50 protein-coding genes and 1 tRNA gene (2 of these 51 cut by a window edge) are annotated in these 57,671 nt (G+C 62.0%); 27 read left to right on the forward strand and 24 right to left on the reverse strand.

The annotated features are described in order from the left end of the window. Positions 1-2,000, reverse strand: partial view of a DUF5916 domain-containing protein gene (locus RIE53_09510; protein ID MEQ9104925.1) — the 5' portion only. The gene continues 355 nt to the left of window position 1, outside the view; only the first 2,000 of its 2,355 coding nucleotides appear in the window; the start codon lies at positions 1,998-2,000; the stop codon falls past the left edge of the window. Between the two features lie 422 nt (positions 2,001-2,422). Between RIE53_09510 and fsa the strand changes: the two genes are divergently transcribed. Further along, a complete protein-coding gene (gene fsa, locus RIE53_09515) occupies positions 2,423-3,088 on the forward strand; it encodes a fructose-6-phosphate aldolase (protein MEQ9104926.1) in 666 nt (221 codons plus the stop codon). 2 nt (positions 3,089-3,090) lie between these two features. Further along, on the forward strand, positions 3,091-4,491 hold the full coding sequence (locus RIE53_09520) for an MBL fold metallo-hydrolase (GenBank protein ID MEQ9104927.1): 1,401 nt from the start codon (positions 3,091-3,093) through the stop codon (positions 4,489-4,491). Here RIE53_09520 and RIE53_09525 read toward each other — a convergent pair. From RIE53_09525 to RIE53_09535, 3 genes are all read right to left on the reverse strand, one after another. Continuing rightward, entirely contained in the window at positions 4,488-5,408 is a 921-nt protein-coding gene (locus RIE53_09525; GenBank protein MEQ9104928.1) for a hypothetical protein, read from the reverse strand. The two genes, RIE53_09520 and RIE53_09525, sit on opposite strands and share 4 nt — an antisense overlap. Positions 5,409-5,469: 61 nt before the next feature. Next, positions 5,470-6,636 (reverse strand): iron-containing alcohol dehydrogenase, encoded by a 1,167-nt coding sequence (locus RIE53_09530; GenBank protein ID MEQ9104929.1) that lies wholly within the window; start codon positions 6,634-6,636, stop codon positions 5,470-5,472. Continuing rightward, positions 6,633-8,258, reverse strand: a complete 1,626-nt coding sequence (locus tag RIE53_09535) for a S41 family peptidase (protein ID MEQ9104930.1) — start codon at positions 8,256-8,258, stop codon at positions 6,633-6,635. The genes RIE53_09530 and RIE53_09535 overlap by 4 nt, the downstream gene beginning before the upstream one ends. A gap of 197 nt (positions 8,259-8,455) precedes the next feature. Between RIE53_09535 and RIE53_09540 the strand changes: the two genes are divergently transcribed. The 9 genes from RIE53_09540 (at position 8,456) to htpX (ending at position 14,434) form a co-directional block, all read left to right on the forward strand. Beyond that, the gene (locus RIE53_09540; protein MEQ9104931.1) at positions 8,456-8,953 is read left to right on the forward strand and encodes an RNA polymerase sigma factor; all 498 of its coding nucleotides are present in this window, start codon (positions 8,456-8,458) and stop codon (positions 8,951-8,953) included. Then, positions 8,937-9,446 carry a hypothetical protein gene (locus RIE53_09545; protein MEQ9104932.1) on the forward strand — a complete coding sequence of 170 codons (510 nt, stop codon included), beginning with the start codon at positions 8,937-8,939 and terminating at the stop codon, positions 9,444-9,446. Before RIE53_09540 ends, RIE53_09545 begins: the two co-directional genes overlap by 17 nt. A gap of 4 nt (positions 9,447-9,450) precedes the next feature. Beyond that, positions 9,451-10,017: a DUF4252 domain-containing protein gene (locus tag RIE53_09550; protein ID MEQ9104933.1), complete on the forward strand. Its 567-nt coding sequence runs from the start codon at positions 9,451-9,453 to the stop codon at positions 10,015-10,017. A gap of 88 nt (positions 10,018-10,105) precedes the next feature. Beyond that, positions 10,106-10,705 carry a LemA family protein gene (locus RIE53_09555; GenBank protein MEQ9104934.1) on the forward strand — a complete coding sequence of 200 codons (600 nt, stop codon included), beginning with the start codon at positions 10,106-10,108 and terminating at the stop codon, positions 10,703-10,705. After that, entirely contained in the window at positions 10,702-11,547 is an 846-nt protein-coding gene (locus tag RIE53_09560) for a TPM domain-containing protein (GenBank protein ID MEQ9104935.1), read from the forward strand. Before RIE53_09555 ends, RIE53_09560 begins: the two co-directional genes overlap by 4 nt. Before the next feature lie 60 nt (positions 11,548-11,607). Next, positions 11,608-11,931: a tetratricopeptide repeat protein gene (locus tag RIE53_09565; GenBank protein MEQ9104936.1), complete on the forward strand. Its 324-nt coding sequence runs from the start codon at positions 11,608-11,610 to the stop codon at positions 11,929-11,931. 11 nt (positions 11,932-11,942) lie between these two features. Then, a complete protein-coding gene (locus RIE53_09570) occupies positions 11,943-12,776 on the forward strand; it encodes a LysM peptidoglycan-binding domain-containing protein (GenBank protein ID MEQ9104937.1) in 834 nt (277 codons plus the stop codon). Next, on the forward strand, positions 12,773-13,513 hold the full coding sequence (locus RIE53_09575; protein ID MEQ9104938.1) for a CPBP family intramembrane glutamic endopeptidase: 741 nt from the start codon (positions 12,773-12,775) through the stop codon (positions 13,511-13,513). Before RIE53_09570 ends, RIE53_09575 begins: the two co-directional genes overlap by 4 nt. Before the next feature lie 90 nt (positions 13,514-13,603). After that, on the forward strand, positions 13,604-14,434 hold the full coding sequence (gene htpX, locus RIE53_09580) for a zinc metalloprotease HtpX (GenBank protein ID MEQ9104939.1): 831 nt from the start codon (positions 13,604-13,606) through the stop codon (positions 14,432-14,434). A gap of 119 nt (positions 14,435-14,553) precedes the next feature. On the opposite strand, the gene RIE53_09585 is transcribed toward htpX, so the two are convergent. Continuing rightward, positions 14,554-15,075 (reverse strand): ComEA family DNA-binding protein, encoded by a 522-nt coding sequence (locus RIE53_09585; GenBank protein MEQ9104940.1) that lies wholly within the window; start codon positions 15,073-15,075, stop codon positions 14,554-14,556. 102 nt (positions 15,076-15,177) lie between these two features. Between RIE53_09585 and recO the strand changes: the two genes are divergently transcribed. The 3 genes from recO (at position 15,178) to RIE53_09600 (ending at position 18,468) form a co-directional block, all read left to right on the forward strand. Continuing rightward, positions 15,178-15,942, forward strand: a complete 765-nt coding sequence (gene recO, locus RIE53_09590; protein ID MEQ9104941.1) for a DNA repair protein RecO — start codon at positions 15,178-15,180, stop codon at positions 15,940-15,942. Positions 15,943-16,001: 59 nt separating this feature from the next. After that, positions 16,002-16,652, forward strand: coding sequence for a transcriptional repressor LexA (gene lexA, locus RIE53_09595; GenBank protein ID MEQ9104942.1), 651 nt, complete (start codon positions 16,002-16,004; stop codon positions 16,650-16,652). Positions 16,653-16,743: 91 nt separating this feature from the next. Beyond that, positions 16,744-18,468, forward strand: a complete 1,725-nt coding sequence (locus RIE53_09600) for an alpha-amylase family glycosyl hydrolase (GenBank protein ID MEQ9104943.1) — start codon at positions 16,744-16,746, stop codon at positions 18,466-18,468. A 27-nt stretch (positions 18,469-18,495) separates the two neighbouring features. Here RIE53_09600 and acnA read toward each other — a convergent pair whose 3' ends face one another. Continuing rightward, complete coding sequence (gene acnA, locus RIE53_09605) at positions 18,496-21,225, reverse strand: aconitate hydratase AcnA (GenBank protein MEQ9104944.1); 2,730 nt, start codon at positions 21,223-21,225, stop codon at positions 18,496-18,498. Positions 21,226-21,370: 145 nt separating this feature from the next. Between acnA and RIE53_09610 the strand changes: the two genes are divergently transcribed. Beyond that, a tRNA-Ala gene (locus tag RIE53_09610) sits at positions 21,371-21,443 on the forward strand. Here the strand turns inward: RIE53_09610 and RIE53_09615 are convergent. From RIE53_09615 to RIE53_09625, 3 genes are all read right to left on the reverse strand, one after another. Continuing rightward, complete coding sequence (locus RIE53_09615) at positions 21,435-22,706, reverse strand: sialidase family protein (GenBank protein ID MEQ9104945.1); 1,272 nt, start codon at positions 22,704-22,706, stop codon at positions 21,435-21,437. The genes RIE53_09610 and RIE53_09615 overlap by 9 nt on opposite strands. 207 nt (positions 22,707-22,913) lie before the next feature. Beyond that, positions 22,914-25,232 (reverse strand): TonB-dependent receptor, encoded by a 2,319-nt coding sequence (locus RIE53_09620; protein MEQ9104946.1) that lies wholly within the window; start codon positions 25,230-25,232, stop codon positions 22,914-22,916. A 43-nt stretch (positions 25,233-25,275) separates the two neighbouring features. Next, a complete protein-coding gene (locus tag RIE53_09625) occupies positions 25,276-25,680 on the reverse strand; it encodes a hypothetical protein (protein MEQ9104947.1) in 405 nt (134 codons plus the stop codon). Positions 25,681-25,771: 91 nt separating this feature from the next. On the opposite strand from RIE53_09625, the gene RIE53_09630 reads away from it, so the two are divergent. From RIE53_09630 to RIE53_09645, 4 genes are all read left to right on the forward strand, one after another. Beyond that, positions 25,772-27,244 carry an NAD-dependent succinate-semialdehyde dehydrogenase gene (locus tag RIE53_09630; GenBank protein ID MEQ9104948.1) on the forward strand — a complete coding sequence of 491 codons (1,473 nt, stop codon included), beginning with the start codon at positions 25,772-25,774 and terminating at the stop codon, positions 27,242-27,244. Between the two features lie 65 nt (positions 27,245-27,309). Continuing rightward, entirely contained in the window at positions 27,310-29,559 is a 2,250-nt protein-coding gene (locus RIE53_09635; protein MEQ9104949.1) for a S9 family peptidase, read from the forward strand. 47 nt (positions 29,560-29,606) lie between these two features. Beyond that, positions 29,607-31,205: an amidohydrolase family protein gene (locus tag RIE53_09640; protein ID MEQ9104950.1), complete on the forward strand. Its 1,599-nt coding sequence runs from the start codon at positions 29,607-29,609 to the stop codon at positions 31,203-31,205. A gap of 62 nt (positions 31,206-31,267) precedes the next feature. Next, positions 31,268-32,896, forward strand: coding sequence for a M1 family metallopeptidase (locus RIE53_09645; GenBank protein ID MEQ9104951.1), 1,629 nt, complete (start codon positions 31,268-31,270; stop codon positions 32,894-32,896). Here the strand turns inward: RIE53_09645 and RIE53_09650 are convergent. Together RIE53_09650 and RIE53_09655 are read right to left on the reverse strand one after the other, a co-directional pair. Continuing rightward, positions 32,883-33,287, reverse strand: a complete 405-nt coding sequence (locus RIE53_09650; protein ID MEQ9104952.1) for a type II toxin-antitoxin system VapC family toxin — start codon at positions 33,285-33,287, stop codon at positions 32,883-32,885. The two genes, RIE53_09645 and RIE53_09650, sit on opposite strands and share 14 nt — an antisense overlap. Continuing rightward, positions 33,284-33,538 (reverse strand): type II toxin-antitoxin system VapB family antitoxin, encoded by a 255-nt coding sequence (locus RIE53_09655; protein MEQ9104953.1) that lies wholly within the window; start codon positions 33,536-33,538, stop codon positions 33,284-33,286. Before RIE53_09655 ends, RIE53_09650 begins: the two co-directional genes overlap by 4 nt. A gap of 217 nt (positions 33,539-33,755) precedes the next feature. Between RIE53_09655 and RIE53_09660 the strand changes: the two genes are divergently transcribed. From RIE53_09660 to RIE53_09685, 6 genes are read left to right on the forward strand one after another with little or no spacing between them, the layout of a single operon-like run. Further along, positions 33,756-36,176, forward strand: a complete 2,421-nt coding sequence (locus RIE53_09660; protein MEQ9104954.1) for an ABC transporter permease — start codon at positions 33,756-33,758, stop codon at positions 36,174-36,176. 4 nt (positions 36,177-36,180) lie between these two features. Beyond that, positions 36,181-38,550: an ABC transporter permease gene (locus RIE53_09665; protein MEQ9104955.1), complete on the forward strand. Its 2,370-nt coding sequence runs from the start codon at positions 36,181-36,183 to the stop codon at positions 38,548-38,550. A gap of 60 nt (positions 38,551-38,610) precedes the next feature. After that, positions 38,611-39,999 (forward strand): aconitase X catalytic domain-containing protein, encoded by a 1,389-nt coding sequence (locus RIE53_09670; protein ID MEQ9104956.1) that lies wholly within the window; start codon positions 38,611-38,613, stop codon positions 39,997-39,999. Further along, the gene (locus RIE53_09675) at positions 39,996-40,424 is read left to right on the forward strand and encodes a DUF126 domain-containing protein (protein ID MEQ9104957.1); all 429 of its coding nucleotides are present in this window, start codon (positions 39,996-39,998) and stop codon (positions 40,422-40,424) included. The genes RIE53_09670 and RIE53_09675 overlap by 4 nt, the downstream gene beginning before the upstream one ends. After that, positions 40,421-41,551, forward strand: coding sequence for an alkaline phosphatase family protein (locus RIE53_09680; protein MEQ9104958.1), 1,131 nt, complete (start codon positions 40,421-40,423; stop codon positions 41,549-41,551). Before RIE53_09675 ends, RIE53_09680 begins: the two co-directional genes overlap by 4 nt. A gap of 1 nt (position 41,552) precedes the next feature. Beyond that, complete coding sequence (locus tag RIE53_09685; GenBank protein ID MEQ9104959.1) at positions 41,553-43,430, forward strand: pyridoxal-dependent decarboxylase; 1,878 nt, start codon at positions 41,553-41,555, stop codon at positions 43,428-43,430. A gap of 10 nt (positions 43,431-43,440) precedes the next feature. Here RIE53_09685 and merA read toward each other — a convergent pair whose 3' ends face one another. The 3 genes from merA to RIE53_09700 are packed head-to-tail and all read right to left on the reverse strand — an operon-like array spanning position 43,441 to position 46,149. Then, entirely contained in the window at positions 43,441-44,850 is a 1,410-nt protein-coding gene (gene merA, locus RIE53_09690) for a mercury(II) reductase (protein ID MEQ9104960.1), read from the reverse strand. Next, positions 44,843-45,724 (reverse strand): heavy metal-associated domain-containing protein, encoded by an 882-nt coding sequence (locus tag RIE53_09695; protein MEQ9104961.1) that lies wholly within the window; start codon positions 45,722-45,724, stop codon positions 44,843-44,845. The genes merA and RIE53_09695 overlap by 8 nt, the downstream gene beginning before the upstream one ends. Next, positions 45,721-46,149, reverse strand: coding sequence for a metalloregulator ArsR/SmtB family transcription factor (locus RIE53_09700; protein ID MEQ9104962.1), 429 nt, complete (start codon positions 46,147-46,149; stop codon positions 45,721-45,723). Before RIE53_09700 ends, RIE53_09695 begins: the two co-directional genes overlap by 4 nt. Positions 46,150-46,298: 149 nt before the next feature. On the opposite strand from RIE53_09700, the gene RIE53_09705 reads away from it, so the two are divergent. Beyond that, entirely contained in the window at positions 46,299-47,462 is a 1,164-nt protein-coding gene (locus tag RIE53_09705) for an AAA family ATPase (GenBank protein ID MEQ9104963.1), read from the forward strand. Positions 47,463-47,513: 51 nt separating this feature from the next. On the opposite strand, the gene RIE53_09710 is transcribed toward RIE53_09705, so the two are convergent. The 4 genes from RIE53_09710 to RIE53_09725 all read right to left on the reverse strand — a co-directional run bounded on the left by RIE53_09710 (position 47,514) and on the right by RIE53_09725 (position 49,107). After that, positions 47,514-47,876: a hypothetical protein gene (locus RIE53_09710; GenBank protein MEQ9104964.1), complete on the reverse strand. Its 363-nt coding sequence runs from the start codon at positions 47,874-47,876 to the stop codon at positions 47,514-47,516. Continuing rightward, positions 47,873-48,091: a hypothetical protein gene (locus tag RIE53_09715; protein ID MEQ9104965.1), complete on the reverse strand. Its 219-nt coding sequence runs from the start codon at positions 48,089-48,091 to the stop codon at positions 47,873-47,875. The genes RIE53_09710 and RIE53_09715 overlap by 4 nt, the downstream gene beginning before the upstream one ends. Before the next feature lie 102 nt (positions 48,092-48,193). Continuing rightward, positions 48,194-48,682, reverse strand: coding sequence for an RES family NAD+ phosphorylase (locus RIE53_09720; GenBank protein ID MEQ9104966.1), 489 nt, complete (start codon positions 48,680-48,682; stop codon positions 48,194-48,196). Beyond that, positions 48,679-49,107, reverse strand: a complete 429-nt coding sequence (locus RIE53_09725) for a DUF2384 domain-containing protein (GenBank protein MEQ9104967.1) — start codon at positions 49,105-49,107, stop codon at positions 48,679-48,681. Before RIE53_09725 ends, RIE53_09720 begins: the two co-directional genes overlap by 4 nt. A 238-nt stretch (positions 49,108-49,345) precedes the next feature. Here RIE53_09725 and RIE53_09730 point away from each other — a divergent pair, with 238 nt between their 5' ends. Continuing rightward, complete coding sequence (locus RIE53_09730; GenBank protein ID MEQ9104968.1) at positions 49,346-53,629, forward strand: T9SS type A sorting domain-containing protein; 4,284 nt, start codon at positions 49,346-49,348, stop codon at positions 53,627-53,629. 92 nt (positions 53,630-53,721) lie between these two features. Here the strand turns inward: RIE53_09730 and RIE53_09735 are convergent, their stop codons facing one another. The 6 genes from RIE53_09735 to RIE53_09760 all read right to left on the reverse strand — a co-directional run. Beyond that, positions 53,722-54,102 carry a hypothetical protein gene (locus RIE53_09735; protein MEQ9104969.1) on the reverse strand — a complete coding sequence of 127 codons (381 nt, stop codon included), beginning with the start codon at positions 54,100-54,102 and terminating at the stop codon, positions 53,722-53,724. Continuing rightward, the gene (locus RIE53_09740; GenBank protein MEQ9104970.1) at positions 54,099-54,815 is read right to left on the reverse strand and encodes a hypothetical protein; all 717 of its coding nucleotides are present in this window, start codon (positions 54,813-54,815) and stop codon (positions 54,099-54,101) included. The genes RIE53_09735 and RIE53_09740 overlap by 4 nt, the downstream gene beginning before the upstream one ends. Then, complete coding sequence (locus tag RIE53_09745; protein ID MEQ9104971.1) at positions 54,812-55,375, reverse strand: hypothetical protein; 564 nt, start codon at positions 55,373-55,375, stop codon at positions 54,812-54,814. Before RIE53_09745 ends, RIE53_09740 begins: the two co-directional genes overlap by 4 nt. 41 nt (positions 55,376-55,416) lie before the next feature. Then, positions 55,417-55,884, reverse strand: a complete 468-nt coding sequence (locus RIE53_09750) for a PEGA domain-containing protein (GenBank protein ID MEQ9104972.1) — start codon at positions 55,882-55,884, stop codon at positions 55,417-55,419. A 315-nt stretch (positions 55,885-56,199) separates the two neighbouring features. Then, positions 56,200-56,790: a hypothetical protein gene (locus RIE53_09755; GenBank protein MEQ9104973.1), complete on the reverse strand. Its 591-nt coding sequence runs from the start codon at positions 56,788-56,790 to the stop codon at positions 56,200-56,202. Then, positions 56,787-57,671, reverse strand: partial view of a PD-(D/E)XK nuclease family protein gene (locus RIE53_09760; GenBank protein MEQ9104974.1) — the 3' portion only. Its footprint extends 123 nt past the window's final position; only the last 885 of its 1,008 coding nucleotides appear in the window; its start codon lies off the right edge, out of view — the gene reads right to left on this strand; it ends in the stop codon at positions 56,787-56,789. Before RIE53_09760 ends, RIE53_09755 begins: the two co-directional genes overlap by 4 nt.

Genomic DNA, 57,671 nt, shown 5'->3' on the forward strand with positions numbered 1-57,671 from the left:
CCGACCGTGCTCTTGTCATCCGCCCGAACGTAGTGCTGGTGGTTGTACAGGAGCTGGGCGCGGAGCTGGTCGGTCGGGTTGTAGTTGAGCGTGATGGTGGCGAAGTAAATATCGGCCGGTGCCCACTCGAAGAAGTTGTCGTCGCGACCGCCGACCAGGAAAAGGTTGGCGGAAAAAGCGTTCAGACGCGGGGTATTCAAGGTGGTCCAGAACCCCAGATTCTGCAAGCGGTCCGTGCCCGAGTAGGCAACGGTATCGACCGGGACGCCGTTTTCGTGCCGCTCCACGAAATAATCGGTGTACAGCTGGTACGGATACTTGAAGGACTCGTAGAAGATGGACGTGCCGCCCGACCAGCCGCCCTTGAGCGAATAGCCGGTGTTGAAATGCAGTTTCCGGTCGTTGGGGCCCGTTCCAGCCGTGAACCGGTCGTAGTCCCAACGTCCATCGAACGTGAGGCCGAAGGTGAAGCTCTCCAGCATGTCGCCCTCGTCGCCGAACCACGTGCGCCGCGGCACGAAGGTGGCCTGGGCCACGTCCACGCGCTGGATGAAGCCCGATTCCGCGTTGAACTCCCCGTGGTAGCCGGTCGTCGTGAACGTCGCGCCGTACGTGCGCCCATTGGCCCCCATCGCCATTCGCCACATGGGCGCCGACACGGTCTCGCCCACACCGCCCGTGAAGCTCATGGCACCTTGCCAGGTCATGGACCAGATCTTGCTCCAGACCAGGCGTCCGTCCAGGGCCGCCACGCGGTTCCAGTGGTCGCCGTCAATCTTGTCGGTATAGACCATTCCGACGGAATTCTGTCCCGACAGGTCCCGTTTCAGGCGGACGGCATTGAAATAGCGGGCATCCAGGTCCGACAGGTACCGGGCCGAATTGTCGACCGCGCTCAGCAATGCGACATTCAGGTTGCCCTGCTTGCCCGTCAGCTTCACGGCGCTGACGGGGTTCGCAATCCGACGGGTATAGATGAGGTTCGTGGGCGACTGGAATTGTTCAATGCCGTCCAGGAAGAAGGGCCGGCGTTCGGATATGAAGACCGCCTCCCGGGGGTCGAACTGGATCTGGGCCGCATCGGCCTCCACCTGGGAGAAGTCCGGGTTCACGGTTCCGTTCAGCGTCAGGTTGTTCGTGACGCCCCAGCGTACGTTCACGCCCAGCGGATCCCGGGCGTTCGCATCGAATTTCGTTCCTGCACCCGGCCCGCGGTCGGCACCGCCCGTCAGTTCGGGATTGACGTCCAACACCAGGCCCCGACGGAGGTCGGTGAGTCCGACCAGGACGCCGTTCTGCGCCATGAAACTGGCATTCCCCTGCCGCACGGCCGTCCACGTCGACGTGTAGCCGGAGTGTTGGATGCGCCGGATGACATTGAATCCCCAGTCCTGCTCAAACCCCGGCTGGTACCGGAGGCTCTTGAACGGAACGGAAATCTCCACGACGTATCCCTCGGGCGTCAAGCGGCCCTTGCTCTCGAAGCGGAAGTCCGGGCTCGTGTCCGTCGTGAATCCCGTGGAAGACTGACTGCGAAACGAGCCTGAATTTTCCGAATCCCGGAGGATGCCATCGGCCTGCTGCCCCAGCGGGTTGACGCCGATGGAAATGGCCTGCCGCCGGTCGTTGTACGTATCCAGTACAATCTGGATGAAGTCGTCTCCAGAAATCTTGTCCCGGTCGGCAAGGGTGGCCCGCACCTGCCCATGGGGCTCGAACGCACGGATCCCGAAATGGATGGCGGTCGGAGAATACCAGACCAGCACGTGGGTGGAATCTTCGGCAGGCCGGTTGTCAATCGGGACGTAATCCTGGAAACCGCTCAGCACGGCGGCCTGCGACCAGACCGGCTCGTCCAGCACGCCGTCGACGGTAATGCTCCCCGTCTCCACCCGCGGGATGCGGACGTCCTGGGACCACGCGGTGAGCGGGTCGAGCAGACCGGCCGAGAAAAAGATCAGTGCGAACGCCGTCTCGGCGGTCGGTCGGAATCGTGACATGATTTTGGTCTGGGTGCGGCTTTTGAGGACAGCGGGAAAACAGGAAATCAACGGCAAACTCCGGAACTTACGTCCGAAGCAGGTACTGGAGCTTGAAGAAAATCTGACGACTGGTCTGTCCGAACTCGAATCCGGGGTACGTAGAAATACCCGATTGGTGACGCTTCCGACTTGCACATCTCCCGGTTGTGTGTATTCTTGGGGGGAATCCACTCCATCGGACACGCATCCATGAACAAGAAACTCAAGCGTCAACTGCTGACGGCGACCCTCATCCTGGTCGGTCTCTTCGTCGTCTTCGCGATTGTCAGTCGGATAGCATAGCCCCAATTCGCGGGATTTTGCCGGGGCTGCTATTGGGTCACGCCGGCACGTCCGTTACCTTTGGGGCTGTACCCGTCTGAAAACCGCACCAACGCAGTATGAAGTTCTTTATCGATACGGCTGACCTGGACGAAATCCGTGAAGCCAATGACATGGGCGTCCTCGATGGCGTGACCACGAACCCGTCCCTCATGCGGAAGGTCGGGGGTTCCGACTTCCACGCACACATCCGCAAGATCTGTGAAATCGTGGACGGCGATGTATCCGCCGAAGTCGTATCGACCGATTACGCGGGCATGATGCAGGAGGCCCACGAGCTGGCCAAGATCCACGACAACGTCGTCGTCAAGATTCCGCTTATCCTGGACGGCATCAAGGCCATCAAGACCCTGACCGACGAGGGCATCAAAACCAATTGCACGCTCTGCTTTTCGCCCACGCAGGCGCTGGTTGCCGCGAAGGCGGGTGCCACGTACATCTCGCCGTTCATCGGGCGCCTGGATGACATCTCCACGTCCGGAATGGAGTTGGTGGGTCAGATCGTTCAGATCTATGCCAATTACGGCCTTGAGACCGAGGTCCTTGCGGCGTCCATCCGCCACCCCATGCACGTAGTCGAGTCTGCCATGGCCGGCGCCGACGTGGCCACCATGCCGCTCAGTGTCATCAAGCAGCTCATCAAACACCCGCTCACCGACAGTGGCCTCGAAAAATTCCTTGCTGACTGGCAGGCGTACCAGAAGGCGGCCGGGGACCCGAGCTGAGCATGATTTATGTGCCACTGGGCGGCGCCATCGATGAAATCGGGGCGAGTTGCCACTATGTGAAGGTTGACGGAACCGGTTTGCTGCTGGATGCCGGTGCGGATCCGGAGAAGGAGGGACGCGACAGTTTGCCCGACTTCGGACGCATCCATGCCCGCAGCGACTGGCACGTGGATCACATTGTGCTCTCGCATGCGCATCACGACCACATCGGATCGCTGCCGATTGCCATCAAGGAATTTCCGCACGCCCATGTGCACATGACGCAGCCCACGCGATCGCTGCTGGATGTATTGCTGCCTGCCAGCGCGCGATTGCAGCGCCGCCGGGTGCAGGAAGGGACCATGACGGAGGACCCCCTGTTCTCGGAAGAAGACATCGAGGTTTCGAGTTACCTGTACCTGACCCATCCCTACGAAACCGACTTCGATTTGACCGGAATGAACGGTGCGAGTCCGGTTACGGGTCGGTTGATCGATGCAGGGCACGTGCTGGGTTCAGCCGGGGTGCTCATTACGGCCGAAGACAACGGGGAGACCCGCCGCATCTTCTACACGGGCGATACGGGCGCATCGTCCCAGACCATTATTCCGGGTGCGGAATATCCGGACGGTCCGGTAGACGTGTTGCTCCTGGAGGCCACCCTGGGGATGGATGCCGAAGCCGAGAACTTCCCGCGTCGCGGAGAAGAAAAACGGCTGGGTGAGGCACTGAGAACGGTGTTGTCCCGCGGTGGATGCGTACTCATCCCTGCATTCTCGCTCGGTCGCAGCCAGGAAATGCTGGCGCTCATTGACCGGTACAAGAAGCGGAAGCTGATTCCGTCCGATACGCCCGTGTACACGGCCGGCATGATGCGGGCCATTTCGGACGTCTACGACAAGACCCGCTTCGTTTCGCCGCGTCTGGACGAGGAGTTCATGGTCTTCGGCGTGGAGCAGAAACGACTGCCGCGCGGCAACAACGAACTCAACAAGCTGCTGTCCGAACCCGGGATTTTCGTGGTGGGCAGCGGGATGATGTTCGAGCGCACCATCTCGAACAAGATTGCCCAACAGCTGGTGTCCCACGAGAAGAATGGCATCTTCATGGTCGGATTCGCCCGGGTAGACTCACCGGCAGAACGACTGCTCGACGCCGCCGCCGCCGGCCCCGGTACGGAAGTCATCCTGGACCGGCTCAAGGGTCCGCAGGAGCTCAAGTGCATGGTCGACAAATTCCGGTTCAGCGGTCACAGCAACCGCCGGGACCTGCTCGACCTGGTTGAGCACCTGGAGCCCGAGCACATCATCCTGCTGCACGGGGAGCAACCGGCGCGCCAGTGGATGGCGAACAATATTGCCTACTTCCATCCCGACATCCAGGTCCACATGCCCGAGCGCGGCGAGACCGTGGAAGTCTAGAAGTTGATCAGCGGCATGACCTTGAAGCGGTTCTTGTTGCGGGCGTAATTCAGGATGCCGATCTGTACGCCGCTCAGGTTGCGGGCGTAGTTGAACAGTCCGATGGTCACGCCCTGTTGCGTGCCGCGGATGTCTGATACGGCCGATACGGACAGTCCGTGATGCGTGCCGTCGTCAATCCGGAAATAGCCCGGGGCGACTGCCAACCCCGTGAAGTCCGATGCCCCGGCAGCAAACCCGGTGACGAAAAGACCCTCAAGGGCCGTTGCACCCAGCGCAAAGGATGCCATGTGGATGCCTTTCATGGTGCCGCCCGCGCCGGACGCGAATCCGCTCAGGGAAATGCCCGTCATGTCGCCGCCCGCCCCAAGTCCGATGCCTGCCATCATGATGCCGAACATGTCGCCGCCCACTCCGGCACCGATGCCGGCGAGCGCAATGCCGGTCATGTCCTCACCGGCACCGACCCCCAGGCCGCCCATGGCGATTCCGGCAATGTCCCGGCCCGTTCCGACGCCCAGGCCGCCCAACATGACGCCGGAGAGGTCACGGCCGGCGCCTATGCCCAGTCCTCCCCAGGCAATGCCTTCCATGTCCTGCTCGGCACCCACGCCGAACAGGCCCCAGCCGATACCCGTGATGTTCCGGGCTCCAGTGAGCGGAAGGCCCACCGCAATGCCCGACACGTCACCCGTCCACGGTTCGTAGGGCGACCAGATGGTCACGTTCATCCCGTTGACCCGGCGCAGGTTGCGGTCGCGGTAGTTCAGGCGGAGCCCCGTGAGTTCCTCGCTGTCCCCGATCGAGACGCCAACGTCATTGACCGTGATTCCGACGCTCTGCGCGCGGGTTGTACCCGGCAGGGCAAGGAGGAGCATCAGGAGGGCGAAACACAACGCGGAGAAGTACGAACGCATGGCTTTTCGGGAGAGCTATGATTGGGGATCATGATCGCATGCAAGACGCGTCCGCCGGTCATCAGGTTACAGCCGGGTGCCGACCTGGAGTGGTCTGCAAGATTTCTTGATAATCGGCTGCCGTCATGTTTCGACGGTTGGAGGCATTGGATCCGTTGCCCTCGGCGAGGCGGGCGATTTCGGCGTGGTGGCCGGGATCAATACCGAGTCCCGGGATATCAGGAATGCCAAGTCGTACGCGCAGGGCGTCGATCTCGTCCTGCAGAGGCCGTGAGAGCCCGAGATGCGTCTCGACGGGGAGCAGGTACGGGTTGATTTCAGCGGCCGTGTAGCGGAGTACAGGGGCCAACAGCACGGCATTCAACAGTCCGTGCGGCAGGTCCAGCAATCCGCCGATGGCCTCCGACAGGCAATGGACGGCGCCCACGTCGGCATTTCCGAACGCCATGCCGGCAATGGTTGAGCCCTCCATGAGCCGGGTTCGCGTGGCCGGGTCGTCCAGGTCGGTGCCGAGGGCGGGGACCAGACGGGAGAGGGCGGCCAGGGCCAGGGTGTCGGACGTAATGTTGGCCGGGAGGCCGATCATGGCCTCGATGGCATGGGTGACGGCATCCATGCCCGTGGTCGCCACCAGCGGTGTCGGGAGCGAATCCAGGAGGTCCGTATCCACGATGGCCGCCGTCGGAAACATGCCATCGCCCTTGACGCTGATCTTGACGTGCCGTTCGGGATCGGAGATGACCGACACCCAGGTGACTTCGCTGCCCGTGCCGCAGGTGGTGGGCACAGCAATGAAGGGGGCGGAAGCGTGCGTGAACCGGTTCTTGCCCTCGTAGTCGGTGATGACACCGGGATTGCGGAGCAGCATGGCGACGGCCTTGGCGGCATCGAGCACGCTGCCGCCCCCCAATCCGACAACGGCAGCACATCCTGCCGCCCGGGCGGTGTCCGCCAGGGCATTGATGTCGTTGGCCCGGGGGTTGGGTTTCGTACCGGCGTCAACGATCACGCGCAGTCCGGCTGCTTCCAGGTCCTTCCGGATGGCATCGGGCCAGGGTGTATTCAGCAAACCCGCGTCCGTGACCAACAGGACCGATGGCGGTGATGGGGCATTGGCTGTGGGGGCGCCGGGCAGCACCCGTGCCAATTCAGGGACGATCGCCCGGCGCCCCCCACGCGCGATGAACACGCGCACAGGCAGGCGGAAGGGGGAAAAAGAATGGTTCATCGCGCGTGATGAACCGCCAACGAAGCCGCCTGATCCCACAACACAAGGGCCCCGGTCACCGTCGGGTCCACCTGGTTGAAGACCGGGTACCATGCCTCGCTCCGGAACAGGCGCTGGGCAATCCGGGCCTTCAAAATGACCTCGAGGATGTCCCGCGACGCATCGTCCGGCAGGACCACATCATGTTCAGCCGACCACGCCACGAACTGCGCCCAGAGTGCATCATTCACGTGGAACGCCTCCATGAATCCAGCCTGATCATCCACCCAGCGATCCCGCACCGTCCGGCCATCGCCTTCCAGCCAATCCCGGGCAAACAACACGGGCAACCCGGCCTGGAGGGCCTCCCGAACGGGGGCCGAGGCCAGCGGCGACAGACTGTCCGGGGCAATGACCTGGTCGGGCATGACGCCGCCGCCGCCGAAGACCGTCCGGCCGCCCAGGGTCTCGAACCGGAGCGAATCGGGGATGTCGGCCAGGTACTCGGCCGGGCTGAACGTGGCGCGTTCGAAATCCGCGAACTTGGCGGAATAATAGTCCTCGTCACGCCCGTCCACATACGGCGTCTGGATGAGACGGCCTGACGGCATGTAGTAGCGTGCGACGGTCATCTGCAGAACGCTGCCGTCGCGAAGCTGGAACGGCCGCTGCACGAGGCCTTTTCCGAACGTGCGGCGGCCCACGATCAGGGCCCGGTCATGGTCCTGCAGGGCCCCGGCCACGATTTCGCTTCCGGACGCCGAGCCCTCATTCACCAGCACGATGACCGCCCCGTCCGTGAAGAGTCCACCGGGCGTAATCCGGTCGACTTCATTCTCACGCGGATCCCGGCCGCGGGTCGTCACGATGACGCCATCGCCGTCCAGCAACTCATTGGCCACGGCGACCGCCGTCTCCTTGATCCCGCCCGGATTATCCCGCAGATCCAGTACCAGGCGCTCCATGCCCTGGGCCTTGAGGCGGGCCACGTGGTCCACGAATTCCCGGTGCGTGGTCATGGCGAAGCGGCCAATCCGCACATAACCCGTGTTCGCGTCCATCATGTACGACGCATCCACGGAGTAGAGGGGAATGGATGCCCGCTCCAGCGTGAATACCATCGGCTCGGCGCGTCCCGGACGCACCACTCCCAGGCGTACGGGCGTGCCCACGGGTCCTTTTATGCGATCCTGGATGTCCAGCGAGTTCAGTCCCACGATGCTGGTGTCGTCCACGGCCACCATGCGGTCACCCGGCATGAGGCCGACGTGTTCGCCCGGTCCGTCGGGGAGCGTGGAGGTGACCCGTGCCGTATCGTCCACGGCAACGTCGAACCAGATTCCGATGCCCCCGAACGCTCCTTCATACTCCTGGCGGACATCCTTGAAGTGCGATGCATCGATGAAGACGGAGTGCGGGTCCAGATCCTTCAGCATGGCCTGGATGGCGTCCTCGGCCAGTCGTTTCGCATCGACTTCTTCCACGTACTGCCGGTTGATGAGGAGGTAGGCCTCTTCCAGCTTTTGCAATTCCTTGTAGGGGTCGGCTGGCGTGGCGGGTTCGTTCACGCGGAGGCCAAGCACGGTGCCGGCCACGAACAGGAGCAGGCCGGGCAGGGCGTAGGTGAAGAGGGCGCGTTTCATGCAGTGACGGAGTGGGGAGTGGGTTCGGAGCGAACGGCCGGCGGACGTTCCTTGGTTCGTAGGATGCCCCGGATTGTTTCACATCGGGGACACCGCAGCGTGAAAATCCGCATCATGTAACCTTTCCCGCGTCGGCCGCGTTTTCCGGGCAGATTCCACTTGATGATGATGTGAACGCCCTCACTTTCAATCAAATCATGCATGCGCACCGGCAGCGCGTCTTTTCCATGGCCTGGCATGTGCTGGGCGATGCGGACGAAGCCGCCGATGTGGCCCAGGATGTGTTCATCCGGTTGTGGGAAAACCGCGCCGACGTGGACACGGAACGGGTGGGCGCATGGTTGACGAAGGTGACACGGAACGCAGCCATCGATGCGTGGCGCCGGCGTCGAACCCGGCAAAACGTGTACGCGACGGACACGGAAACCGTGGAGGCCCTGCCGGGACACGTGCGCGGGCCGGAAGGCGAAACGCGCGCCGAGCTGTTCCGCGACCGCCTCCGTGCGGCGCTGGCCACGCTGGGCGAGCCGCACCGCAGCATCGTCATCCTGCGGGAAATCCAGGAATACCAATATGATGAGATAAGCGAGGCACTGGATCTGCCATTGAACACCGTGAAAGTGTATTTGCACCGCGCCAGGAAGACCCTGCGCGCCGAACTGGGAGAGGATGTACGCTATGACTATGCTGAGTGAACCGGAACGCGCCTGGTGGCGTGATCGACTCGATGCCATGCTGGACGATGAACTGGACGCCGGGGATGCCGCGCGGTTCGAGGCCCTGGCGCGACTGGATCCGCTGTTGGCGGACGAGTGGGCCGTCATGGAAAAAATGCAACGCGTGCTGCGCTCCGAACGTGCACCCCTGTGTCCGGACCGGGTATCTCATGCCGTTATGGCGCACGTCCGGGACGACGTGCGTCGGTCCTGGACGGTCCGTTTGGGCGCCTTGCTGCCCCGAACGGTCCTGTGGAAGCCCATGTTCGCCACGGCCATGTTGGTCGGCGTGGTGGTGATGGCGGCACTGTCCGGGCGTACGACAGCTCCCGTGGGTGGACCTGCGGTGGCCGACGCGACCGAGGATGTGAAGTGGGTCCTGGCCTACGTCTCCGGGGTTGGCAGCGAGACGGGCCGATCGGTCCGGACCGATGTGGTGGACCCCATTGTCAACAGTCTTTCCGAGAATTGAACCCATGAAACGAAACTCCCTGAATATCACCGGTCTTATCGTGGCCGTGTTGCTCCTGCTGAGCATGATCGCGATGGTCGTGGATGCGTCGGCCCAGTCGGCCCGTCAGCACCCGGGCTATGTGGACCTCGAAACCATGGGCAGCCTGCGCCGGGTCATCGGTCACGAACCCACCATTGAAGTGAACGTGGAAGGGGCCCTGCTCCGCCTGGTGGCCGAGGCATCGCGCTACGAGGACCCTGAACTGGCCACCATGCTGCGACGGCTCGAAGGTGTATTCGTGCGCGGGTTCCACATCGGGGACACGAGCGCCGGACGGGCCCGTGAGCAGGCCTCCGTCATCGGCCGTGAGCTGGAAAAGGTGGGGTGGACGACCATTGTGAGCATCAATGAGCGGGACGAGTACGTCCGCATGTTCGCCCGCATGGAGCGCGACGAAATCGTGGGCATGGTGGTGATGGTGGTGGACGAAGCCGGGCGAGAGGCGATCTTCCTGAATATCGTGGGGGATGTGGACCCCGAGGAGATCGGCCGGATAGGCAGCAAATTCCGGGTGCCTTTGGGGAATTGATGTCCTGAGCCCTGCGGACCACCCCAGAAACCGCCGCCCGATCGTGCCGTATGCCTGTGGATTCAACCCTCATCCACAGGATATCGTCATGACCACGGGAAAAATTGTCGGCCTTGTTGTCGTCCTTGCCATTGGATTCGCCTTTTTCGCCGGAATCGGGTCCTACAATGGACTCGTGGATTCCGAAGAGCGTGTTGCCCAGTCCTGGGCCAACGTGGAGACCACCTACCAGCGGCGCAGTGACCTGATTCCGAACCTGGTCAACACGGTGCAGGGTGCGGCCGATTTCGAGCAGGAGACGCTCGAAGCCGTGACCAATGCGCGGGCCCGCGCCACGGGTATAAACCTGGATGTGTCGGACCTCAGCGATCCGGCCAGGGTGCAGGAGTTCATGGCCGCCCAGGAGGGCTTGTCCGGCGCGCTCGGCCGCTTGCTCGTTGTCTCCGAAAACTATCCGCAGTTGCGCGCCACCGAGGCGTTCCGTGACCTCCAGAGCCAGCTCGAAGGCACCGAAAACCGGATTGCCGTTGCCCGGCGCGACTACAACGAGGCGGTCACCACGTACAACCAGCGCGTGCGTCGTTTCCCCGGCTCCATCGTGGCCGGAATCACCGGATTCGATCGCCGTACCCCGTTCGAGGCCCAGCCCGGTTCTGAAAAAGCACCTGTGGTTGACTTCGGATCGTGAGCGTGCTGCATTCCATAGGGTTCCGGCGTGTGCGTCGCTCAGGAGCGGCCCTGCTGGTGTTGGCCGGGCTGCTGGTTTTTGGCGCCGTCGGCGTGCTGTTCGCACCGTTGGCCCATGCCCAGAACGTGCGTACCATTGCGCCGTCCGGCAAGTGGGTCACCGACCAGGCGGACTTCCTGTCCGACGCCGAGGAACGCCTGCTGACCGCCAAGTTGCGGGCCTATGCCGACACCACGTCCACGCAGATGATCGTGGTCACGGTCCAGGACCTGGGTGGATACGCGGCCTCGGATTACGCCACGGAGCTCGGGCGTACGTTCAAGGTGGGCACGGCGGACAAGAACAACGGCATTGTGCTCCTCGCGTCGCGTGAGGAGCGGGAATTGTTCATTGCGACCGGATACGGGATGGAAGGCATGGTTACCGACGCGGTGGCTGCGCGGATCATCCGCAACGTGATCGTACCTGAATTCCGCAGCGGCAATTTTTTTGCAGGACTGGATGGTGCGGTTGATGCACTGATTGCGGTAGCTTCCGGCACGTATTCCGCGGACGAGATTGCCGATGCGCCGAGTGGAGGCTCGGATGCCGCCGGCCAGGTGATTGTCTACATCCTGTTCCTGATTGCCTTCCTGGTCGTGTCTTCCTTGCGTCACGGAGGCGGAGGAGGCGGAAAGAAGGGCTATCGCCGGGATCGACACCACGGGCTCCCCATGATTTTCTGGGGTGGCAGCATGGGTGGCGGATCCGGGGGTGGGGGCTTCGGAGGGGGCTTCGGAGGCGGAGGTTTCGGTGGTATGGGCGGCGGATTCGGTGGCGGGGGCGCCGGTGGCAGCTGGTAGGGAACGTATGGCGGCAAGAGATAGTCAATACACGATGGAACAGCATTGAAAACTTTGACCATGTCCAGGCTGAATCAGCTACTTGCATTTCACAGGGACGATCCGAAGGATTCGTTCGTCCGGTTCGCCCTCGGAGCGGAGTACGTGAAGCTCGGGCGGCTCGACGATGCGCGTCAGACGTTGGAGGCTCTCCGCGATGACGACCCGCGCTACCTGGGTACCTATTACCACCTCGGGAAGCTGTACGAGCGCATTGGCATGACTGAAGAAGCCATCCAGACGTACCGCGCCGGGATGGAGATGGCCATGGAAGTCACCGATTTCCACGCCCGTTCCGAGCTCCAGTCGGCCTTGTTGGAAGCCGAGGGGTTGGGCGCAGACTGATGCGGTACTTCGTGTTTTTCCTGGTCCTGCTCTTGACCGCGACGGCGGCGCAGGCACAGGAAGGCACCACCCACACGGTCCGGCCGGGCGATACGTTGTTCAGCATTTCCCGTCTGTATGACGTGCCGGTGGACTCCATCCGCGTGTGGAACGATATGGCGGGCAACGATATCCGTGCGGGCATGGAGCTACGGGTGCGCCGCGCTGCAACTCCCACCGCCGAGCCTCCGGCGACCCCCAGGACTCCGGCAGCCCCCGAGCCCGATCCTGTCCCCGCCGAACCCAAGCCGGCATCAAACACCGTCCCAGACCAACTTTTCGGGATTCCCCTCGACAGCCTCAAGACCTGGAATCCCGGATATCAGACCTACCTCGACTCCCTCGCGGCCGCGGGTACGGTACCTGTCCGTGGCCAGGCAACCTATGCCGTGAAGGCCGGCGACACGCTGTTCGGCGTGGCTCGTGCACACGGCACGGACGTCGCCACGCTCCGTCGCCTGAATGCCCTGACGGATTCCGGGTTGCGCGTGGGCCAGGAACTGCGGGTGCCGTCGCGGGGCATCGTCGAGAGCCGCGTGGCCCAGTGGCCCGCGACCCTGTCCGGGCGTCGTCTGGCGGACGGCACCGTGTATCATCCGGACCGGCAGGTGGTGGGCCATCCCGAGTGGCCGTTGGGCAGCGTGGTCTTCCTCGATGCCGGCGGACCGGTATTGCTGGCGGTGGTCGCCGATCGTTCCCCGTCCATGGGCTTTCCCGTGCTGGACCTGTCCAAGGGTCTCGTGGACCGGCTGGGACTGGAACTGCACCCGGCAGCCGTGGTGCGTGTCCGGATGGTGCCGCAATGAAAGAATACCTGAATGCCACCCGTACGGGAACGTGGGGCTTCGTGGCGGCCATGCCATTGCTGGTCCTGTACGAAGTCATGGTCCTGCTCGTCAACGCCGGCCGCACGGCTGAAGTCCGCGTCGGCGCCGACGTCTGGATAAAAGCCCTCATGTCTGTCCTGGGGGATTGGGGCATGCTGGGGTTGAGCGTGGCCATCCTGGTCACGGGTGGATGGATCTTCTTCCGGGACCGGAAACGGTCCATCCCCCTGAAACCCCGCTGGTTCGGCTATCTCATCCTGGAAAGCCTGCTCTACGCCATCGTGTTGGCCCTTCTGGTTTCCACCACCGTCGGTGCCCTCTTCAATGGAGCCGCGACACTGGTGGCCGGATTGCAGGCCATTGGAGAAGCCGCACCCGTTGACCGCGTCACCATGTTCGTGCTTTCGCTGGGCGCGGGACTCTATGAGGAACTGGTCTTCCGGGTCGTGCTGGTAGGCGGGCTGTTCTGGATCCTCAAACGCTTCGTAGGCCGACCGTGGGTGGCCTATGTCGTTGCCGCACTGGTCGGGGCGTTCCTGTTCTCGCTGGTCCACTACCTGGGGCCACTCGGCGATCCATTCTCGCTCGCCTCGTTCACGTTCCGGTTCCTCTTCGGACTGGCCCTCAACGGAGTGTTCCTGCTGCGCGGGTTCGGCGCGGCCGCCTGGACCCACGCGCTGTACGACGTGCTGGTGGTGACCCGTCTCCTGGGTTGACGATACCGGCGCTCCACGCCCGATTCATGGACACAAACGGATGGTGGCAGCGTACAAGGCAGCATTACCCATTGAACCGGAACCACGTGTATGAACGGACTGCGCACAACAGCCTTGATGGCTGCCTTGATCGTGCTTTTTGCCCTGCTCGGACAGGCGCTCGGTGGACAGAGCGGGATGATGATCGCCTTCCTGTTTGCGGTCGTCATGAACTTCGGCAGCTACTGGTTCTCCGACAAGATTGTCCTGAAGATGTACAAGGCGAGCGAGGTGGATCGTTCGACCGCACCGGAGCTCGTGGACATGGTGGACCGCCTTCGCACCAAGGCCGGGTTGCCCATGCCCCGCGTGTACGTCATTCCGTCCGATCAGCCCAATGCCTTCGCCACGGGGCGCAATCCGGAGCATTCCGCCGTCGCCGTGACGAACGGAATCGTGCGGATGTTGTCCCGGGAAGAACTGGAGGGCGTCATTGCCCACGAACTGGCGCACATCCAGAACCGCGACATCCTGACCAGTTCGATCGCGGCGACCGTGGGCGCGGCCATTACCATGCTGGCACGGTTTGCCCTGTTTTTCGGTGGCGGTGATCGCGATCGCGGCAGCGCCATTTCTTCGCTGCTCATGCTCATCCTGGCGCCGATTGCGGCCATCATGATCCAGATGGCCATTTCCCGTTCGCGTGAGTTCGTCGCCGATGCCGACGGTGCGGCCATCTGCGGAAATCCGCGTGCCCTGGCGACGGCGCTTCAGCGACTGCAGGCCGGGTCCGAGCATGTACCCATGGATGCGAATCCATCGACCGCCCACATGTTCATCGTGAACCCCTTTGCTGGCGCCATGGGCGGTCTCCGGAGCCTTTTTTCCACGCATCCACCGACGAAAGCCCGTGTGGAGCGTCTTATGAACATGAGGCTTTAACGTGGATTATTACACCGTCGTCATCATCGTTACGTTCATCGCGTTCAGTGCACTGGCAGCTGCCCTGCTCATTCCGGTGTATCGATTCCTGAAGCGGGAAGAAGCAGATGGGCACGCATTCACGAAGGCGGTGAAGAAGGCGGCAGACGAGTCGGGGGGCGCGAAGGAGGGTCGGTCTGAGTCGAATCCGGAGCTATCGTAACGAGGGGACGCAATTTCTCCATCGTTTTCGGCCCGATCCCGCGTACGTTCAGCAAGTCGTCCACGGACGTGAAGCCCCCCACGCGTCGTCGTTCGGCCAGGATCCGGTCGGCAATGGCCGGCCCAACCCCCGGGAGGGCATCCAGATGTACGGCGGTGGCGGTGTTCAGATGGATGGGGAAATCGATGGTGTCGGCGGGCACCACGTTGGCCTCCGGGGTCCAATACACTTCGTTGTCGGCTGAATCGGCACGGGCAGCGAGGACCTCGAACAGGCTGTCCATTTCCGCATAGGACCACTCCACCAACCAATCGGGATCGGCCGATGCGGATCGCAACAGCAGGGTGACGGCGAGGGCGGCAAGGCCGGTACTGAAGAGCACGGCTTCCTGCTCGGTACAGTACAGGCGTTCCTGCAGACGGTATATCCAGTATTTCACGCGCATACACCGGCTTGACACGCGTGGCATCCACGCGTAACCTGAACCCGGCTTCTCCGGCTCACACTCCCGGTCCATCTTCCTCCGCCCCACCTCCACGCCATGTCCGAAAAGCCGCACATCCTGAGGACGCCCGCCGTTGTGCTGCGCAGCATTGACTATGGCGAGACGAGCCGCATTGTGACGTTGTTCACGCAGGAGAGGGGGCGGATGTCGGTCATGGCCAAGGGTGCCCGGTCCAGTCGAAGCCGATTCGGATCGACGTTGGAACCGCTCTCGCACATGGAGGCCGTGGTGTTCTGCCGGTCGGGCCGGGAACTGCAGATGCTGACCGAGACCAGTCACATCGACGTCTGGCGGGACCTTTCGGGATCGCTGGAGAAGATCGAGACCGGGTATCGGCTGCTGGAGATGACCAATGCGCTCATGCATCAGGAAGAGGCCCATCCGGCCGTGTATTCCCTCCTGGTGACCGCGTTGACGGCACTGAATGCCGCCGAGGCGCGCGCGGGCAACCTGTGGCCCTGGTTCCAGCTTCGTCTGGCCGGGCTCCTGGGTTTCGGGCCGGCCTTCGACGGTGATACAGTGAAACAGATGGATACGGAATACGGCATGCTGGACCTGTCATCCGGGGTCATTGCCGCCCACGGACAGGCTGAACTGCAGGCCGGGCGGCGCGCGACGCGCCGTGCCCTGCGGGCATTCGCCGTCCTGTCGCGCGCCGCCCTTCGCGACGCGATGAACATGCACATGGATCCGATGACCTCAGCGGAAGTGACGTCGCTGGTGGCCGCCTACATCACGTGGCATGTCGAGAGCGCCTATCCCACGCGGACGGCACGCGTATTCGCGCAACTGGCGGGTTGACTGGACTGCCCGGGTGTTGTATAATATGTGTGTAACATATATCAAGGATGGATGCCGCCATGCCGAGACGTGATTTGACCGACAAGCAGGAGTCGTTCCTGGAGTACATCCAGGAATACACGGACGAGCACGGTGTTTGGCCGACGTATCGTGAGATCAGTGACCACTTCGATTTCCGGTCCCCGAACAGCGTCACCCAGAATCTGCAGGCCCTCCACAAGAAGGGCTATCTCGAAAAGGACGATGATGGGTTCTTCTTCCCGCGAAACGAGCGGTCGGAAGAGGCGACATCGGGCATTCCCATCCGGGGCATCATCACGGCGGGCAAGTTGCAGGAGGCCGTCGAGGAGCACCTTGGCACCATCACCCTTGAGACCCTGTTTCCGAATCTGGATCGCATTTTCGCCATCCGGGTGGCCGGCAACTCCATGAAGGGCGCCGACATCAACGACGGGGACTACGTATTGTTGATGGACGATGACATCCCCAACGGCGGCATCGGAGCCATCCTGTATGACGGCGAGACGTCCCTGAAACGGGTATTCTATGACCAGTTCGGACTTCGTCTGGAGCCCGCCAACGAGGAGTTCGACGACATCCATATCCGTCCGGATGTCTTCGAGGAGGTCCGGGTGCTGGGACGCTACGTGGGGCACGTGAACCACACCGGTATTTTCCGCCGCACCCCGGCAGGCCGCGCTGTAGCCTGAGGTGGTCGGCCGTGTGGTAGCCTGAAATTCTTGCCCTTCACTATTGGGTCGCGTTGCGTAGTTTTCAGGACTTCACCTCGCCACGCGCCGCATGACTTTCCGATACGGACTCCTGTTTTTCCTTCTGCTGACGACCGCCGGGCACGTGTATGCGCAGCAGGCACCGTTCAGCTGGGAGGGAGCGACGGTCTACCAGATTGTCACAGACCGCTTCTCAAACGGCAATTCCGACAACAACGGTGCATACGGTCGCGGACTGGACGGCAACGGAACGCCGTATGCCGTGGACTCGACGGGGCACTTTCTGGGGGGAGACTGGGACGGCATCCGCGGGTGGATCGAGGAGGGGTGGTTTACCCGCCTGGGTGTGGATGCACTCTGGATTTCAGCCCCCTATGAGCAGGTCCATGGGTGGATTTCGGAGCGTGGCGGGGAATATCAGCACTATGGCTACCATGGCTACTGGGCCCTGGATTACACGGAGCCCGAACGGGCATTCGGCGATCGGGAGGCCTTCCGGGCCCTCGTCGACACCGCCCACGCGAACGGAATCCGGATTGTCATGGACGTGGTCCTGAACCACCCGGGCCGCGCAACGCTCCATGACATGGTGGAGTTCGGATTCGGGGGGGTGACCGACCCGTCCTGGCGTACGTGGCGTCCCTCGGACGGCATTTGGGCGGCCTGGGAGGACCGGTTCGTGACCTACGCGGATTCTTCCGACGCATGGGCCCGGTGGTGGGGCCCCGGCTGGATCCGCTCCGATCTTCCTGGTTACGAGCCATGCGGGGAGGATGAACGGACGCTGTGCCTGTTCGAACTGCCGGATTTCCGGACGGACTCCCGCGCTGACGTGGACGTTCCGCCGTTCCTGCAGTTGAAATGGGGCGAGGACAAACTCGCCGCCGAGCAGGCCGAGCTCGATGCCTGGTTTGCCGAGCGCGGATACCCGCGCAGCCCGGGGCATCACATCATCAAGTGGCTCACCGACTGGGTGCGCGAATTCGGCGTGGATGGTTTCCGTTTCGATACCATCAAGCATGTCGACCTGGACATGATCCAGACGTTGAAAACGGAGGCAATCGGCGCTCTCGAAGATTGGCGTGAACGCCATCCCGGACAGTCTCCCGACGACCTCCCGTTCTGGATGGTGGGCGAAGATTGGGGCCACGGCGTGGAACGCTCCGTGTATTTCGATCATGGACTCGATGCCATGATCAACTTCGACTTCGTGACGGATATCGATGCCGATCTCGACTCGGTATACACGGCCTATGCATCCGCCCGTTCAACGTCGCCTGTCCTGACGTATGTCTCCTCCCACGACACGGAGTTGTTCGACCGGTCCCGGCTTATGGATGCGGGCACGCGGCTGCTGTTGCTTCCCGGTGCGGTGAACATCTTCTACGGCGATGAAACCGCGCGTCCTCCCGGCCCGGCCGTTTCCGATCCGTCCCAGTCCACGCGATCGTTCATGAACTGGGCCACGCCGGACGAAGCCGTCCTGGCCCATTGGCGGCTGCTGGGTGCGTTCCGGGACGCCCACCCGGCCGTGGCCCTCGGCACGCACACCCGGCTTTCTGCCGAACCCTACGCCTTTCACCGCCGCTTGGACTTCGGCCGCAACCAGCGGGATGACGTGGTGGTCGTACTCGGCGCATCGGACGAACGCGTTCGCCTGAACGTGTCACGCATCTGGCCGGATGACACCGCCCTGCGCGACGCATCCACCGGAAAAGTGGCCATCGTATCGTACGGACAGGTCACGTTCACAGCCGGCCCCAACGGCATCCTCCTGCTGGAAGAAATCCGCTAAAACTGCCACAGAACGGGACTCAACCGATCAAGCCTGAACCGTCGAGGTATTCAAGAAGTCGCGCAGCACGTAGTTCAGGATGCCGCCGTTGCGGTAGTATTCCACCTCGACCGGCGTGTCCAACCGGACGAGAGCGCTGAATTCCTTGCTCCCACCGGACGGATGCGTTGCCGTAACGGTAATACGTTGTCCTGCTTTGACATCCTCGGATACCGGGATGTCGAAGGATTCGGTTCCGTCGAGGCCCAGACGCTCTGCCGTATCGCCGTCGGCATACTGCAATGGCAGGACGCCCATGCCGATCAGGTTCGAACGGTGGATGCGCTCGTAGCTCTCCGCAATGACGGCCTTGACGCCCAGCAGGATGGTGCCCTTGGCGGCCCAGTCCCGGCTGGAGCCCATCCCGTAGTCGTTGCCGGCCAGGATGACCAGGGACGTTCCGTCGGCCTGGTACTTCATGGATGCATCGTAGATGGACATGACTTCGTCGGTCGGAAAGTGACGGGTTACGCCCCCTTCAATGCCGGGTACGAGCTGGTTCTTTATGCGGATGTTGGCGAACGTGCCGCGCATCATGACCTCATGGTTGCCGCGGCGCGATCCGTAGGAGTTGAACTCCAGGTACGGCACCTCGTGCTCCAGCAGATACTTGGCGGCCGGAGAATCCGGCGCGATGGCCCCGGCCGGGGAAATATGATCCGTGGTCGTGGAATCGCCGAGTCGGGCCAGTACGCGGGCCCCGTGGATGGGCACGATGGCGGGCGTTTCGGCCTTCAGACCCTCGAAGTACGGTGGTTCCTGGACGTACGTGGATTCGGTGTTCCACTCGTAGATGGAGCCTTCCGGAATGGAGATGGCGTTCCATTGCGCGTTGGAGTCCTCAATGCCGCCGTACTCCTTTTCGAACATTTCCGGTGTGACACAGCGATCCACCATTTCGCGGATTTCAGCGCTTGTGGGCCACAGGTCACGCAGGTAAACGTCGTTGCCTTCGGCATCCTGGCACAGCGGATCCCTGGAGAGATCGATGTCCACGGTGCCGGCGAGGGCGTAGGCCACCACGAGGGGCGGCGAGGCCAGGTAATTGGCCTGCACCAACTGGTGGATGCGGCCCTCGAAGTTCCGGTTGCCGGACAGGACACCGGCCACAATCAGGTTGCCTTCCTTGATGGCGTTGGCGGTGGCGGGTGGCAGGGGGCCGGAGTTGCCAATGCAGGTCGTGCAACCGTAACCGACCAGGTTGAATCCGATGGCGTCGAGGTAGGGCGACAGGCCCGCCTCGTCCAGGTACTCTGTCACGACCTTGGATCCGGGTGCCAGGGAGGTTTTGACAAAAGGTTTGACCTTCAGGCCGCGCTCGACGGCATTCTTGGCCACCAGTCCGGCGCCGATCATGACCGACGGGTTGGACGTGTTCGTGCAACTGGTGATGGCCGCAATCGTGACGTCACCGTGCTTCAGCTGCAGTTCATGCTTTCCGTCACTGTACGTTCCGGTGGCGGAAAGGGCGTCTTCATCGAGGCCGAATCCGCGGGGGCCCGCCTTGCGCGTCAGGGACGCCTGGAATTCGGACTTCATGTCCGGGAGGGCAATGCGGTCCTGCGGACGCTTCGGACCGGACAGGCTGGGCGTGATGGTCGAGAGATCCAATTCCAGCACATCCAGGAATTCCGGTTCCGGGGTTTCATCGGTCCGGAACAGCCCTTGGGCCTGCGTATAGCGCTTCACTGTTTCCACCAATTCGGGGCTGCGACCGGTTCTCAGCAGGTAGTCCAGTGTTTCCTGGTCAATCTGGAAGAAGCCCATGGTGGCGCCGTATTCCGGGGCCATATTGGCGATGGTGGCGCGGTCCGGGATGGTCATGTTGGTGACGCCCGGGCCGAAGAATTCCACGAACTTGCCGACGACACCGTACTCGCGGAGCGTCTGTGTGACGGTCAGGACCAGGTCCGTGGCCGTAGCGCCTTCCGGCAATTCGCCGGTCAGCTTGAACCCGATGACTTCCGGCATGAGCATGTAGACGGGCTGGCCCAGCATGACGGCCTCGGCCTCAATGCCACCGACACCCCATCCTACGACGCCCAGGCCGTCAATCATGGTCGTGTGGCTGTCCGTGCCCACGAGGGAATCCGGATAGTAGACCGGCACGCCGTCTTCGGAGGGCTTGCTCCATACACAGCGCGCGAGATACTCCAGGTTGACCTGGTGACAGATGCCGCTGGCGGGAGGCACGACCGAGAAATTGTCAAACGCCTGTTTGCCCCAGCGCAGGAATTCGTACCGCTCCCGGTTGCGTTCGAATTCCTTTTCGGAGTTGATGCGCAGGGCATCGGCCATGCCGAAGGCATCGACCTGGACGGAGTGGTCAATGACCAGGTCCACCGGAACACGCGGATTGATGGTGTCGGGATTTCCGCCCAGTCGGGCCATGGCGCTCCGCATGGCGGCCAGGTCGACGACCGCCGGAACACCCGTGAAGTCCTGCAGCAGTACGCGTGCCGGCATGAACGGAATCTCCACCTTCTCGGGGTCGCGCGGATTGTAGTTGGCCAGCTTGGCCACATCTTCCTTGCTCACCAGGAAGCCGTCGCAGTTGCGGAGCGCACATTCCAGCAGGACCTTGATGGAATAGGGAAGCCGGTCGACGTTGTCGAATCCGTGCTGCTTCAGGACGTCGAGCCGATACATCCAGCCCGTGCCCGAGCCGGTGTCAAAGGATTCGCGGGCGCCAAAAAGGTCTTTTTCTGCTGATGCCATGGGGTTTTCCGTCAATATGCCAAAAGAGCAACATACGAAACAGCGCCATCCCCAAGAATGGAGAAGGTTCTAAATCGCACGTGCACGTTGTTGTACCGGTGGTCCCCGAACGGGGTCCGTGCGTATATTGACGCAACTGTTCCCCGGGGCTATAGCTCAGATGGTAGAGCGCCTGGATCGCACCCAGGAGGTCAGCGGTTCGAATCCGCTTAGCTCCACATCCGCGCCTTGAGCGCGTTGCCTTCTCGCCAGGTCTGCACCAACGTGCCCCCGGCAGCCGCCTGGGACGGCAACTCCGCGCCGGCCTGCAGCGAGGTCCAGTTGATGTTGCCCCCTCGCACGCGCCAGGAAGACAGACCGTTCCGTTCATGATCTTCCGTCAAAAGCGTCACCTGTCCGGATGATGCGGCAAGCGCTACCTGGGAAACCGGTACGTTGTCCAATACCGTACTGACCTTGCTGAAGGTTTCCCCGCGATCGGCCGATACGGCGTGCCGGATGCCCGGTGCGGACTCCGCACCCGTGTACCATACTACATGGACGCGGCCGTCCCCGTCCACGGCGATGGCGGGTCCGGTGTGGGGGCAGGCATTGATGTTCCAGTGGTCGCGGAAGACCGGCCGGAGCGGACTGAACGTCTCACCGCCGTCGTCTGAGTGCGCCGTCACGATGTCCCTTTCGCCGGATTCGTACTCGTGACGCCACACCGCGTGGATGCGCCCGTCCGGACCCACCGCCAGGTTTGTCCGGCAGCAAGGGCAGGACGACTGATCCAGCACGGCGGTTTCCCGGATGATCCGGCCGCCGTCCTCCACGCGGGCCACCCGGATTTCGGAACCGACGGCCGGTACATCGGAATCGTTGTTGAGAGGCGCATGCATGGCGGCATGTGCAGAATGTGCGTCACCCGATGTGGTCACAACGGTGGCTTCGATTTTTGCTTCGGCAGCCGCCCGGGCGCGCCCGTCAATCCACGATACCAGCATGCTGCCGTCCGGCAGGGGGGTCATGTTGTGGAAGGTGTGGCCCGTCGGGAGGCCACCGGCATCGCTGTTCACCGTCTGCTCCGGTCCGAATGTCCGACCCCCGTCACCGGAGACCGCCAGGAACAGGTCGTTCGCCGGGAAGCGTCGTCCCGGGACATCAATCCGGTTGATCCATGCCACATACACCCGGCCTTCCGCATCCACACCCACCTGAGGCGGGGCCTGGTTGTGGGCCGCGGCGTTTCCCGGGGTTGCGTTCACACGCACGGGTGCGGAGGGCCCGGAGGCCCCCCGCGTCCACGCGCTGAGCCACACATTCCAGCCGGTGGAGTCCCGGGCCACCCACGTGTAATACGCCGTTCCACCGTCCGCCGAGAGGGCTACCGTGGAGCGACCGACTTCGCCCGAGGCCAGCTCGGCGGTGGCGACATGGAGGTCGTCCGAGCAGCCCGTGGCAAGCGCGGCGGCACCGGCAACGGCGAGCAGGAAGACCACGGTTTCAAGGCGCCGCCACCAGGCAACGTGTGCCGTCCGACCGGATGGGACGTTCAGTCCAGGTCGAATCGAACGGATGTTGAGACCGTGCCGATGAGGGCGTGCAGCGTTTCCGGATTGTGGGGGCATTGTTTTTCCTGGCTGATCAAACATGGCAGGCTGAATTCCTGCCCGAATAAGGGAGGTGCGGAATCAATCGACTCGGAATCAATCAAGCGCGTAGCGCACCGACACATGGACCGTCCGCGGCAATCCCGGTGCGAATTCGTCGCCCCGGAATGCGTTGTAGGTGGCCCGTTCCGCGTAGAGCGCATCGGTCAGATTCGAAACGCGGACCAGCAGGGTCACATCCTGCGTCACCGACAGGTTCGCATTCAGATTCAGCAGGTCGTGCCCCTCGTACTTGGACGTGTTTTCCGCATCCATCCAGTAGTTGCCCAGCCGGTTCCACTCCACCGAAACGAGACCACCTTCCAGCAACGGGAAACGCCATGTCGCCGCGGCGTTCAGCAGGACGCGTGGGGCCGTTTCCACTTCATTCCCGGAGTAGTCCTCGCCGATCTGGGTTTCCCAGGATTCGTAGGTGTGCCGCGCCAGGGATCCTCCAACGCGTACGGAAACGCCGGCCACCGGGGCCGTCGTGAGGCCGAGTTCCAATCCGCGGTGCAGCGTTTCGCCGGCGTTCACGCTCACGCGTGTGCCGTCCACATTCGTGAAGGCCACAATGTCGTCCTGCTTGCGGAGGGCGTAGGCCGCCAATTCGTACTCACCCACGCCGGGCACGCGTCCGCGAAGACCCAGGTCCACGTTGTCCACCTTGACCGGTTCGAGGTCGATGGTATTCGAAATGGATCCCTGGCGGAACAGTTGGCTCTCGGACGGTACCCGGAACGCGTGCCGCCACGATGCGAACACGTTCACGGATGGGGACACCTGGTACGTGGCGCCCAGTTTCGGACTCAGGTGGGTATAGGACCGCGAGGTTGAGGCCGGACGCCGGTGGGAGCCCGTCGTCACGGTGGACAGGTTGTTCGTGTAGTCGTAGGACATGACATCCAGGCGGAGTCCGGCGGTCAGGCGCAGCGCATCGGCCGGCGACGACTCCACATGCACATACGGCGATGCCTGGGCGTACTGCACATCGTAATCGTACAACGCCTCGTTCTCTGTCCAGTCAACAAATACCTTGCCGTCACGTACCGGCGTAATCCGTCGTTCCAGACGTTCTCCCGGACTGAAGTCCAGGTCAGTACCCACCACGACCCGTGTTCGCATGGGTTCCAGATCGTACCGGTACTTGATGAGCGCGCCTGCAGACCAGTTCTGTGTTTCCCAGATAGCAGGGTCGAACGACAGCGACCAGTTGGGCATGAGGTCCATGACATTGAACCGCACGTAGGGCGTAATACTCAGGAGGGACTTTGCCGTGAAGGTCTCGAACGCGGACGAGAGCCGGTACGCCTGGACCTGTCGGTACGAGATTGGCTGGTAATTCTGTCGTGGGTTGTCGCGGTAGTCGGCCTCCGAAATCGCGGCGCTGCCAGCCGTATTTTGATCCACGTTGGACCAGGAGAACACCGTCCGCAGAAGCCAATTGGACCGGGAACGACGGTCCCATCGCAGCGTGGCGCTTTGCCGGGTGTATTCCGTTCCGACGCGCCAACCGTCTGAGTCCGTGGCATTCACATCCAAGCGGAATCCGTTGAGTCCGATGGTGTTGCCGGCCGAAACCAGTGCGCGTTTGTATCCGAAGGAGCCCCCTTCAGCCGTGATGTCCAACATGGGCGCGCCGGGAGCAGACGCTGACGTCACATTGATGACACCTCCAATCGCATCGCTGCCGTACAGCGCCGTGCCCGGTCCCTTCATGACCTCAATGCCCTCGGACTGCGGAACGTTGATTTCGTACAGGGCATTGTGATTGAAGAACCCGGTGGACCGTGTGGGTACACCGTTTTCCAGGTAGAGATACAGGGGATCGGTCGAGAGGGGCTGCCGGATGGAGGTCATGTGGCCTTCCCCGGCGGTTTGATTGACCCAGACCCCGGCAATCTGCCCCATGATGTCTGAAGGATGCGAGGGATTCTGCTCGCGGATGGATGCGCCGTCGACGGCGCCAATGGATGCGGCAATGTCGGATTTGAACTGCCGCTCGCGCGTGGCACTCACGATGACATCCTGCATGCGAATGCCTTCCGGCGTCAGGGCGATGGACAGATTGAGGGCGGCATTGGCCGTTACGGTTTCACGATGTGTAGCGTATCCGATGAACCGGGCCACGAGCACGTCGCTTTCGGCGGGCGCGCGGAGTTCGAATGTGCCGTCCACCGCCGTGACCACGCCGGTTCCCGCGCGCTCCAGGAAAACGTGGACGCCGGGGACGGGATCACGCGTTTCGGCGTCGGTCACCAGGCCGGAAATGTAGGTCTGGCCAAGTGAGAAGGCCGGGGATACGAACAAGAGCAGGAGGAATGTGGAAAATGCCCTGAATGACATTGACCACACCTTCGAAGAGGATGGTTGCATGATAGTCCTTGGTTTTGGAGCTGACGAAGAATGGAATGGGTCGTCAGACCACCGGAGGACCACGCAGTTGGATGGTGTCAACGCTGGCTACGGCGTCAACGAGGGAGGCGACCACAACCTGTTTGTCGGGCCGGAATCCCGGCGCGATCACATCGGGCGCAGGAGCCGGATACGCACTGAACGTGCCGAACAGGTTTGAATAATCACACGTCAGGTGCTCCAGATCATCCGTGGAGGCCTGCGTTCCGGGCCCCGGCTGACCGGGACGGTGTTCGTCCGATGCGTGGGCAGAACCGGTATGCGCCGCCGAATTGTGCGGCATTGCAGCCGCCGCGACCTGGAAGTGTCCACCAAGCGCCATCCACGAATAGTGGACGACGGGAGACACGATGGTCCCGAGCACCAGAACGGTGCTCAACAGCAATCCGATATGTCGCCGGGTCTTCATCAGGGCCCAGTATACTGAACGAACACGAAATGGGTTCGTATCCAGCAAACCGGACACCCAATTTCCGATCACCATTCTCCGACGCATGACCATGCCTGCTGCCGCCCAATTGAAGAATGCTTCCCTGCTCCGATCCCAGGCCCATCTGGATGGTCAATGGTGCGACGCCCTGTCCGGCGCGACCTTTCCGGTCATGAACCCGGCCGACGCGGGCACGTTGGCCACCGTTCCGGACATGGGGCCCGACGATGCCCGCCTGGCGGTCTCGGCGGCCCACCGGGCGTTCCCGGAATGGTCGCGCCAGACAGCCGGTGACCGCGCCTCGACGCTGCGGAAGTGGAACGATCTCATCCTGGAAAATCGCCAGGACCTGGCCCGGCTCATGACGCTGGAGCAGGGAAAACCGCTCAAGGAATCGCTCGGGGAGGTGGATTACGGCGCATCGTTCGTCGCGTGGTTCGCCGAGGAGGCGCGCCGGGCGTATGGCGACGTCATCCCGGCGCACGCATCGGACAAACGGATCCTGGCCCTCCGCCAACCCGTGGGCGTTTGCGTGGCCATCACCCCGTGGAATTTTCCGATTGCCATGATCACCCGGAAGGTGGCGCCGGCGCTGGCGGCCGGGTGTACGGTGGTCGTGAAGCCCGCCGCCGAGACGCCGCTGTGCGCGCTTGCCTTGGCGTGGTTGGCGAGCGAAGCCGGGTTGCCGCCGGGGGTGTTCAACGTCGTCACGACGGATGACGCCAGCGCGGTGGGGGAGGCCTTGCTGGCGGACATCCGGGTGCGGAAAATCTCATTCACGGGATCCACGCCGGTGGGCAAGATCCTCATGCGGCAAGCGGCCGACACCGTGAAGCGTGTATCGCTTGAACTCGGCGGGAATGCACCGTTCATCGTGTTCGACGATGCGGATGTGGAAGCCGCGGCGGACGGCGCGCTCGCATCGAAATACCGGAATGCCGGCCAGACGTGCGTGTGCGCCAACCGGATTTACGTGCAGGATGGCATTTACGATGCATTCCTCGCGGCCTACGACAAGCGGGTCGCCGGATTGAAGGTGGGCTCCGGCCTCGATGATGGCGTCGACATCGGGCCCATCATCAACGAAAAGGGTGTTGGGAAAATTGAGCGGCTGTTGGACGATGCGGTGCGCACGGGCGCCCGGATTACCCGCGGCGGGACGCGGGTGTCGGACGACGGCACGTGGTTCGAGCCGACCATCATCCAGGACGTGGAGGACCGGATGACGATCTCCGAAGAGGAGATTTTCGGGCCGGTCTCCGCCATCTACCGGTTCTCGGACGAGGAGGAAGCCATCCGGCGTGCCAACGATACACCGTTCGGACTGGCCGCGTACTTCTATTCGAAGGACAACGCACGGATCTGGCGGGTGTCCGAGGCGCTGGAATACGGTATGGTGGGGGTGAATACCGGCCTGGTTTCGACGGCGGTGGCACCGTTCGGCGGCGTCAAGGAATCGGGCATCGGCCGGGAAGGGTCGCGGTACGGTATGGACGAGTACCTGGAAATCAAGTATGTTTGCGTCGGCGGCCTTTCGGATTGACGTTCCGCGGTGTCAATCGGGCCGCTATCCAACCTGATCGCCGGTCTTGAAACCGGCCCCGAAATATGAACCCACGCTTCCGGCTGGCGCTTGGCGCCCTGCTGCTCTTCGTTCTCACGACCGCGTCGGCCTGCCAGGCCCAGCAAGCCGACATCACGCTCGAACGCCTGTTCAACACCGCGGACTTCGCGGCGGAAGGATTCGGGCCCGCCATCTGGCTGGAAGACGGATCCGGATACACGACGGTCGAAACGGCCCGCGGCGGCGGCCAGGACGTCGTGAAATACGACCCGGAAACGGGAGAGCGGACGGTCCTGGTTTCGGCTCGCGACCTGACGCCCTCCGGGGCCGCGGAGCCGCTGCCCATAGACGGCTATTCCTGGTCGCCCGACGGGTCCAAGTTCGTCCTGTTCACCAACAGCACAAGGGTCTGGCGGCAGAACACGCGGGGCGACTACTGGGTGCTGGACCTGGGCAGTCGAAACCTGCGGAAGCTCGGCGGTGCCGAAGCCGCCCCGTCCACGCTCATGTTCGCCAAGATTTCCCCGGACGGCACCCGCGCCGCCTATGTGCGCGAGAACAACATCTATGTGGAGGATCTGGCGACCGGCCGGATCACGCCACTGACCACCGATGGGTCGCGCACCATCATCAACGGCACGTTCGACTGGGTCTACGAGGAGGAATTCGGACTCCGTGACGGATTCCGGTGGAGTCCCGACGGGCAGAAGATTGCATACTGGCAGTTGGATGCGAGCGGCGTGGGCGAATTCCTGCTCATCAACTATACCGATTCGCTCTATTCGTTCACCATTCCGCTGCAGTACCCCAAGGCCGGTACGACGAACTCCGCCAACCGGATCGGGGTGGTGTCGGCCGGTGGCGGCGCGACCACATGGATGCAGATTGACGGCGACTCCCGCAATTACTACCTGGCCCGCATGGACTGGGCCAACAATTCGGACGAGCTGCTCATCCAGCATCTGAACCGGTTGCAGAACACGAACACGGTGCTCATGGGCGACGCCGAAACGGGGTCCGTGCGGACGGTGATGGTGGACCGGGACGAGGCGTGGCTGGACACGGTGGACGACATCCTCTGGATGCCGGACGGCCGGACGTTCACATGGCTCAGCGACCGGGGCGGCTACAGGCAGGCCTGGCTCGTGGACCGGGAAACCGGCGACATGCGCCTGGTGACCCCGGGATCGTACGACGTGGAGAATGTGGTCCGGATTGACGTGGCGGGCGGATGGCTCTATTTCGTGACGTCGCTCGAGAGTGCAACCGAGCGGTATCTGTATCGCGTGCCCCTGGAGGGTGGCCAGCCGGAACGGCTGACGCCCGAGGACGAACCCGGCTGGCACGGGTACCAGGTATCCCCCGATGCCCGGTATGCCATCCATACAGTCTCGCAATTCGCCGATCCGGCCCGGACGGATCTGGTGGCGCTTCCCTCGCATGGGATCGTGCGCACGTTCGTCGACAATGCGCGCCTGCGCAGCACGATGGACGCATTGACCGTCGGGGAGCGGTCCTTCTTCCGCGTGGACATCGGTCGCGGCGTCGAGTTGGACGCCTGGGTCATCAAACCCTCACATTTCGACTCCACGAAGAAGTATCCGGTACTGTTCCACGTATATGGCGAACCCGCCGGACAGACGGTCACGAACCGGTGGGGCGGCCGCAATCTGCTGTGGCATCATTTCCTGGCCGAGCAGGGCTATGTGATCATGAGCGTGGACAACCGGGGCACGCCCGGGCCGCGCGGCCGCGAATGGCGCAAGTCGATCTACGGCGAAATCGGCACACTGGCCTCGCAGGACCAGGCGGCGGCCCTGGATGCCATTGCCCGGAAATGGGACTGGGTCGATACCGACCGAATTGGCATCTGGGGATGGAGCGGCGGCGGGTCCATGACGCTGAACATGCTGTTCCGGTATCCGGACAAGTACCATGTCGGCATGTCCGTGGCCCCGGTGCCGGACCAGCGGCTGTATGACACCATCTACCAGGAGCGCTACATGGGGCTGCCCGACGAAAACGCAGAGGGCTACCGGAAAGGCTCACCCATCACCTGGGCCGAGGGACTGGAAGGCGACCTTTTGCTGGTCCATGGCACAGGCGACGACAATGTGCATTATCAGGGCTCCGAGCGGCTCATGAATCGCCTCATCGAACTCAACAAGCCGTTCGATGTGATGGTGTATCCCAACCGCGCGCACGGTATTTATGAAGGTCCCGGTACCACCCGGCACTTGTTCGAACTGCTCACGCGCTACGTGACCCGTAATCTGGACGCCGGCGCCAAATGATGGGGCTCGGCCAAACCGACACCACTGAACACCCAAATCCCGATTCCATGCGATTCCTGACCGCAACGGCCCTGATGGTCGTATTTCTTTCCACCCAAACGCTGGCCCAGGACACATCCGACTTCAACTACGGGTCGACCGGCGACGGACCCTTCGAGCGCCTGGTCATCCGGGGTGCCACGATGGTCGAGGGTTCCGGGGCGCCGCCCGTCGGTCCGGTGGATATCGTGGTAGAAGGGGACCGGATTACGGAAATCCGTGTGGTCGGCTACCCGGGTCTGCCCATCGATCCGGACCGGCGACCGGCGCCCGGAACCCGGGAAATCGATGCGACCGGCATGTACGTCCTGCCCGGATTCATTGACATGCACGCGCATCCCCACACCATAGATACCGGTCATGGTGTACCGCTGGAGTACGTCACGAAGCTCTGGATGGCCCACGGTATAACGACCAGTCGCGTGGTCGGGGCAAAGGGCGTGGACTGGATCCTCGAACTCCAGAAACGCAGCAACGAGAACCGCATAACCGCGCCGCGCATCATGGCCTACCCCGTGTTCGGACAGGGCGCGGCGACGCCCATCACCACGCCGGAGCAGGCCCGCGAATGGGTCCGCTGGCTGGCCGGAAAGGGCGCGCAGGGCATCAAATTTTTTGGCGCGCCGCCTCCCATCATGGAAGCTGCCCTCGAGGAAGCCGTCGCACAGGGACTGCGTTCCACGGAGCATCATGCGCAACTGGATGTGACGCGGATGAACGTCCTGCGCACGGCGCGCCTGGGGCTGACGTCCATGGAGCACTGGTACGGGCTTCCCGAGGCGCTTTTCGAGGACCGCGTCATCCAGGACTATCCGGTGGATTACAATTACCAGAACGAGGCGCATCGGTTTGCCGAGGCCGGTCGGCTCTGGAAACAGGCCGCAAAGCCGTTCACGCCGCATTGGAACAAGGTCATGGACGAACTGCTGGAGCTCGACTTCACGCTCGATCCGACCTTCATTGCGTACCTGGCCAGCCGTGATCTCATGGCGCAGAGTCGGCGCGAGTGGCACGCCACCTATACACTGCCCGCACTGTGGGATTTCTACCGCCCCAGCCGCGCGGCGCACGGATCGTACTGGTTCTACTGGACGACCGAGAACGAGATGGACTGGCGCGAGAATTTCGACCTCTGGTTCACCTTCGTCAACGAATACAAGAACCGGGGCGGACGGGTCACGCTGGGCTCGGACAGCGGATACATCTACAACCTGTACGGATTCGGATACATCCAGGAGATGGAGAACATGCGTGAGGCCGGTTTTCATCCGCTGGAAGTCATCCGGTCGGCCACCATCATGGGCGCCGAGGCGCTCGGCATGGATGACGAAATCGGCAGCATCCAGGTGGGCAAGAAGGCCGACCTGGTGCTGGTGCCGGAAAACCCGATCGAGAACCTGAAGGTGCTATACGGCACCGGCTGGATCCGGTTGAATGACGATACGCGCGAAGTCGACCGCATGGGCGGCGTGCGGTTCACCATCAAGGACGGGATCGTGTTCGATGCGCACGAACTCCTGGCGGACGTCCGCCGAATGGTCGATGCCCAGAAGGCCGAGCGCGGCATGCCGCCGAGCCCCATGCCCATGAAGATCGAGACACATTAGCGCCTGCCCGTCTGCCCGTCTTACTTTTTTACCGTTTGCTCTCCACCCACCCCACTGCAGCCATGTCCATTCGTTCCTGCACCCTTGCGTGCCTGTTGGCCCTGTTCACGATCCTGCCGTCCGCGGCGCAGGATACGTACACCGATTCGTATCCCAAGAACTTCGGAATCGACATTGAAGGTTACGTGTTCGAACTCACGTTCGAGGACCTGTCGGACGTCATCCAGGGGCGCACCACCGTTACGGCCCGGTTCCTGGAATCGGGACAGTCGGCGCTGCGCCTGGACCTCGTGGACATGCGTGTGCTGGACGTGACCATGGACGGGGCAGCCCTGGCGTGGACACACGAAGCCGGTGCACTGCAGATAGATCTGGGTGAGACCGTTCCGGCCGGCGCCGCGCGCCAGGTGGTGGTCCGGTACGAAGGAACGCCTACCCAGGGGCTGGACATCGGGCCCAACAAGTACGGCGACTGGACGTGGTTCAGTGACAACTGGTCCTCGCAGGTGCGGCACTGGCTGCCCGTCGTGGACCACCCGTACGACAAGGCGACCACCGAAATGATTGTCACGGCGCCGGACAAGTACCAGGCCGGGTCGAACGGCAACCTCAAGGAGGAGTCGGATATTGAGGGCGACATGCGACGCACGCATTGGGTGAATCCTGTTCCCACGGCCACATGGTTGTATTTCGTGGGCGTGGCCGATTTTGCCGTGGATTACGTGACGAACTGGAACGGGGTGTCGGTCGAGACCTGGGTGTATCGTCAGGATCGGGATGCCGGGTTTTACGATTTCGCCGAACCCACCGATGATGTCCTGGCCTACTACACGAACCTGGTGGGTCCATACGTGAACCGTCGACTGGCGAACGTGGTATCGAACGCCACGCCGGGCGGCGGCATGGAGGCCGCGTCCATGCCGGCGTACTCGGACCGGTCCGTGAGTGGCAACCGCGAGCGCGGATGGCAGCATGTCATCATCCATGAAATCGCGCACCAGTGGTTCGGGAATGCCGTCACGCAGGTGCACTGGAACGACGTGTGGCTGAGCGAAGGTTTTGCCACCTACTACACGCTGCTCTTCCGTCGTCACCAGTACGGACACGATGACTTCGTTGCCGGCCTCAAGAACCACCGCCAGCGGACCATTGACTTCTACCGCGAGACCCCGGACTTTCAGCTTGTCCGGCCCTACATCGACGATCTGAACAACGTGTCGGGGCTCATGATGTACATGAAGGGTGCCTGGGTGCTGCGGATGGTCAGCGAAATGATCGGTGAGGAGGCGTACGATGCGGGCATCCGGTCCTACTATGCCCAGTACATGAACCGGAATGCCCAGACGGCCGACCTGCGGCGGCATCTGGAAGAAGCGTCTGGCATGGACCTCGAATGGTATTTCGACCAGTGGCTGTTCCAGGGCGGCATCCCCGTGCTGGACGGAACGTGGCGCCAGGCAGCGGAAGGCGTTCACGTGGCACTGCGTCAGGTGCAGGATGAACGCTTCCGATTCTCCCTGAGTATTGACGTGGACCTCGTGCTGGATGACGGCACCAAGGTGCGGCACACCCTCGACATGCCCACGTCGGGCGAAATCGACACGGTCGTTCCGGTAAGCGGCACGGTCGTGGACGTGGTCATTGACCCCGACACGCGATTGCTCGCCGACTGGTCGTTCAGTCAGCGGTAGGCCGTTCCACGTCGGTCCGGGCGAAATCGGTGCCGACAAAAAGCAGCGGCTCTCCGAGCGACGTGGCCAGCGCATACGAAAAACAATCTCCGTAATTGAGCGCCGCCGGGTGCCGGCCCTTTCCGTAGCGTCGGTAGGCGGCACGGGCCACATCCACGTGCTCCAGTGTGACGGGAATGACCTGCGTGCCGGTCCGGTGCACGAACGTGTCGACTTCCCGCTCACCGGCATCGCCATAGCGCGAATAGAGGACCATGCACGTTTCCAGTAAGGTGGCTGACGCTATCCGGCGCGTATCATGCTGCTCGAGTATCCTCACCAGCGTGTCGGAGCCCGGCTCTCGCTGCAGGATGGCCACGATGGCGGATGAATCCAAAACGAGGCCGCTCATTTGGGCAACCCCGCTTCGTCATATCCCATGATGTCCTCATCGCAGCGGTCGTCGAGTACGGGAAGGGCGGCAATGCGGTCCTGCATGCGTGCAATGTCATCGCTCAGCCCGAGCCCGGATCGGCGGCCGCTCACCCGCTTCAGTTCGGCGCGCAACGCACTCAGGATCACATCGGTAATGCCTTCGCCCGTCCGTTCGGCCAATTCCCGCACCATTCGGTCGGCTTCCTCGTTCTTGATGCTGAATGCCATGGATATCAGAGTATGGATTCTATAAGTATAGATATATTCTACCATTGAAAAGCGCAAGGGTTTCATTCATGAAGCGTTCGGATCCACTGTCCAGATTCGGACACCGTCCGTTCGACGGTGGACGGCAATGGACGCCTACAGCGAGCCGCGCGCGCCATTGTCTATTGGCACATTTATTGACTCCGCGTAACCCCGTACACCAACCCTGCGGGATCGCATGCTCCTGAACACCCTTCGCACCTCTTTCCGACACCTGCGCCGGGACGCCGGTTATGTCCTGCTGAATGTCGGCGGCCTGGCCATCGGGCTGGCCACGTGTCTCGTCATCCTCATGTACGTACGGACCGAACAATCGGTGGACCGCTTCCATGAGAAGGGGGATCGCATTGTGCGCGCCTGGGCCGTAACCACACTGGGCCCCGAAGAAGCGTCCATTGCGTCCACGGCGCATCCGCTGGCTGATTTCGTCCGGGAACGATACACGGAAGTGGAAGCCTCCACCCGGATACTGCCCACGCTGGGCACGACGCTCGTATCGACCCCATCCCATTCGGCGTATGAAACCCGCATCCGGGCTGTGGAGCCGTCGTTCTTCGACATGTTCGACGTGCAGTTGGCCGGCGCCGATCCCGTTCTGGCTCTCGGAGCACCCTACACGGTTGTGCTCACGCCGGCGATGGCGGACCGGTACTTCCCGGACCAGGATCCCGTCGGACAGTCGGTATCCATCGGTTTCTGGGGATCCCCCCACACGTTCACGGTCACCGGATTGCTCAAGGACGTTCCGGGCCGATCCCGGTTCGCACACGATGCGCTCATTTCCTACGAAACGTATGCCGAGCTGCAGAGCGGTGGGGACCGGGCTTCACTCGATGCGTCGTGGAATGCCCTGAATCCGGAGACGTGGTTCCTGTTGGCTCCGGGCGCGGACTGGCGTGATCTGGACCGCCGGATGTCGCCGGCCGTGACCGAGATTGCCGGGGGCGGGGAGGAGGTGTGGTTCCGGTATCACCTGCAGCCACTGCACGACGTGCACCTGGGCGGGCTCGGACTTTCCGTGGATCCGGAGGGGGATCCGGACACGCTGAAGATGTTCAGTGTGATTGCGCTCGTCATTCTGCTCATTGCATGCGCCAACTACATGAACCTGGCGACGGCGCGCGGGACCCGACGGGCCAGGGAAGTGGGTGTGCGCAAGGTGTTCGGGGCCCGGAAAAGCCAATTGCGCGTGCAGTTCCTGCTGGAAGCGGGGATATTCACTGTATTGGCGGTCCTCGGAGCTCTGTTGTTGCTGGAACTCTCGGTGTCCTCCATCAACGCCCTGGCGGGCCGTGTCGTGGTGGACGGGACGTGGTACAGCATGGAGATGCTGGCCTGGCTGGTGGGCATTGCAACGGTTACCACGTTCGTGGCCGGGGCCTATCCGGCATTCTATCTGGCCCGGTTCGAGCCGGGCACTATCCTGCGGGGAAGTGACCGTTCGTCGTCGGGAGGTGGAGGCGGCTTCATCCGTCGATTGCTGGTCGTCGGGCAATTCGCGGGCGGGATTGCCCTGCTCATGACCACGCTTGGCATCCGTGAACAAATGGCCTACACGGCCGAGAAGGACCTGGGGTTCGATCGGGAGAATGTGATGTTCATTCCGGTCCGGACCGGCCCCGAACGGGCACGGGCCAATGAGATTGCCGTACAGATGGGCCAGGTACCCGGCGTTGTGCAGGCGGCGGTGGCCTCCAACGTTCCCAACGGCATTACACAGGCCCATGGCGTGCGGGTGGTGGACCATGAGGACGATGAAGGTGCCGGGCGACGGGTACTGGCGGCCGATGCCGGCTACGCCCATGCGCTGGGGCTGGAGATGGCGGCCGGACACTGGTTCCGTGCCGACCGGCCGGTCGATGCGGAAGGGTTCATCCTGAATGAATCGGCGGCACGGGCCATGGCGGCGATCATGGACGGTGACGCGTCGGGCGGCGTGCTCGGGTTGACGCTGAACCGCAACGGTCAGGAGGGACCGGTCATCGGGGTGGTCAAGGATTTCCATTTCTCGGCGCTCCACAGCCCCATTGAGCCGTTGGTCATCTACCATCCGCAGGGCCTGTTCGACCACCGTACGCTGGTGCTCCGCGTGGAGCCGGGAACGGAGGTGCTGGACCGGATCCGGGCCGCTTGGGAGGTGCAGGCGCCGGGCGTTCCGTTTGAATACGAGTTCCTGGACGCAAGTGTGGCCGCGCTCTACGAGTCGGAGCGGTTGGCGGGGCGGTTGTTCGGACTGTTTTCCGGACTGGGCATCGTGGTGGCGTGCCTCGGCCTGTTCGGATTGGCGGCCTATACGGCCCATCGGCGGAAGAAGGAAATCGGCATCCGGAAGGTACTGGGAGCCGGTCTGGGCTCTGTCATGGTGCTCCTGTCGCGAGAATTCGTTGTACTCGTCGGCCTGGCCGTTGTAGTGGCCGCGCCGGTTTCGGTGTGGCTGCTCGATGGTTGGTTGGATGCGTTTGCCTACCGGGTCGGACTGAACGCGTGGGTGTTTGTGGTGCCGACCCTGGCCGCCCTCGGCATTGCCCTCGTGACGGTTTCCGGGCAGGCGCTCCGGGCCGCCCTCGCCAACCCCGTGGACAGTCTGCGGAGCGAGTAACATCATGCTGCTGACGAACCACCTGCAGTCGGTTGTTCGGCACGCACGCCGCAACCCGGGTTTTTCACTGGTCAATGTGTTCGGTCTGGCCGTGGCCTTCATGGCCGTCATCGGCATAGCCATGTTTGTCCGGGGCGAACGGGCCATGGATGATTTCCACGACCAGGCCGATCGGTTGTACCGGCTCAACAAGGTGGTTACCCCTCCGGAGGGAGGCGAGGAACGGCACGCCATCACGTCGGGGCTCATGGGCCCGACGCTGGCTCGGGAGCAGGCCGATGTGGAAGCAGCGGTGCGCGTACTGCCGTGGTTCAGTCCGCTCATGACGGGACCGGAGGAGAACAAGCGACTGTTGTCGGACATCCTGCTTGTGGACGCGAATTTCTTTGAGGTCTTCGATTTCGATCTGGTCCGCGGCGACCCGTCCTTGGTCCTCGCGCAGCCGGCGACCGCGGTGGTTACCGAAGCATTGGCGACGGAATTGTTCGGCACGGCCGACCCGATTGGCCGCACGGTCCAGAGCGTCGGGGACGTGGAGTACACCATCACCGGTGTGGCGGCAGATCCGCCGGGGAACTCACATCTGACGTTCAGCATCCTGCTGTCATGGGAGACGACGGTGCCCGGGGTCGGGCCGCTGAACTGGGCCTGGCTGAACAACTGGCTCACGCAGGTCCACTACACGTATGTGTTGCTGTCGGACCAAGCCGCGGCGGAACGCATGGCCGACGTGTTTCCGGCGTTCATGGAGACCCATTTTCCGGAACGGGCCCGGGAGTATCAGCTGTATCTGCAACCGCTCAGCGAAATCTATCTTGGCTCGTCGGACCTCCAATTCGTGACAGGCATCCGCACGGGGAATGGACTGCTGGTCCGGGTTCTGATGGTCGTCGGTATGCTCATCCTGCTGTTGGCCTGCCTCAACTTCACCAACATGTCACTCGCGCGGGCCTTCCAGCGCCTGCCGGAAGTCGGCGTCCGGCGCGCCCTGGGTGCCGGGGCCGCACAATTAGCCGCCCAGTTCCTGTGGGAGTCGGTGGCCTACGTTGTCGGCTCCCTGCTGTTGGCAGCAGTTGTCGTCCAGGCCCTGCTTCCGTTGTTGGCGGAGAATGCGGCCTACAGCCTCGGGTGGCACTGTGATGTATTGGGCTTGATCGTGCTCCTGGCCGTGGCGGCCGTAGCCATTGCCGGGGTCTACCCTGCGGTCATGTTGGCGCGTCGGGGGGGCGCTCGTCATCACCGTTCTTCGCACCGGATCCGGCGCGTGCTCGTGGTCGGGCAGTTTGCAGCGACAATCGCGCTACTGATTGTGACGTCGGTGGTCTTCCGGCAGACCCGATTCGTCCAGACGCGTTCGCCCGGGTTCGATACCGATCAATTGATGGTGGTTCGCATGGCCGACTCGGCGGTGGCGGCACAGGCCGAAGCGTTCAAGACGTCGGTCCTGGCACTGCCGGGTGTGACGGGCGCCTCCATCACATCGAACGTGCCCGGGCAGACGACCATGTCGTTCACGGTCGTGCCAGAGGGCGTATCGGGAGATTCCGACCGCACATCGAATGTCATGCGCGTCGGGGACGATGCATTCTACGCCACCTATGGCCTGACGTTGGTCGACGGGCGGTTCCCGGATGCATCCCGGCCCTCTGATATCTCGGATGCGGTGGTCATCAATGAACGCGCGGCAGCTGCCTGGGGATGGGCCGATCCGGTAGGGATGACCTTGACCGTAAGCGGCGAAATCCAGGATGCGACCGTCATTGGTGTTGTTGAGGACTTCCACTATGAATCCCTCCACCATGCGGTCTCTCCATTGGTCATGTACCACTCGCCGCGCGCCAATTACCTGACGGTCCGCTTCATGGCGGACCGGGCCGCGGATATCCGTGAAGGCGTCGAAGCAACATGGAAGCAATTTGACGCGGCCGTGCCGGTCTCGGCCTGGTTCATGGATGCGGCCTGGGCGGAGCTTTATGCACAGGAACAGCGGCTGACCACCGTATTGCTGCTGTTCGTCGGCTTGACGCTGGTGGTGGCCTGCCTGGGCCTGCTCGGTCTGGCCATCCTTGTGACCACGCAGCGGCAGAAGGAGATCGGTATACGCAAGGCATTGGGCGCCTCGTCGACGCGCATTGTCCGGTTGGTGAGTGGGGAGTTCGTGGCGCTTGTCCTGGCCGGAGCCGTGCTGGCGCTTCCCGTCGCATGGATGGTAACCGATCGCTGGCTCTCCGGGTTTTCGTACCGCGTGGATGCAGGGGGTGTCTCCCTGCTCCTGCCTGTTGTGGGAGCCGTCGTGCTGGCCGGGCTGTCGGTCGGCGTGCAGGCGTTGCGGTCGGCACGAATGAATCCTGTCGACAGTTTGCGGAGCGAATAGCGTCGCCGGATAAGTACTGATTTCTGGACGGTCTGAATGGACTGCGTCGTACCTTGCGGTATGAACAATCTCGACCTGACGCCCCACGACCAGGCCATGTTGGCCGGAGAGGAGGGGCCCGCCGTTGAAATGGCCATGCGCATTTTGGTGCGGATGATGCCGGTATTCGGGGCGACCCGCCTCATGGACGTGTCCGCGGCGCACATCGATTCGAGTGTGTACATGGGTCCGGCGACCATGGAGTATGCCGAGCGGCTGGCCGAACTGGGTGCGCGCGTGCGCGTGCCCTCGACGCTCAATGTGGCCGGCGTGGACGAACACGGCTGGTCGGACTGGTCGGTGCCGTCCGGTGTCGCCGACGGTGCCATCCGGCAGATGCGGGCCTATGAAAAAATGGGATGCATCCAGACATGGACCTGCGCGCCGTACCAGACGGAGCATCGTCCGGTCTTCGGGCAGCAGATTGCCGCAGGAGAGTCGAATGCCATCTGCTTCTTCAATTCGGTGATCGGGGCCAGGACGGCCCGGTATCCGGACTTGTTGGACATCTGTGCGGCCATAACGGGCCGTGTGCCGGCCGCTGGCCTGCATCTGGACAGCGGCCGGCATGGAACGCTGAGGGTGGACCTGGTGGGCGTGCCACAGCGGGTGCAGGAATCCGATGCGTTCTGGCCGGTGCTCGGCATTCTGCTGGGCAAGCTTTCCGGTGATGGCGTGCCGGTGGTGACGGGAATTGAGGTGAAGCCGAGCGATGACGACCAGAAGGCCGTGTGTGCCGGCGCGGCCAGTTCGGGCGCCGTGGCGCTGTATCACATGGTGGGCATCACGCCCGAGGCGCCCACGGAAGAAGCCGCGTTCGGGGGACGGCCCGCGCCGAAGGTGGTCACGGCGGGCATGGAAGAAATGCGCGCCGTCTGGCGCGCGATGTCGGCCAGCCGCCCGGACGATGGGGGCAACGGCGTCATTCCGGCCGGGAGTTCGGGAGCCATCGAGCCATTGCGAACCGCGCCCGGCAGTCAGGGAGACGGTGCGGCAGGCAGCGTCCCGGCCGAGGGGCCGGGCGCCCTGGACATGGTGCTGCTCGGCAGTCCGCATTTCAGTTTTGACGAATTCCGGCGCCTGGCGAAGCTCGTCGAGGGACGCAAGCGGAATCCGGATGTCCAGTTCCTGATTACGTGCAGCCGATCGGTCCGCATGTTGGTCGAACACGGGGGCCTGCTCGAGCCCATTGCCTCGTTCGGTGCCCGGATTACCGTCGACACGTGCCCGCTCACCAGCCCCATGTTGTCGAAGCGGATTGGCACCATCATGACGAATTCGGCCAAGTACTCGTATTACTCCCCGGGCCTCCTTGGAACGGGCGTGGTCTACGGATCCCTGGAGGACTGCGTGGAGTCCGCGGTCAGCGGCCGCGTGGTCCGTGACGAAAGCCTGTGGGTAGCGGCATGAACCATCGGGAAATCAAACATACCATGATCGGCGAGGCGGTGGTGCCCGGAGTGGCGGAAGGCGAGGTCCTGGTGAGCACCGAGCCGTTGTCCTTCTGGGGCGGCTACAGCGGCCAGACCGGCGAAATCATTGACCGTCGGCATCCGCTGTCGGGCCAGAATGCGGCGGGCAAGATCCTGGTGCTGCCGTTTACGCGGGGCTCGTCCACGACAACGGCCATTTTCCTGGAAGCCGTTCGCGCAGGCGTGGCGCCGGCCGGGCTGGTCATGGACCGTCCGGACGTGTTCCTTACTCTTGCAAGTGTCGTTGCCGAGGAAATGTACGGGCAGGTCGTGCCCATCATCGCGCTGAATGCCGACGATTTCGCGTCCCTGAAGTCCGGCTCCCGGCTGCGTATTGAAAACGAAACCATCCATCTGCCATGAAACGCATCGGACGGCTCCGGTCCAATTTGTTTTCGTCGTTGATCCCGAACGGAATTCCGGCCATCTTCCCGGCCACGGTCCTGCTCTTGGGGCTCGCCGCGTGTTCCGCATCCCCCGAACCCCGTGTCATCCTCATCACACTCGATGGGCTGCGCTGGGAGGAACTGTTCACGGGCGTCGACGACTGGCTCCTGGAATCGGACTATACGGGCGACAAGGTGCTCATGCGAGAGCGGTACGATGCCGCGACGCCCGAAGAACGCCGGGCGCGTCTCATGCCGTTCATGTGGTCGACCATCGCCGCGGAAGGTCAACTCTACGGAAACCGCCACGTGGACAGCCGTGCCGATCTGCGCAGCACGCAGGTGTTTTCGTATCCGGGCTACAACACGATCCTGACGGGCGCCATCGATACCTCCATCACGAGCAACGACAAGGTCCCCAACCGGAATACGACCGTTCTGGAATGGGTGAACCGGCAGCCGGGATTCGAGGGCCGGGTGGCCGCCACGGGATCGTGGGACGTGTTTCCCTACATCCTGAATGAAGCCCGCGCGGGTTTCCCCGTGAACGCCGGATTCGAGACCTGGGAGCCCCCGCGCTCCGACGCCGAGGCCCTCGTGAACCAACTCCAGACGCAGATCCCGTCGCCCTGGCGGACGGTCCGGCTGGATGCCTTCACGCATCATTATGCCCTCGAAACGCTGCGCACCGATCGGCCGCGCCTCCTCTATATTGCCTACGGCGAAACGGATGATTTCGCGCACGACGGCGACTACGACCAGTACCTGGATGCCGCGAACCGTACAGACCGCTTCATTGCCGACATCTGGGACTGGGTGCAGGCCGACCCGGAATACGCCGGACGCACGACGCTCATCCTGACCACGGACCACGGCCGCGGCGCCCAGGATCGCTGGATCGGGCACGGCATTGACTGGATCGGTTCGAACGCCATCTGGATGGCCGCCATCGGCCCGGACGTGCCCGCGATGGGTGAAAACACGCCCGGCCAGGTGTACCAGACGCAGGTCGCCGCCACGGTGGCCGCCGCGCTCGGCCTGGACTGGGTAACGGGTTCCGGCGGGCAGGCCGGCGAACCCGTCCGCGCCATGATGCCCGATTGACATGCAGAACGAACAACACGATCTCGACCTCTTCTTCCTCGGCCCGAAATCCGAGCAGCGGGAATTCCTGAGCGAAATCCTGCAGCTGGTCATGAACGACCACGTGTTCTGGCGCCGCAACTACTGGCCCAAGGATCCGCCCGCCATCCCCTACAGCAAGGTGCACGGCGAACAGGCGCGGCACTTCCGCGAACGGTTCTTCACGGAGCTCTTTCGGCTGATTTCCGAACTCAAGCTGGACGTTCCGGTGTTCTCCCCGCGCTACATGGCGCACATGATTTCGGAGACCAACCTGCCGTCGCTGATCTCCTACTTCGCGACGCTCCTCTACAACCCGAACAACGTCTCGAGCGAGGCCTCGCCCGTCACCATCCGGTACGAGCTCCAGGTGGGCAAGCAGTTCGCCGAACTGTTCGGATTCCCTCCGGATGATGCATTCGGCCACCTGACTTCGGGCGGCACCGTGGCGAACTACGAATCGCTCTGGTATGCGATGGCCGGACGTACGTTACCCGTGGCCATCGCCCTGGCATCCGATGCGCCGCCGCGCGGCCCGGACGCGCTCTGGGAGCTCATGAACGTACCGCTCGCCGACGTGCAACTCCGCCTGAACCGGTTCCTGGCGCCCGACCCGGAGGCGCGGTTCGCGGCCCTGCGTGAGCACATGATTGGCTACAAGGGACTCATGGGATTCGCGCGCGCGGCCGAGGAGGCCTTCGATGCGCCCTGGGTGGAACCTGTCCTGGTAGCGCCCCGGACGGCTCACTATTCCTGGTCGCGCGCGTTGTCGGTGATCGGCATCGGGAAGCACAATGTGTGCCGCGTAGAGGTGGACGCTGCGTTCCGGACCGTGCCGGAGGCGCTTGAGGACGTGCTGCGGACCTGCATGGCCGAGCGGCGCCCGGTCTGGCAGATCGTGACCGTGCTCGGCGCTACGGAATTCGGCTCGGTCGACCCCGTGGACCGGCTGGTGGACGTCCGCAACCGGCTCGCCGGGGAAGGGATGTACGCCCCCATCCACGCCGACGGCGCCTACGGCGGGTATTTCGCGACCATGTTCCGTGAAGGAGTGGGCGGCCCGGATGTCGATGCACCAGCGGCCCCTGCAGACGAGGCGGTTCGAGCCGCATTCGTTGGGCTCGGCGGTGCCGAGTCGGTGACCGTAGACCCGCACAAGGCTGGATACACCCCCTACGGAGCCGGATCCATCGTCATCAAGCACGGGTTCCTGAAGGACCTGGTGGCGGAGACGGCTCCGTATTGCCTGGACCGGGAGGATACCACGGAAGCATCGTCCCCTCAGCCCCAGCTGGGCAAATTCATCCTGGAGGGATCAAAACCCGGCGCGGCGGCCGCATCGGTGTGGTTCTCGCATCGGCTTATTCCGCTCAACATGGACGGATACGGGCGCCAACTCGCTACACTGTGCCGTGTGACGGCGGACGTGCATGCGCGGATCGGGGAAATCGGTGCGGCGGCAGCAGTCGGTTCCGACGTCGACGCCCCGCAACTTGTATCCCTGTATCCCCCGCAACTGAACCTGCTGTGCATTTTGGCCGTGCCGCCGGGCGTCCAGCGGCTGAGCGACGTCAACGCCCTGAACGAGCAGCTCGCGGCCCGATTCGGCGTCAAGGACGTCATGAGCATCCAGAGTTACGACTACCTGGTGTCGCGGACCACCGTGGCCACCGACATGCCGGCCGTTGCCGCGTGCCCGTCGCTGGCCGGCTTGGACCTCGACGCCGAAAACGTCTCCGTGCTGCGCCTCGTGTTCATGAACCGCTGGTTCGAGGGACTCAACGAACACGGCGAATCGTATCGCGAGAATTTCCTGGCCGTGCTGCAGTCCGAGGCTGCGCGGTTGTGGTTGTCCCGTTGATCCAGCGGGACTACACGGCGCAACAACTCAGCTTCTCGACATCTTTTCTGAACGTGATGGCCGCCAGCTTGATGCCCTCGCTGAGCGTCAGGTACGGGTGGAACATGGATGCGAGACGGTCCATAGTCATCCCCATTTGGATGGCCAATGCGACTTGCATGAGCAGCTCTCCTCCTTCGGGCGCCACTATCCTGGCACCGAGGATTTCGTCCGTTTCGGTATTGCGGATGAGCTTGATGAGCCCCCGCATATCGCGTGCCGCCTGTGCCCGTGGAACGTGTTTGAGCGGCACGACCGATGCATCGGCCGGGATTCCCGCGTCTGCCGCTTGCCACTCGTCGAGCCCGACGCCAGCCATTTGCGGATCGGTGAAAACGACCCATGGCAATGCCGAATAGTCTACCTGTTTGTGCATGTCCTGCAAGGCGTTCTCGGCGGCCAGACGCCCTTCGTAGGCCGCCGTGTAGACGAACATCTTGCCGCCCAACACATCGCCTGCAGCGAAGACACCCGGTACGGCCGTCCTGAGTGTGGCATCTGTATGTACGAACCCGCGGCCATGCGTACGTACGCCGAGCGTGTCCAATGCGAGGAATTCGGTGTTCCCTTGTCGCCCGAGTGCCAGGAAAACGTGGGATCCTTCGAAATCGCCCTTGTTCGTGCGGATGCGCACGCCGCGCCCATTGGTCTGTACGTCCACCAGGTCGATGCCGGTTTCCAGGCGAACGCCGTCTGCCGCCAGATGCGTTGCCAACTCGTCCGTCACGTCGGCTGCCTCGTCTGGCAGGATACGGGGCGACCGCTGCAATACGGTGACGTTCGACCCCATCCGGGCCAGCCATTGCGCATTCTCGAGCGCGACGTACCGTCCGCCGAGTACAATCACGTGCTCCGGCAGTTCGCGGAGCTGGTAAAGCGTTTCATTGGTGAGAATGCGCTCAGCAGCACACAGCCCCGGAATGTCCGGATACCACGTCCTCGCGCCCGTCGCAATGAGTACGCGACGGGTGCGGACCGGCTCGAGACGTCCTTCTACGGCAACTCTTGTGGCATCCACGAAGCGCCCCCGACCATGGATGATTTCGATGTTTGCATCGCCCCGGACGACGTCCACGTACTTCGATTGCTGGAGGTCGTCCACGAGGTCCTGGACGCCCGCACTCACCGCCCCGAAATCGGCAATATGGCTGGCGGCGTCAATGCCGACCTGCGACACATGTCCAGCCCTGTGGTGCGCCTCGGCGGCGCGAATGAAGGCCTTCGACGGCACGCAGCCCACGTTGACGCATGTGCCGCCCAGCCGCAATCCGTCGTTGATGATGGCCGCCCGCCCACCGAGTTCACTCGTCCGGATGGCTGCTGCGAACGCCGCCGATCCGCCGCCGATGATGGCAAGGTCAAAAACGTCTGTTTCAGGCACGGGTGGATTCCTCTTGGCTTTCGATTTCAACGGGCACGAGCTTGAGCGCCGTCTTCTCTCTCAGTCGCTCGGTCAGCGCATCGTAAGAAACGACGTCCGGATTGAACGTGATGTGAAGCAAATGATCCGGAATGTTGACTGAGGCCGTAAGCACGCCGTCAATGGATTTTGCACTCGATATCAGGCCATCCACACACCCACTGCAAAACGGCGATTCAATGGAGTAGGCCGCTTTGTCATCAGCGCCCTGCGCCCAGGATATTCCTTGGGTTGGAATCTCATGGGTCGTTGCAGACTTGACGGACGCAGGATAGCCGATTTCGCGCGTAATGCGTTCCATGTCGGCAACCGACACCAGGGAAGGATTGAATCTCACCACGGCCTGTGGTGGCTCGAAGGTAACAATGGCCTCTGTGACGCCTTCGAGTCCCAACAACGCGCGTGCGACCGTGATGTCGCAGAGTTCGCACGTCATGCCGCTCACGGTCAGCGTTACCTGCTGTTCGCTCGCGAAATCGGGAGCCGTCGCCGTCTTGGCGTCGAGCATGGGTCGAATAAGCCACGGCGATGCCACAAGGCCGAGGGTAATCACGATTCCGGCGACAATGAGGCTGCGGCGTGCCCGATCCGACAGCCTCTGATCGTCACAGTCACAGTCCACCTGACGCGACCGCGCGATTTCACGGCGCACGACCAGGTAGAGGGCTACCACTGCCACGGCAACAAACAGGGGCCGAAACGGCTCCATGGCTGTGAACATCCCGACCAGTCCACCACCGACGCCCACCGATACGAGAATGAGCGGTATGGTGCAGCATGCGGAGGCGGCGAGGCCAGCGCCCAACGCCCCGAACAGATTCCAGTTTTTCTTCATGATGATGTGGCTGATGTGGCTGATGTGGTCAGCGTGAGGTTCAGGTCAATGTTCTCGACAGCCCGGTTCTCGAACAAGTGCACGAGCATGTCGGCAAAGGGGCTTACGTCGTGGATTCGATAGAAGAGGGTCTGGGCACTGCGCCGCGATGTCACGAGGCCCTTCTCGCGCAGCAGTTTCAGATGGCGCGATACGGCCGGCTGCGAGATTCCGAGAATGTCGGAGAGGTCGCAGACGCACAGTTCACGCGCCTCCCAGAGTGCCCGCACAATGCGCAATCGCGTTTCGTTGCCGACCGTCTTCATGAACGACGCCAGTGCCAGGATGAATTGATCACCGAATACGGACTCGCGCAGGCGACCCAGCAGGGCGTCGTCGACCTCGGTGCGGACACAGGACGCATCGGTGACAGATTTTCCGGACATGTACTTTACCGTCTTGTTATATAACTGTTGTGGAATATGGCACAGGAATGTTACAAGTGCAAGACCGGGGACCGCGCGGTTGTGGAAATCCATCTGATTGCGTAAAATAACGCTGCTTAATTTAGCGCAACGCAAAACAACGCAATATCATGACGAATCCATTTGAATTCGGGCGTGAGCTCTCGGCGCTTGAAATCGTTGATCGCGAAGAAGAAGTCGGCCAGGTGGTTCAGACGATCATGGAAACCGGTCGTCTTTTTGTGATTGGACCGCGTCGGTTCGGCAAAACATCCATTTTGCGGGCCGCCGCCGAGAAGGCAAATGCCTCAGGAGCGGTCGTATTCCGCTACAATGCGGAGGCCTATCCGAATTTGACCGTCCTTTCCGAGCGGATAGTCGCAGACGCTGCAGCACACCTGACCGGTCCCGTTCGGAAAGCCGGAAGGCGGATACAAGAGATTTTTGGCTCACTCCGTCCGCAAGTCACATACGATCCAATCGGGGATCAATTCGCGGTATCGCTGGCAACTGAAATGAAGCATCAAGCAGGTCCGGCTTTGCTGTCCGAGACGCTTGCCGGATTGGACGCTCTTGCGGCATCCTCGAAGAAGCCCGTTGCTGTCATCATCGATGAGTTCCAGAAAATTGTCGAAGACGATGGGGTACAGGCGGAAGGCCAGTTACGTGCGGCGGTCCAGGCGCATGATCATGTCGGGTACGTTTTTGCCGGCTCGAAAACGCGATTGCTTTCCGAAATGACGGGCGATGAAGGTCGTCCGTTCTACAGACTGGGGTCCCGCCTTTTCATCGGGCCCGTACCGCGGGACGATTTCCAGCGCTTCATCTCGGCTGGCTTCAGCGACGCGGGGTTGTACATCGAACCGGACGGCATCAGTGAAATCCTGGACCGGGCGGACGATGTGCCCTACAACGTGCAGCGCCTGGCGCATGCCTGCTGGACGGAAGCACAAGCCCGTAAGGCACCTGTGACGCCGGAAATCGTCAAGCGTGTTCTCGAGACGCTGGTACGTCGGGATGACCCGTTCTATACCCAGATCTGGAACAGAACCAGCCCGACCCAGAAACAGGCGCTGCTGGCCATTGCCAATGAAGAGGGGAGCGGAGCAGGTCTTTTTTCCGCTGAGGTATTGCAGGCTTATGGCGTGAAGTCCGTCAGTACCATGAGAACGGCCGCTCAAGCGCTCGTGAGCAATGGAATCGCGAGAGAGGAAGAGCGGGGTGGCAAGACCGCGTATCGGTTGGAGGACCCTTTTTTCGCCGTCTGGTTGGCGTTGTTTATAGCCCACCCATAGCGCACGCGGGTCCGATGTCGAGCCGCGCGATTGTGAGCGGATTTGTGATCCCTATTCCAGCGTTACAAGACGCCGTTCTAGGTCGTTAAGTGACCGTTCCATGGACGCCATTTTCTCCATCTGGAAATTGAGATTGGTGAGCATGTACTGTGACTGTGTGTCGTTCATGCGTGCAAGGGTGTCCTGGTACGACGAGACGGTGTCGGCCTGGTATCGGTAGGCATCGACAATGAAGCCGACAAAAGCAATGAAGCAGACCAACACGACGCCTGCGGCCCACCATTCCATCCTGGAGGTTCGGCCAGCGAGACGATTGAATTCGTCAGGCGTCACGAACAGTTTTTGGGAGTCGGAATCGCCACTACTGTCACCGATTGGGATCAGGTCGTCTTCGACAGGTAGTTCTTCGCTCATTTGTAGACTCCTTTCAGTATCAGGCGATCATCTTTTTCTTCCACCTGGAGATCATGCCCAGCATATTTGGCCAAGCGAACTCCACCAAATGCAACCGCTTGGGAAAACGCCGTGCCGGGTCCAAATGTGACATCGGCAATCTGGACATTGGTGAGTGGCCTGATTGTACCGTTCGGCATGATCCTGAAAACACTATCAAATCTGACACGCTTCATGGTAGATGAAATCGCTGTTACGGCAATACTCACTCTTCAACTCCTCGGGATTGTTGCAGTTCTGAACAGACACTTCTGAGGCGGGAGCGTAACCCGTTCGCCTTACCGCAAACGGCTCAGGCGCACGTCAACAGGGAACGGCTCGGCGGGTCCGATGTCGAGCCGCGCGAAATCCGGATGCGTGGGGTTGATCAGATAATTGGACTCGTGCGGCACGATGGCGCTGGGCACACGAAGCATGGCGGATTGCTGATCCTCAAACCAGCGTGTACCGACTTCCTGGGTACTGGACGGCCACGGCCAGGCGTTCCAATCTTCCGGCAAATCATTTGCCTCGAGAACGGCAAGGCACTCTGGTGCAAAACGGATGGGAACGGCCACGTACGCGAAGGACAGCAGATCCGTCATCTCAAGGTGCACCATGGTCTCCAGCAGGGCAAGCGCTGGACTGTCGGCAGCGTAGACGACGGGAATCCCCTTGCGATGCCACCGGCCACTGTGCAGCATGGATCCGTACCCGCGAAGCGCAGACTCCGAGTACTTGGCTTTCGACAGTCTCCAGGCCGTGAACGTTGCCTTCGGGTTCGTCATGCGGGCATGGTGAACTCAATGGCATAGAGCATGTCTTCTACTTCCCGGGCGCCCGGCTCGGTATCGGCTCGTGCCAACGGGGACTCGCCGTCCAACAGACTTTTTGGGGTCGTCAACCAGCGTACGACGCGCGCCGTGTCGTTCTCGAATACCATGAAGGCAAGATTCACGAGATGCGCGACCCGGAGCAGCCGGTCGGATTCCTCGCTGGTCAACCGGTCCGCTTTACGGCGGCGCTGAAGTGTGCGATCCGGTATGGACAGGACTTCGGCCAGCTCGCCGCCACTGACTTCGAGTATGCCATGGAGACGTTCGAACACATCAAACGGCAATCCTTCGCGCACAGCCGTTACAAGATTCCGCTGTCTCAGGCCCAGGAACTCGTACAGGTCGGACCGATCAGGAACGCGTGTTTTCAGGGTCATTTCAGGGCCTCATGTCGAGTACATGCATTATTACCGCCATATGGCCGCGTAGTTTCGGCGTATGGCCGAAAAAGGGTTCGTTCTGCATGGACCAGGGCTCACTGGTCCCGGGTACTGCCGGACAAATGCCTACGCGTGGACGCGTATCTGGCTGAAATCCGAATGCGACTTGCCCCGCTGGAAGGGGACGGTGCCGGTGGCTACGCTGGCCCTCGGACAATCGCTCTGAGGTGCAGTCATGACGCGACGCTATTCGACTCTCCCGCTGGTTTCCGCCTTGTTCATTTTCTTCTCCATGGTCTGGATGGCGCCGGATGCCCGCGCCCAGATCCAATCCGTCCCGGCTGGCGGCTCCTGGACGGACGGAGCCACCTGGGTAGGGGGTGTGGTCCCGGGACCGAACGACCATGCCGTGGTGCGTGGAACCGTGAGTGTCGGCTCGAACGCATCGGTTGGCGCGGTGACCGTGGAAGCGGGATCCATCCTGCAGAATGCGGTCAGCACCGACCGCACCTTGACCGTGAGCGGCAACGTGACCAATCACGGCATCATCCGGAACAGCGTGTCCAATTGGTGGCTGACCCTGCGGATTGGTGGCAACCTCGTCAACAATGGCGAGTGGTCCAACTACCGGACGTATGTGAACGGCGCGGGGGACCAGGTCATGAGCCAGGCCGCCGGGATGACCTTTGCGACCCCGATGACCAGTGAGAAGCCGTCCGGCCGCCTGGTGGCGACGTCGGGGCTGGACTTTTCGTCGTCGTTCTATATGGCGGGCGACGTGCTCGATATGGGTGGTTGGCCGCTGACCTTCCGCGGGGGCGGTTTCGTGGACGGAGGGGTCATCACGACCATGGGTATCCTGACGCAACAGGCCCCGACGCGTTCGGCCGCTGAACGGACCCGGTTCGTGGGCACGACCACCATCCAGCAGACGGTCAATATGGGCCGGGACAACGTGTTCGAGGGGACCGTCATCGTGGAAGGAACCCTGCAGAACGTGAGCGGATGCGATTGCACGACGTATGTGGAGGGCGACGTGGTCAACAACGGCACCGTCCACAATTCGGTGTCGAACTGGTGGAACTACCTGCGCATCCACGGTAACCTGACCAACAACGGCGTGTGGTCGAATCAGCGGACGTACCTCATTGGCACCGGTGACCAGATCGTGACCCAGGCCGCCGGCACCACGTTCGAAGGTCCCATCGAAAGCCTGAAGGAAAGCGGGACCATCCGGGCCGGCAGCAACCTGGATTTCTCGGGTCATCTGGATCTGAATGGCGATCCGATGGCCATGGGCGCGAACACGTTGACATTCCGGGGAAGTGGCTACGTGGATGACGGCGTCATTTCGATGACGGGGGATCTGCAGCAATTCGATGCGCTCCGCGCGGCAACCGAACGGACGCGCTACGTCGGGACCGTCACCATCCGTCAGACGGTCAACATGGGCCGGGACAACGTATTCGAGGGCGCGCTCGTGGTGGCCGATACCCTGCAGAACATCCCGGGATGCGATTGCACCACCTACGTGGAGGGCGATGTCGTCAACAACGGTACCATCCGCAACAGCATTACCAACTGGTGGAACTACCTGCGCATCCACGGGGATGTAACCAACAACGGCGTCTGGACGAACCGGCGGACCTACTTGATTGGCGCCGGTGAGCAGACGCTGACCCACGGGGCCGGGACCACCTTCGAGGGCGACCTGGAAAGCCTGAAAACGACCGGTTTCGTGCGTGCAGGCAGTGACCTGGACCTGTCGGCGCTGTTCGATCTGAACAACGATTCGCTCTATACGGCACAGCATGGCATTACCGTCCGCGGTACAGGGCGTGTGCAGGAGAGCCACGTGTTCATGGATGCGTTCTTCCGGCAGACCGGGACGAACGCCACGGCGGTGTCCGATACGCGCTTCATTGGCACGACCCGGATCCGTGAACGGGTGAGCCTGGGCCGCGGGGTCCGGTTCGCAGGTACTGTTGTGGTGGAGGATACGCTCCAGAACGTACCGGGATGTGACTGCACCGGTACGGTCGAAGGCCACCTCATCAACGAAGGGACCATCCGGAATTCGCAGTCGAACTGGTGGCTGTACCTGAACCTCCAGGGCTCGGTCACGAACCGGGGCGTGGAATGGTCCAATCGCAGCAACTACCTGAACGGCGATGGCATGCGGACCTGGGATGCGCCCGGCGTGACGGCTCCCATGACCGTGAACGGAGGCAACATCGTGCTGACGGGGGACAACCGGATGTCCCGGTTCAACGTCACAGCGGCCAGTGGGCCGGTGGTGGCGTCCGGTGCCCGCTTCCAGGTGCCTCCGGGCAGCTCCGGTCGACTCTTGAATCATGGCGCCGTGTATGTGTACGAAGATGTATCGGCCGGCGGCACGTTCGGCCTGCATCTGTCCGATTTCCGCGTGGCTGCGGCGGCCTTCGATTCGCTCGAAGTCGTGCATCACGGAAACCAGGCTCCGTACTCGTTCTCGAATGCGGTGCGGTCGTACTGGACTATCCGGCGCGTGCCCGCCAGTGCGACGGGCGCCATCGAGTGGATGAACTTCGGCTATCTGGACGACCAACTCGGAAGCAACACCGAGACGGAGTTGCACGTGTTCCATTCGGAGGATGACGGCCGGACGTGGCGTCAGATTTCGTCGGAGGGCAATGTGGAACGGCATCCGGAATCGAACTACCTGCGCGTGCACAGCGTGCCGTCCAGTGGCCTGTTCGCGCTCTCGTCCGACCCCGACATGATCACGGTACTGCCGTCGGTCATCACGTCGGTCATCGGGCGCGACCAGATCCGGCTCGGTCCGCCGAACCGCTACACCATCCACTACGCCAACAACAGCGATGTCCCGACGGGCGACATGATCATGATGCTCCACGTCAACCGGAACATCCATATCGATCACATTGAGCCCTCGGCGCCGGAAGGTGTAAAGGCCGACTGGCTGTACCCAGAGGACTTCGCCATCTATGGCGATTCCACGGTAGCGCCGCCCGATACGGTGGCCTTCCTCATCCTGCAGAGCATGGCGCCGCGCGAAGAACGTTCCTTTGACGTCGTGCTCACGGCCTATCCGGATGGATACGGCAAGGGAATTGTCTTCGTCCCGGCCATCGGTGCCGTCGTATGGTGGGCAGCCGCCGGCCTGACGACCGCCTACGTCACGGACATGACCTTCAACGTGGTGGAAGAGTCGTTCGCGCGGACCGACGGCGCCCGTGCGGTCATCAGTGAGGCGTTCCGCAAGACGAACGCCAAGTGGTTCAGCTTTGAAAAACCGGCCACCGAGTTGGCGAAGGACCTGGCCCTGACGTGGGGGCAGGGCATCATCGGCGGTACGTTGGGCACGGCCGCGGTGGTAGCCGTCAAGGTCGGGGAGGGGCTGTTCAACTGGTTCGCGGCCATTGCCTGCGGCGGGGACCGCTATGTGAACGGTCGCCAGACCATCAGCGCCTGCATTGACAAGCCGGTCGAAAAGGTTACCTCATGGGATCCCAACGAAAAGGTCGGGCCTACGGGATACGGTCCGGGCGGGCATATGACCAGCGCCCAGCGCATGACCTATCAGATCCTGTTCGAGAACAAGGCCGAAGCCACGGCACCGGCGTGGAAGATCGTGATTGACGATACGCTGTCCGCCGCTTTCGATGCCAGCACGGCGCGGTTCGAAGGCGCGTCGCATGAGGGGTTCTCCTTCACCGTCGACGGCCAGGCCCTGCATTGGGAAATCACGGGCATTGAGCTGCCGCCGAACGTAACGCCTCCCGAAGGCGAGGGATACGTCTCCTTCTCGGTCGAAACCGTTCCGGGACTGGCCTCGGGCACCCCGCTCGAAAACCGGGCCGTCATCGTGTTCGATTTCAACCCGCCCATCATGACCAATACGTTCGTGAACACGCTGGACTTCCAGCCGCCCGTGACCACCATGGAGCCGCTGCCGGCCACGGTGACCGGCGGGGAACTGGTGGTCCGCTGGACCGCGACGGACGGTGACGGTGAATCGGGGGTGCACTCCACGAACCTGTTCATGTCGGTGGATGGCGGTGCCTTCCAGTCGGTGGGCGCCACGACGCCCGGTTCAGGCGCCACGTCCATGGCGGTTCCGGTTTCACCCCTGCATGAGTACCGGTTCTACGCCCTGTCGAAGGACCACGTAGGTAACGTGGAAACCGTGCGTCCGGCGCTGGCCACGGTCAGCGTGGTGAGCGGCGTGGCAACAGACAGCGGTGAGCAGCCCATTGAATTCGCGCTCGGACAGGCGTGGCCGAACCCGTTCAATGCCATGACCTCCATTGCCTACTCGGTGCCCGAAAGCGGTCGCACGCGCCTGGTCGTGTACGATGCCGTCGGCCGTCGCGTAGCCACGCTGGTGGACGGCGAGGTCCTGCCGGGCCGGTACAGTGTGCGCTGGGATGCCGGCAACGTCGCCAGCGGCGTCTACTTCTACCGCCTCACCCAGGGCTCGCGCGCCGAGTCCCGCCCGGTGGTGTTGTTGAAGTAGGGGAGACGGGGGCTCAGTTGCTTTACAAATACGTTTGTATACAAATACGATTGTATACAAACGTGTTTGTAATGCAGACGGAAGCGTCAGGTCTATCCCTTCCGTTGGCTCTTGATTTCGGGGCTGAGGATCTCCTCAAGGTAGACCTCAAGCGCAGCGGCCCAGTGGGCGTCGCGTGGATCCGCGGTGATGAGGATGAGCTGGGCACCGTCCATTGATTCCAGCCCGGACATTTTACCCCCCGTGTTATCCTGGATGTGCTCGAAAGCGCGTTTTCTCGCGTTGGTGAAATGGCGGCCGACCTTGATCACGTTGCTTCCGTCGGTCCAGACATAAACTCCGGGCCGGTAAACCCGTGGATCATTGGACGTTCGGGCATCGGACGGCTCCAGCACCAGGAACTCAAACTTGTGGGCCAAAGGACCGAACTCGCGGTTGAAGGCGAGTTTAACGCGTTGTACGGCCGTATTCATGTCATTGCTCGTTTGGCAAGAACTTCTGCCTGCGAGAAAAGCGCCATTTCCAGATCGTATAAGCGGAAATCGCGCGATGTATAGGTTCCAAGCAAGCGCAGGTAGTCGCCATAGGCTTTATCCCGCACAATCCGTCTCCAGGTGTGGGGAGCAGAGCACAGTTTTTTGACGGCGAATTCCGGGCGCGTTGAAAACCCACGCTTCCGTGATTGACTCCAGTCTCCCGTGGTCTTGTTTCGACCGGGCACGTACGGAAACGCCAGTCCACCCGTGACACCCGACAGCAATTGAATTGCATTCAAACTGACCGCCACTCTGGCATCATAAATGGCGTGGGAGTGAGGGTCTGCAATGGCCAGTACCTTGGAAAAGCTGGCAATTCCCTGAAGTGGTGTCTCTGGTCTACTGCTGGACATGCGCACCAGGTAACCATCAAGTGTGGCGGGCTTGTTACCACGGATGCCGCCCCAATCCTTGACTATCCATTCCAAAAGTTCGCGTCGACGATCTGGATTGCGTTGCCAGTGTTCATTCAAGGCATGTTTCAGGGCAACGTTTCGCTCATACGAATTGCGTCCAGCAACATTGTTCACAAATGTGGCACTTGATAGAGGGATGTCCCAATCATACGTGTCGGGAAGAGCCGGTACGCCGAGCCCGGAAAACAGTCCTTGGCCATGGAAAAACTTGTGGAACGCGTCGTGATGAGTCATTTCATAAAATTGGTTGAAGGAATGCGTATTCCGTCCTGAATACCTGCAGGATCCGCCCATCTCCAGCCGCAATAAACGCCTTTCTCATTATAGTAGTCATGATGTTCTCCGTACTTGCGGATGGATGAGACCCGAGTATAGCCATTGTGTTCTTCCGCGTAGCAAGGCTCGTCGAGTCGTGGAGAAGAAAGCGCGTAACAGGTTCCATAGATTGCCCGGTACACGTCTTTCTTTCTGACAGCTTTGCTTAATCTGATTCGGAATACTGGCGCAGGGTATCCTTCCAAGCGACCCTTCAAGACACGCAAGCCGAATTCAGCATCGGGAAAATCATCTTCCTGAAAGTTCAGAATGCCGTCATACAGGACCTCGATCTCTACAATTGTGGCATCCTGGCTGTCCTCTTCTTCCATTTCCCAAGCATTCCAGACAATGCTCAAGCTCAAATTATCACGCAGGTGACGCAACTCTTCAGTCGTGAAGTCATCCAGGATGCAGTCCCACTTGCGCATGGGTATCCGGATGATGAATTGATCGGATCGGCGCAGTTTCTTGCTCATGGGTCAGAGGTCTTGGACAGGAAGAGTACCGGCGGTTTTCATCAGCGGACTTTCTCAAGCTGTCCAATCTTCTCCCAATCTGGATTGGCCTTCAGGACGACGGCAATCATCATAATGTCGTTGCCGGGAGCCATGCTGCTGGCCAAGCGCATATCGGCGGTAATCTGATCGGGAGTGAGCTTGTACATGCCGCCAGCTGCAGCATCGACCACCAGACCGGGCAGACCGCCGAAAACAAGGTTGCCCCACACCCAGCCGCTGGTCTTGCGCGTCAATGTGGTCTCGAACAGCTGATACCCATCCAACTCAATCTGGATGAAGTGGGTGCTTTTTCGTTTAAGATCGAGAACGGCGGGCGTCGTTCCCATCTGTTGACCGTTGACCTTGATGGTGGCCTGGCTCGGCGTGCTTGATATGCCTATATCCTGCGTGGTGCCCTGCATGATGGTTCCGCAACCGAAAAGGAGGAAGGCCGAAAGGAGGGAGACGGAAAAGCGTGTCATGGTCATGACAATGGCCGTGGTTTGGTGAGTGATGAATGCCTAGCGTAAGACCCCGGGTGTGCAGGATGGCTTCACACCAGCGGGCAATTATTGTTGATGTTTCCAGTTTTCCAGGACAGCACGTCCCTTTCTTGAAAGGCGATATCGCTGCTGGACGCTACGCGTTAATTATGGTATGGTCATTCCAATGAGGCCGCTTTCCCGATCCGGCGGCCTGGGACGCCGAATAAACAGCGCTCCGATCCATCCCTTTACTTCCGGTCATAATGCCTTCGTCCGGTGGAAAGAGGTACGTCTTGGTGGTTTTCGGAGCACTGACGTCTATGACGCACTGAGAAGGTGCGCTGCTCTCAGACTTGGGCGCGTCTGAACTCCGAAGACGCTCCGCTCCTCAATTACGTCTCCCAGAGAGGTGCCACAGGCAAATGTGAGGCTTTGTGCCTTTCGAAGAGTGGCTGGGAGCTTGTTATTGATTCCCCGACGGAATTCAACGCAGCGCTGATTGCTCGTATCAAACAGACGATACAGATCTTCCAGCTGATGTTTCCAGATGAGGAGGCCTCGGGAGGGGTGGAGAAGTTCGTCGACGGTGGGAACCGAGACGAAGCCCGTATTATCGGTGCAACGTGGTTCTCCGACGAGGAGCGTCAGAAAGTACGTATCCAAAGCGAAGACGAGGTCCCAGAGTCCCCGGGGATCGCTTTTCGAAATGTGTTCCGACAACACGCAGGGGCCAATTGCAATGGGTGTATCACTCAAATAGCCTTCCAGCACACCGACTTCCAGGTCCGTATAGGCGGCATACCCATATTTGAACGACAGAGGATCTTGGATTTCGGGAAAGATGTGCCGAGTCATTTTTGGCTCTTCAGCCGTCTGCCAAACCTGCTCTTTGATGCTCTTGCCGTTCACGGTACCAGAGAGGTTGCTTTAAAAACCTGCTCTGCCGAACGCAGAACTGCGAGTGTGGCTTTCATGTCCAGAACACCAGTGGAGTCAGTGACCCGGTAGTCGCCTCCCATCAGCGCGACCGTCATCGCCTCGCCGACCCTGCGGCGATCGGGACGAATGACATCGACTCCGTGATCTTCGGCCGCTCTGAGGAGGTGAGACATCCATTCATCGCGCACCTGTCTCCGGTTCGAGGCCTCATCTACATTTATCTTGAAGACGAGCCTATTCTCCTCAAGCTGCATGTATTTGTTCGATGCTCCGTCTCTACGGCCATGCCACCAGAACCCCCAGAAGCCACCCCTCGGATTCGCCACATGTCCCCATTTCCCGTCAATACCAAGGCGCTGCAGTTCACAGAAGAATCCTTGCCATGCGAACCAATTCCAGGTACTGATCGGGGCGGTTCGGAATGCATTTACCTTGGCATCAAGCTGTTCCAGATGGCGACGGAAATCTTGGACAATAGCATTTCCGCATTCTTCTGGATAGGTACTGAGAATGTCGAGCAGTTGCTCCCGCCCGAGAACCTTGTATCCTGACTTCTTCACCGTCTCGTAGGAGCCTTGCTCATGGGTTTGTATGTAGACGGGCAGGATGCTGTCTGCTGAGGTGCCCTTTCCGACGAGCGCATTGACATAGCGAGCAAGTTGATCCGAGTGTTCCGTAGTGCCGACTTTGTCCTCAATGCATATGTGGATATCATCGTTTACCGCGATGAGAACGTCGATATTCTCGTATTGCCGATTGACTTCCACGCTGGAAAGCTCTGCCGGAAGTGGTCGGTCGTGAAGCCGGAACAGCGTCGCCAGAAATTCACGGCCGAGTGCGGTGAGTTGCTG

The sequence above is a fragment of the Rhodothermales bacterium genome (assembly GCA_040221055.1).
Classification (GTDB): domain Bacteria; phylum Bacteroidota; class Rhodothermia; order Rhodothermales; family UBA10348; genus 1-14-0-65-60-17.

Bases quoted from the DNA above. Each gene is read 5' to 3' on its own strand.
- RIE53_09600 (MEQ9104943.1), top strand. From the start codon at position 16,744: ATGACTTTCCGATACGGACTCCTGTTTTTCCTTCTGCTGACGACCGCC.
- fsa (MEQ9104926.1), top strand. From the start codon at position 2,423: ATGAAGTTCTTTATCGATACGGCTGACCTGGACGAAATCCGTGAAGCC.
- RIE53_09730 (MEQ9104968.1), top strand. From the start codon at position 49,346: ATGACGCGACGCTATTCGACTCTCCCGCTGGTTTCCGCCTTGTTCATT.
- RIE53_09575 (MEQ9104938.1), top strand. From the start codon at position 12,773: ATGAAAGAATACCTGAATGCCACCCGTACGGGAACGTGGGGCTTCGTG.
- RIE53_09525 (MEQ9104928.1), bottom strand. From the start codon at position 5,408: ATGCGTTCGTACTTCTCCGCGTTGTGTTTCGCCCTCCTGATGCTCCTC.
- RIE53_09680 (MEQ9104958.1), top strand. From the start codon at position 40,421: ATGAAACGCATCGGACGGCTCCGGTCCAATTTGTTTTCGTCGTTGATC.
- RIE53_09540 (MEQ9104931.1), top strand. From the start codon at position 8,456: ATGCATGCGCACCGGCAGCGCGTCTTTTCCATGGCCTGGCATGTGCTG.
- RIE53_09620 (MEQ9104946.1), bottom strand. From the start codon at position 25,232: ATGCAACCATCCTCTTCGAAGGTGTGGTCAATGTCATTCAGGGCATTT.
- RIE53_09535 (MEQ9104930.1), bottom strand. From the start codon at position 8,258: ATGAAACGCGCCCTCTTCACCTACGCCCTGCCCGGCCTGCTCCTGTTC.
- RIE53_09700 (MEQ9104962.1), bottom strand. From the start codon at position 46,149: ATGTCCGGAAAATCTGTCACCGATGCGTCCTGTGTCCGCACCGAGGTC.
- RIE53_09750 (MEQ9104972.1), bottom strand. From the start codon at position 55,884: ATGACCATGACACGCTTTTCCGTCTCCCTCCTTTCGGCCTTCCTCCTT.
- RIE53_09655 (MEQ9104953.1), bottom strand. From the start codon at position 33,538: ATGGCATTCAGCATCAAGAACGAGGAAGCCGACCGAATGGTGCGGGAA.
- RIE53_09625 (MEQ9104947.1), bottom strand. From the start codon at position 25,680: ATGAAGACCCGGCGACATATCGGATTGCTGTTGAGCACCGTTCTGGTG.
- RIE53_09685 (MEQ9104959.1), top strand. From the start codon at position 41,553: ATGCAGAACGAACAACACGATCTCGACCTCTTCTTCCTCGGCCCGAAA.
- RIE53_09735 (MEQ9104969.1), bottom strand. From the start codon at position 54,102: ATGAATACGGCCGTACAACGCGTTAAACTCGCCTTCAACCGCGAGTTC.
- RIE53_09665 (MEQ9104955.1), top strand. From the start codon at position 36,181: ATGCTGCTGACGAACCACCTGCAGTCGGTTGTTCGGCACGCACGCCGC.
- RIE53_09710 (MEQ9104964.1), bottom strand. From the start codon at position 47,876: ATGAGCGAAGAACTACCTGTCGAAGACGACCTGATCCCAATCGGTGAC.
- RIE53_09725 (MEQ9104967.1), bottom strand. From the start codon at position 49,107: ATGACCCTGAAAACACGCGTTCCTGATCGGTCCGACCTGTACGAGTTC.
- htpX (MEQ9104939.1), top strand. From the start codon at position 13,604: ATGAACGGACTGCGCACAACAGCCTTGATGGCTGCCTTGATCGTGCTT.
- RIE53_09645 (MEQ9104951.1), top strand. From the start codon at position 31,268: ATGTCCATTCGTTCCTGCACCCTTGCGTGCCTGTTGGCCCTGTTCACG.
- RIE53_09520 (MEQ9104927.1), top strand. From the start codon at position 3,091: ATGATTTATGTGCCACTGGGCGGCGCCATCGATGAAATCGGGGCGAGT.
- RIE53_09715 (MEQ9104965.1), bottom strand. From the start codon at position 48,091: ATGAAGCGTGTCAGATTTGATAGTGTTTTCAGGATCATGCCGAACGGT.
- RIE53_09720 (MEQ9104966.1), bottom strand. From the start codon at position 48,682: ATGACGAACCCGAAGGCAACGTTCACGGCCTGGAGACTGTCGAAAGCC.
- RIE53_09550 (MEQ9104933.1), top strand. From the start codon at position 9,451: ATGAAACGAAACTCCCTGAATATCACCGGTCTTATCGTGGCCGTGTTG.
- RIE53_09530 (MEQ9104929.1), bottom strand. From the start codon at position 6,636: ATGAACCATTCTTTTTCCCCCTTCCGCCTGCCTGTGCGCGTGTTCATC.
- RIE53_09745 (MEQ9104971.1), bottom strand. From the start codon at position 55,375: ATGAGCAAGAAACTGCGCCGATCCGATCAATTCATCATCCGGATACCC.
- RIE53_09565 (MEQ9104936.1), top strand. From the start codon at position 11,608: ATGTCCAGGCTGAATCAGCTACTTGCATTTCACAGGGACGATCCGAAG.
- RIE53_09675 (MEQ9104957.1), top strand. From the start codon at position 39,996: ATGAACCATCGGGAAATCAAACATACCATGATCGGCGAGGCGGTGGTG.
- RIE53_09630 (MEQ9104948.1), top strand. From the start codon at position 25,772: ATGCCTGCTGCCGCCCAATTGAAGAATGCTTCCCTGCTCCGATCCCAG.
- recO (MEQ9104941.1), top strand. From the start codon at position 15,178: ATGTCCGAAAAGCCGCACATCCTGAGGACGCCCGCCGTTGTGCTGCGC.
- RIE53_09640 (MEQ9104950.1), top strand. From the start codon at position 29,607: ATGCGATTCCTGACCGCAACGGCCCTGATGGTCGTATTTCTTTCCACC.
- RIE53_09635 (MEQ9104949.1), top strand. From the start codon at position 27,310: ATGAACCCACGCTTCCGGCTGGCGCTTGGCGCCCTGCTGCTCTTCGTT.
- RIE53_09695 (MEQ9104961.1), bottom strand. From the start codon at position 45,724: ATGAAGAAAAACTGGAATCTGTTCGGGGCGTTGGGCGCTGGCCTCGCC.
- RIE53_09740 (MEQ9104970.1), bottom strand. From the start codon at position 54,815: ATGACTCATCACGACGCGTTCCACAAGTTTTTCCATGGCCAAGGACTG.
- RIE53_09705 (MEQ9104963.1), top strand. From the start codon at position 46,299: ATGACGAATCCATTTGAATTCGGGCGTGAGCTCTCGGCGCTTGAAATC.
- acnA (MEQ9104944.1), bottom strand. From the start codon at position 21,225: ATGGCATCAGCAGAAAAAGACCTTTTTGGCGCCCGCGAATCCTTTGAC.
- RIE53_09545 (MEQ9104932.1), top strand. From the start codon at position 8,937: ATGACTATGCTGAGTGAACCGGAACGCGCCTGGTGGCGTGATCGACTC.
- RIE53_09650 (MEQ9104952.1), bottom strand. From the start codon at position 33,287: ATGAGCGGCCTCGTTTTGGATTCATCCGCCATCGTGGCCATCCTGCAG.
- lexA (MEQ9104942.1), top strand. From the start codon at position 16,002: ATGCCGAGACGTGATTTGACCGACAAGCAGGAGTCGTTCCTGGAGTAC.
- RIE53_09670 (MEQ9104956.1), top strand. From the start codon at position 38,611: ATGAACAATCTCGACCTGACGCCCCACGACCAGGCCATGTTGGCCGGA.
- RIE53_09555 (MEQ9104934.1), top strand. From the start codon at position 10,106: ATGACCACGGGAAAAATTGTCGGCCTTGTTGTCGTCCTTGCCATTGGA.
- RIE53_09660 (MEQ9104954.1), top strand. From the start codon at position 33,756: ATGCTCCTGAACACCCTTCGCACCTCTTTCCGACACCTGCGCCGGGAC.